The organism is Kamptonema sp. PCC 6506 (assembly GCF_000180455.1).
GTDB lineage: Bacteria > Cyanobacteriota > Cyanobacteriia > Cyanobacteriales > Microcoleaceae > Kamptonema > Kamptonema formosum.
The window spans coordinates 1-57,671 of sequence record NZ_CACA01000364.1 but is presented as its reverse complement, the minus strand read 5'-3'; the positions used below and the strand labels follow the sequence as shown (position 1 = coordinate 57,671).

The window sequence follows — 57,671 nt, the reverse complement described above, 5'->3', positions numbered from 1 at the left end:
GTACACGCCCAAGCGATGAGAAATTATATACCCCAAACTTATCCGGGTAGAATCATCTTTTTCCGTGCTAATGAACAAAATGAAGTTAATCCTAAAAATCCCGAATTACCTTGGATTGATGTTGCGACTGGAGGGGTAGAGGTTCGAGAAGTACCGGGAAATCATATTACTATGAATTACCCTCCTCATGTTCAGGTTATGGTCGAACAACTTAGAGTATATCTTGATGAGGCAAGGCAGTTATAGCTAGGGGCTAGGGGCTAGGATGCTCAGGGCTAGGGAAAGAGGGGAATAGAATCAATTGCTGAAACCCTTGCTACGAGATCCTACTGCCTCCTGCCATACATTGTTCTTGCGTAAGTCCTATATTTTACTCGAAAATTGCCCCGCGCTGCATTAACTCAATTTTCATATTCTCCGAAATACCCAAACTTCCTATAAATTTAGCATTTTCTACTACTGCATCTTTCAAATCAGCGCGGCTAAAATCAGCACCATTTAAATTTGTATTGCTCAAATTAACTGCGGTCAAATCGGCATTTTTTAAATTAGCACCGCTCAAATTAGCGCCGCTTAAATTTGCATTTGACAAATAGGCACTACTCAAATTTGCTCTGCTTAAATTTGTACCGCTCAAATTCGCACGCGGTAATTTTGTTCGCAAATCCGCACCGCTCAAATCTGCGCCAATTAGTTCAGCATCACGTAAGTTAGCATTAGATAAACAAGCATCTGTTAAGTTCGCACCGCTCAGCAATGCGCCGCTGAGATCTGCCAGAGTGAAGTCAACATTACAGAGGTTGGTCTTCATTAAGTTGGCACCGCTTAAATCAGCATAGTGTAAGTTAATACCGCTCAAATCTGCGCCAGTAAAGTCACTCTCAGGATTTAAACCTACTATTTCGGCAGTTTGTAGAAAGTCAGGGGTTTTTTCTGTTAAAAATAACTGTCGCGCGATCGCGATTTGTTGATGGCGGTACTCCTCAGCTTTGGCCTCATCTCCCAGATAATGATAAGCAAATCTTAAACTTGTCAGCGCTTTTCCCTGAGTGCGAGGTTCGTTATTTTCGATCGCTATTCCCAACTGCTGCTGATAACATTCAATTGCGCCAGCAAAATCTCCCAGTGCGTCGTAAGCTAAACCTAGATTTCCCAATGCTTGCTGCTCAGATCGCCAATCTTTGCTCTCGCGGGCGATCGCTAAACGTTGTTGTTGATAATTGACAGCCGTAGAAAAATCTTCTAGAGCATAGCAAGCATTTCCCAAATTTCCTAGTGCATTCCCTTCTCCGGTGCGATCGCCAATTTCAATCGCGATCGCTAAATGCTGTTGATAGCAATCCCTCGCTTTAGCATAGTCCCCCATCGCTTCCCAAGCTACTCCCAGATTTCCCAGGGCGGCCCCTTCCCGCCGCCTTTCGCCGAGAGTTCGATAAATGGCGATCGCCCCTTGCCAAGACTCTAAGGCCGCCTCAAATTGACGAGCCTGGTATTGCCAAATCCCTTGTTTGAGTAGCTGGTCAGCTTTTTCATTCATGTCAGAGGAATAAGAAGAGGGAAGAAATAATTAAATGCAATTAAATGCTCGATCGAGCTGTTCTTAGTCATATTACCCTGCCGATCGCGTTCGCATCATGTTTGCTCGATCGCCAGACAGCCCCCATTAAAACGTAAGCCCATTATCGCAGTTTACCTGTAAAAGAGACAGCGTGAATCAGTCCTCACCACTACTATGCACCGAACAGTGAGCCAAAGACTGAACCAGTGCGATCGCTGCTAAGAATGCAACTGAACCAAACCCTGAACCGCAGATTGAGCTTTTCGGCTTTGATAGTTGCCGCATGATTGAAATGTGGAGATTGAAATTCTAGAGTTCACTAAGCGAGTTTAGCTAACTCGGTCTTCCCTTTATTAACCAACTTTACAGAGAAGGTAAACAGGGATGAAAGGCACTATTTTTTCACAAATTTTGTTACTGGCAGCGATCGCGATTGCATCTAACTCACTCTTGTCTTTAGCTACTAAATTGACTGTAAATAATGTCGGCAGTAAAGCTCAAGAAATTTTAATTAGTTCCTGCGTGCCTAACAGTAATACCAAAGGTGGTAAAAGTTGCGAACCTCACTAGGCAATAAAATTGCGATCGCTTTAATAAATCTGTACGGTGGCGCTGCTTTTATAAACCTTGAATCTCAGCGATCGAATCCAAACGCAGCGCCCAGTAACCGTAATATCTTTAGCTAATTTTCCAGAAAAAGAGGTTAAAATCATGCAAGAATGCCCCTACAAAAATAGTAACCTTAAACGCCTCCCCTGTAATTATTGTCAGCATCCGACCAAAGCATACATCTTTCACTGTAGGAATTGTACAAATTGGTACGATGTGAGAGATATCGGGGGCGATCGTGCCGAGGAATTTTGGTTGATAGTTGGTGGTTTAATTCTGTTATTAATTTTAGTCAGTAATGGCTTTTTTGAGCCTAGAAATGACAATTATCCAGCGGATACACCAATTTTCAATGAAAATCAAGATTGAGAATTAATTAACAGAGATTTAATTGGCGGTTGCAATCACAATTAAATCTATCATATTTATTGAATTATCAAAGAATGTGATATAATAGATACAAACTTGATGACTACCAAGTGAAAGCTATTGAAGTCACAGGAACCCTGCAAGTAACGCGAATTAATATTATTTGGATAGGGGATTACCATGACTGAGGTTTTAGAGCCTCTTACCCCGGATTGGATCTCGCCGCCTGGGGACACGATAGCTGACTTAATTGAAGAACGAAACTGGAGTCAGGATGAACTAGAAAAACGCCTGGGTTACACGCCAAAACACATAAGTTTGTTAATCAATGGCAAAGCGCCGATTACGGAGGAAATAGCGCTCAAGTTAGAAAATGTACTGGGCGGTAGTGCAAGCTTTTGGTTGAGTCGAGAAGCACAGTATCGCGCTAAATTAACTCAACAGGAAGTGGAAGTAGATTTTCACCTTAAATTTTAGCATTATGAGTCAATATACCTCTTGCAAAAATAACAATAACCTTTTGCAAGAGGTCTTGTGTAGACGTGGTTTCAACCGCCGTTTCAACCGCCGATTTACCCCCCAATTCTCAAATAATTATCAACTCTGACGATAAGCAATTACTGCATAAAATGGATCGCCACCACCCATCCCCAACATTTGCAGAAAACTTGGTACATTCGACTGCTTGACAATCACTTCCGGTTGACTAAAACCGGGAATATTTACCCCTTCTACAGACGCAAAATAACGCTTTACTAATTCTACGCGATCGCTCTCCGAACCATCCCGCCAAGCAGCGATCGCCTTTTGATGAAACATCCGATTAGAAAAGCTAATAATTGCCACTCCCCCCGGTTTCAAAATCCGCCGCATTTCCGCAAATATCGCATCGGGATACTGCAAATATTGAACAGAAACACAATTAATAACTGCATCAAAATCTGCATCGGGTAGCGGTAACTTCGGATTAGTATTCAAATCCTGCACAAAATAATGATTTAACCGCTTATTCTTCGCCAATTCCTCCGCATTCAACCCGTGTCCCTCAACGTGAGCAAATTTTATCTCCTCCGGTAGATGCGAAACCCAACTACTCATCATGTCCAAAATTCGAGTATTCGGTTTGAGGCGATCGCGATACAATTGAGTCAATTGCTCGATAAATCCCTCATCTACATGAGTTACAAAGCGAGGGTATGAATAGAATAATGTATCATCGGTATCGTCTAACTTCGTGCGCTGATGACCTTGAAGCAACATAATTGAGAATCTAAGTAGCTTTACTCTTTCTAGTTTAAGAGTATTACAGAGAAAGAACTTGTCGAATACGGATTTCCCTATCCTTGATCGGGTTGAATCGCGGCTAAAATTTGTCCAGCAGTCACCGTTTCCCCCTTTCGACAAAACAACTCTACCACAGTCCCAGGCACATCCGCAGTAATAGCAATCTCCATTTTCATCGCTTCCAAAATTAACAAGCGATCGCCCTCTGTAACTACATCTCCAACATTAACTAATACCTGCCAAACATTAGCTGAAACATGAGCAACAACAGCCTCAAAACCGGGAGGTAAATTAATTTTTGCTGCGATATCATTAGCCATACTCATCGCTGTTTCTGATGCCGCTTCCACTTCAAATTCCCCAGATGCCGCCCAGCGATCGCGTTCTGCATTAAAGGCCGCTTGTTGTTTCCTTTTAAACTTAGCTATATCGTCAGCAATAGCATCCAAAAATTGATTATATTCTCTCAGACTAAACGCGATCTCCTCAACTTGTAATTTAAACTTACCTTCGAGAAAATCTTCCCGGTAGCGCCGCAATTCCTCACCCGAAACTGGATAAAACTTGATCTGGTCAAAGAAGCGTAAAAGCCAAGGTTTACCCGATTTAAAATCCGCCGTTTGTTTAAACCGATTCCACATTTGAATCGTGCGACCAACAAATTGATATCCTCCTGGCCCTTCCATCCCATAAACACACAGATATGCACCACCAATACCCACTGCATTTTCAGGAGTCCAAGTGCGTGCAGGGTTGTATTTAGTCGTTACTAAACGGTGGCGAGGATCGAGGGGAGTAGCGACGGGTGCGCCTAAATAAACATCCCCTAATCCCATCACCAAATAGCTAGCATTAAAGACAATTTCTCTGACTTCATCAATGCTATCAAGTCCATTAATGCGGCGAATAAACTCAATATTACTCGGACACCAAGGCGCATCCGATCGCACCGACTGCATATATTTTTCAATAGCAAGCAGCGTCGATTCATCTTCCCAAGATAGAGGGAGGTGCAAAATCCTTGCTGGTACTTGCATATCCTCAATTGCAGCTAATTCCTCTTCTGCTGCGATCGAGGCATCCATTAACTGTTGTTGCGAAATCTGGCGACTATCAAAATGAATTTGTAGCGATCGCATTCCTGGCGTTAAATCGATTACTCCCGGTAACGGATTCGCCTTTAGCCATGCCATTAATCCATGTACTCGGAAACGTAGGTTTAGATCCAAAACCAATGGGCCATATTCAACTAGAATATATTTATCTCCAGCTTGGCGGTAAGTAACAGCTACCTGTCCCATTGATGCCGGAATTTCGTGCAGGATTGGCGAACCAACCTTTGGGATTGATGTCTTGATTTGCTCCCCAGAAAGATTAGGAGAAAGAGTAGCAATTTGCCGATCTTGCTCTAATTCTCGTTGCAATGCTTCCGCAAAACTTAAACAATGAAAACGAATACTATCCCCTGGTTTCAGTTGCCCAATTTTCCACAATTCAGCCTGAATAATTGTAGCCGGACAAACAAAACCTCCCAAACTAGGGCCATCAAGACCGAGAATTACAGGCATATCACCAGTAAAATCGATCGTCCCGATCGCATAAGCATTATCGTGAATATTAGATGGATGTAAACCCGCTTCTCCACCATCTTGACGCGCCCATTTTGGCTTAGGGCCAATCAGCCTAATTCCTGTCCGTGTAGAATTATAATGCACCTTCCATTCAGTTGAGAAAAACATTTCGATGTCTTCCTCAGTAAAGAAATCTGGTGCTCCATGCGGGCCATATAAAACCCCTATTTCCCAATTATTACTGTAAGTAGGGATAAGTCCAGGATGCAAACTTTTTTCTGTATCTATTGTCGCAGATTTATTAAGCTTTAACACATCTCCCGGCCGTAATGTTCTGCCTGCGTGTCCCCCAAATTTCCCCAGTACAAAAGTAGCTTTACTGCCTAAATAATCAGGAACATTGAAGCCATTTTTTACGGCTAAATAAGTGCGGTAGCCATCACCTTGAATTGCTTTTAATTTGAGAGTGCTTCCAGCTTTAACAGCAATTGCCGTCCAAAATGGTATGGCTTCACCATTCAGGCTTGCCTTCATAGTTGCACCAGTTAAACTAATAACTGTATCGGCATTAAAGCGCAGAGTTGGTCCCATGACTGTACACTCTAATCCGGCGGTTGATTCGGAGTTTCCGACTAAACGATTTGCCAATCGGAAGGCTAAATGATCCATCGGCCCAGATGGGGGTACGCCAACATCCCAATATCCCAAACGTCCCGGATAATCTTGAATTGTGGTATAAGTTCCACTATCTAACACATCGATAGTTAAAGGAGCATATTTGAAAGCATTTAAAAAGCGGGTACTAAGTTCAGCTTGATTAAATCTCGAATCATCTAAAATCTGGCGAAGGTAATCTAAATTGGTTTCAATACCTGCAATTTGACTTGCATCTAAAGCGGATTTAAGTTGCGCGATCGCGTCTTCTCTATTCTTACCATAAACGATCGCCTTTGCCAACAGCGGATCGTAAAAAGGTGTAACTTCTGTCCCCGTTTCTATCCAAGTATCGCAGCGAATATTTTCTGGAAAAACTACCTGATTTAGTAACCCAGAACTCGGTTGAAAATTCTTGTTAGCATCTTCTGCATAAATTCGCACCTGAATAGAATGTCCTTGTGGCTGATAGCGATACTCTTCTAGAGGAAACAAATCCCCAGACGCAAGTTTTATCATCCATTCAACTAAATCAATTCTATTAACAGTTTCAGTTACTCCGTGTTCTACTTGTAAGCGCGTATTGACTTCTAAAAAGTAAAATTGTTTTGTATCGACATCATAGACAAATTCAACGGTTCCTGCGGATTGGTAATTTACCGCTTTTCCCATTTTTACCGCTGCTGCATATAACTGTTCTCGTAATTGATCCCTAATTCCGGGTGCGGGTGTTTCTTCAATCACCTTTTGATTGCGCCGCTGCACGGAACAATCGCGTTCACCCAAGGCGATGACATTTCCTTTGCCATCTCCAAAAATTTGAACTTCAATATGTCGAGCAGTTTGAATATATTTCTCTAAGAAAACACCACTTTGTTTAAAATTACTTTGACTTAAACGCTGTACTTTCTCAAAAGCTTCTGCTAAATCTTCTTCGCTTAAACACACCTGTAAACCAATCCCACCACCGCCAGCAGTACTTTTGAGCATCACTGGATAACCAATTGCCTTTGCTGCCACTGCTGCCGCTTCTAAGCTGTTTAAAAGTTGGCTACCAGGGGTTAAAGGCACATGATTTTCTGCTGCTAGTTCCCGTGCGGTATGCTTTAATCCAAAGGAGCGCAATTGAGCCGGAGTTGGGCCGATAAATGCTATATTTTCTCGATCGCAAGCTTCAGCAAATTCTGCATTTTCGCTTAAGAAACCATAACCGGGATGAATAGCTTCAGCCCCAGTTTGACGCGCAACTTCGAGGATACGCTCAAAGTTTAAATAACTTTCTGCTACTGCTGGGCCACCAATACAAAATGCTTCTGTGGCAGTAAAAACGTGCTTAGCATGAGCATCAGCTTCAGAATATATTGCTACTGAGGCAATTCCTAAGCGGTCTAATGTGCGAATAATTCGGCAGGCAATTTCACCGCGATTGGCAATCAGAACTTTGTTAAACATGAGTGATGGATTGAGTTAAATTTGATTAATATGGAAGAGATATTTGCGATAACTTAAGTAACGTTTATCCCCTTGTTATCAGATCCGCCAGGGGTTAAAACCCCTGTCTTATAGCTAAAGTCCTCTAAAAGAGGACTTATAGATCGGTAAAGTAAAGTATTTTAGTTAGTCGTCTTCAGACGACTTTTACTATTAGACAGGGGTTTTAACCCCTGGCGGGTTTGGTTGTGGAAGAATGAAATCGCTTTGCTTTTTAAAGTTAGGGCAATTTCAGATTTGTTGCCATTTATCGAAAATTGATATTACATCACATCCCAAATAATCAACCGAATAGGCGTAGGATTGTAGGCATTACAAGGGTTATTCATTTGCGGACAGTTAGAAATAGCTACCAAGGCGTTTATTTCTGCTCGCAAATCAACTGTACTACCTGGATCGGAAATGCCATCAACGATCTCAAGTTTGCCATCTTCACTGACTGGCACATTCATAAAGAAATTGATGTTACTAACTAAATCGCGCTTTCCTAAACCGTAGGGAGTAATTGCGGCTAAGAAATTTTCAACGCAGGCGTGTTGGTATTTTTTATCGAGTCCAAATCGCACTGAATTACTCTCACAACTACAAGCACCGCCAGAGGTATCATGTCGTCCACAAGAGTCGGCAATTATTGTCATAATTGCTCGTCCTTCATTGGAAATAAGTTTACTGCCAGTAGTTACAAAGATGTTACCTTGACGGACAATAGTATCGGGGGCACTGTAACGTTCTGAAGGATCGTCAGCGTTGTAAACTAGAAAATCTACTGCCTGATTTCCGCCTAAATCGACGATGCGAAGAATCTGTCCTTTTTTGAGAACGTGCGACCAAGGATGTCTCGCTGGTAACACTTCGTCGTAAATTGCTGTTGCTGGATCTAGAACTCGTTGTGACGTTAAAACCATGATGCAATTCTCCTTAATAAATGTCTAATTTTTCGGGTTTAGCTTTGCTTTACCCCAACTACAAATTAATTACTGAACAAACAAAACATCGGTGTTAATGAATCCGCGAATTACTTCCGGGTTGGCGGTGCGGCATAAATCGTCGGGTGAGGGTGTTGGCGATTTCCAAACTTGAATTTGAATTGGTTTTGGATCGTAATTTGAACTGGAATGCAAGATATGAGGACAGTTAGAAATCGCTACTAATACATTCATTTCTGCCCGCAAATCGATGAAGCTACCGGGTTTCTCACAGCCTTCTACATATTCCATTTTCCCATCTGGCTTGACAGCAATGCGAGTAAATAGGTTAAAATTAGGCATGATATCTTTTTTGCCTAAACCCCGCCTTGTCAATGCTTTGATAAAGTTATCTCGCGAGTTTTTCCAGTCTCCATCGCCGTATTTTTCACTATTACTAGCAGCATTGCTGCACCCTGATAGTAAATCGTGATAGCCAGATGTGTCTTCAGTAATGGAAAATAAAATGCGTCCCATATCTGTGTAGAGCACCATGCCTTTTTTTAGAAAAGCATTGAATTGAATTTTTGCGGTGTCTGCTACGTTTAATCGTTCGATGGGATTGTCGGCGTTATAGCAAAGCATAGAAACGCCTTGAGAGCCTTCTAAATCAACGATCCGGAGGGTGTTTCCGCGCTTGATGATACCTGACCAATAAGCGCCACCGGGAATCACTTCTTCCATCAGCACAAGGCTGGAATCGAGTTTAGAATTTGTGTGAATTGGTGCTTGCACCATGAGCTCCTCCAGATAAGATATGAGGTGAATAATCTGTGGTTTGAGCTTTACTCAAATCGCAAAAGCCCAGGAGTTTACCAACAGTAATTATGACTGTGTGGTTCTCCCGGGCTTTTCTCCCGCCGTGTGACCGATTCAATTTCCCCATCGTATTTTTTAGGGATAATTGAATATTGGCTGCTTCTCTTGGACCAGACATCTAGTTCTCTCACTAGATCGGAACCCTAGAAGCGATTCCTATGCAATTTTTAGCTGAAGTCAGTTTGTAATTGTTTAGCTTAGCCTTTGTTTTTTTAGGCTAGATAAATGCTGACTTATATGTTTTGAGGTTTAGCTTAACACCATACTTTATTGTAATTTATTTTACACCAAAAAACCAGATTAAAAAAGTATCTACAGCTACATTTCTCTAGATTTTTTGAGTAAGGTTTTGAGATGCGATCGTTCGGTAAGGTGGGCGATCGCCGAACCAATACTCTGGCTATGAAGGATCGGTTTTTTCGGCGATCGCCCACCCTAAATTTAATGTTGTATGCAATTTTAATTATGTTTGCAATCGCAGAAAATGCTATTTTTATGTGAGTCTTGTCTCATTCCTAATTAAGCAGCAATTGCAACTGCTTCCTGTCCATGTTTCCGCAGCAAATCCATCAATTCATCGCGGTAGTCGTGAAATCGGGAATGGCGTTTAATGCTGTGAGTACGTTCTGGCAGATGAATAGAAATTTCTTTCCTCACAGTACCAGGACGCGAACCTAAAGCATAAATCCGATTAGAAAGAAAAACTGCTTCTTCTACATCATGGGTGATCATAAAAACAGTGATTTTGGTGCGCCGCCACAAATCTAACATGAATTCGTGCATAGATTCTTTAGTATGAACGTCTAATGCACCAAAAGGTTCATCCATTAATAATACTTTTGGTTCTGAGGCGAGAGCACGCGCGATCGCAACTCGTTGTTTCATCCCGCCTGATAATTCTTTCGGCAAAGATTGAGCAAACTTAGTCAATCCTACTACATTTAAATAGTAGCTTGCTTGTTCTCGTCGCTGCTTTTTTGGTACGCCTTGAAGTTTGAGACCAAATTCAGCATTTCCCTGCACGTTCATCCAAGGATAAAGAGTGTAGTGTTGAAATACCATACCGCGATCTGGCCCTGGTGCAGTCACGGCTTTGCCATTAATTTTAACTTCCCCGATTGTGGGTCGATCCAATCCGGCAATCTGCCTCAGCAATGTAGATTTTCCCGATCCAGATGCGCCTACGGCACAGATAAACTCGCCTTTTTCAATGGTCATATTAATGTCTTTCAAGACAACTAATTTACCATTTTTAGTTTCAAAGTGTTTGTGTAGATTGTTGATTTGCAGAAACATTAGTTAATCCTTGTGTGAGCAGTAAATGAAAGTTATCAAGTTATTGGCAGTTGTACGGTAAAGTACGTTACAATTCTGGGTGATTTTGGCAGCAATTATTTTTTCTGGCTGGCCCATTTGCAAGAAACTTGGAGCATATATTGAAATAACAAGTCAAAGGTAAGTCCGATAACTCCAATTACAATCAACCCGACAAAAATTTCATCGGTTTTGAGAAATCTACCAGCAACACTGATCCGGCGGCCTAAACCTTCTGTCGCTGCAATTAATTCGGAGACGATTACCAGTTGCCAGGCGGCGGCAAAGTTGATGCGGGAAGCATCAATAATTCCCGGTAAAACGTGGGGTACAATTACATGAGTCAGAGTTTCCCAACGATTGCCACCTAACATATAAGTTGCTTCAATTAAATCTTTTGAAACAAACTTAACGGTATCCATTACCATCAAAGAGTTGAAGAAAAAGACACCAATAAAGATCAGGGTAATTTTAGGTTCTTCACCAATTCCTAGATAAAGAATTAGCAAGGGAATAAAGGCAGGTGCAGGCATATATCGCATCAAGCCGAAAATGGGTTCTAGCAAGGCGCGAATACTCGGAAAACTGCCCATCATTACGCCAATGGGAATAGAAAAAAGCGAAGCGAAGAAAAATCCTACTCCCACTCTCCACAAACTTGCTACGGTATCTTTTAGGAGATCGCCGCTACTCCATAACCTCCCAAAGGCTTCTAAAACGTTACCGGGAGATGGTAAAAATTTTGGATCTACTTTAATGAAGGTTGTTACTAACCACCATAGCAGTAATGGCAAGGCGATTGATGTCAGAATTAATCCGGTATTTAAGGGTTTGGGGATGTCTTCGGCAAGTCGCCAGAAAACGGTGGGATTTAGGCTTTTTGGCTTGAGATGAGATTGGATCGATTGTGGTTCTGGATTTGGGGACATGATCAAATTTCCGATTTCTAACTAGGACTTTTTGACTTTCTCGGCGTAGGCTTTGATGAAGCGATCGTCAAATAGTTTGCTCATGTCGGGTTGGGTTTTTGCTAAACCTACTTCTGTGAGAAATTTGCTCATTTCTTCAGCCGCAAATGGTAAGGAGTTGAGGCTATTTCCAGGTTGAAAAGCTTTTAAGTTTTCCTCAATAGTGAAGATTTGAGTACCGTCAGCGTATTGTTTATATTCATCAACGCTGACTCCTGCTCTTTTGGCCATAATCTCGTAGGATTTGTCTTTGTTGGTATTGATGTATTCTAATGTCGCAAACCAGGAATCTACAAGGGATTGTACGCGATCGGGGTGTTCTGTAACGAATTTGCGTGTGAATACAAGATGATCGGAAATTGAGCCAGGAAAATCTTTAGAACTAAAGAGTTCTTTGCTTCCTGTGCGCTTTAATGCTTGTGTTGTAAAGGGAGCAAATACTGCAACTGCATCGACTTGTCCGCCGACAAAGGCGGCTGCGGCTTTACCAGTTTCTAAGGGGACAAATTGAATATCTTTGGCTGATAATCCGGCTTTTTTTAGCCCTAATAGTAAGAGGAAATGATCGACTGTTCCTTCTTCGGCGGCGACTTTTTTGCCTTTAAGATCGGCAACGGAGTTGATACCTTCGGCAACAATTATTTTATCATTGCCAGTAGAGTTATCGTTAACTAAAACAATAACTTGATCGGCTCCACCGGATATAGAGCTAACTGTATCTCCAAGGGTTTGGCTGTTAGCATCTATCTGTTCAGCATTCAGGGTGCTGATGGATTCTAGGTAGCCATCAAACCACTTTAAATCTACGGAAATTTTGTTGGTTTCAAATATCTTTTGTTCTTGGGCAACTTGCCAGGGAAACCAACCAGGCCAAGCACTAAATCCTAAGCGTACAGCGGTGACTGTACTATTTGCGCTGTTAGGTGTTGAGTTGATTTGGCTGGCGGGATTTCCACAACTTACTGTTAGAGATAGTGTGAGGAAAAACAGAATACAGTAGGATAGAAGCGATCGCGTTAATTTTGCGGAGCAATATTGTATCTTCATGGCATATTCTGGTAAAAGACGGTGGATTTTCGAGGTGAATATGGTGATTGAAGTTAGGAACTTATAGCGGTTTTCTATTGGTATCTACTACTTTTAGTTAACAGTTAACAGTTAACCGCTATATTTCGCTTTGTTCGCTTCCGCAAAGGCTCTATAAAAACGATAAAGCCCAAGAAAAAACGAACTCAGTCTTCTTGACTGATAGCGTTCCTCCCGGGCTTTTCTCCCGCCGTGTAACTGGCTAGTTATTCCTTAAAATTAAATATTTAGGCTTGCCAGTTTGCTTCTCTTGGACCAGCACTTGATTTTTCTAAACTTAATTAGATTTTTTGTTCAAATCGGAACCCTAGAAGCTGCTAATTTTTTTAACTTTTGTCTAGAAAAATCTTGTGTGTAACTCAAAGATTTATTCTAGACTTTTAGTTATTACAAGGTACGTAAATTTTTGAAAGGTAGCAATAGTAAAATATGATTACTATGCTATTACTGTTCAGACGTTAACAGCATTTTTTTAGGCGAACTGTATATTAAACTACAAAATACTGTTATTCTGAGATTTTAAGATTAAGATTCGCTGACATAGTAATTTAGGATTGAAATCAAGCCTTGTCTGAGTTGCCTTTAATGCCCCTGTCCGCCTCTGCCGATCGCACCCCCGAAAACCTTCCTGAGTGGTTGCATTGGGTGGAAACTTGCCCCAGTACGAACACTTGGGCAAGCGATCGCGCGTCCGAGCTCCAACACGGGGATGTCGTGTTTACGAGGCTACAAACCGTAGGACGCGGGCAACAGGGGCGCATTTGGTATGCACCGACGGGTGTTTTAACTGCTAGTTTTGTGTGCGATCGCTTGCACCCTTCGCAGTTACCGGGACTCAGTTTAGCCGCCGCTTTAGCCGTAATTTATGCGATCGAGGATTTAGTGCCTGACTCTCGTGGTATGCTGCGTCAGAAATGGCCTAACGATGTCTTGATTGACGATCGCAAGTTAGCCGGAATTCTCTGCGAGGCGAATTCTGGTAGCGGTTCGGGTAGTGCTCGCGCGATCGTGGGGGTGGGGCTCAACCGTTGTGTTGATTTCGCGGAGGCGGGACTGGATGCGAAGGCGATCGGCAATGCGATCGCTTTGCAGTCTATTTCTAGTATAGTGCCGGATGAACTCTCTCTCCTAGAGCGGTTGCGGCATTATTTGCTGGAACTAATCAGTCTGCTTTCTAGGGTAGATTCTACAGGAAAAAACGTCGGTTTAGCCCTGTTGCTGCCAGAGTTACGCCGTCGCGATGCACTTCGCGATCGCGCGATCGTCCTCGAACTGCCCTCGGAAGCGATCGCAGGAGTCGCGATCGGCATTGATGAATCAGGCAGATTATTACTGCGTTTGCCCGATAATCAAATACGAGCCTTTACATCTGGGCGCGTTCGATGGAATTGAATTAAAAAGTATTTTATGAATTAGAATTATACCTTAAAATTTACTTAAATAAACGGGTATGTGAGCGTTCGCCGCAAAAATATTGTCACCAGAAAGCTAATATGGTTTCGGCGAGCGCCCACCCTACCAATTATTCACATCTAAATAATGACAAATCACCCACAAAATTCTTCAAACTCCCCCATTTGGCAACCCTTCACCCAAATGAAAACAGCCCCCGCACCTCTGAACGTTGTGCGAGGAAAAGGAGCCATATTAGAATTAGCAGATGGGCGGCAAATTCTCGACTGCATTTCTAGTTGGTGGGTGACAATTCACGGACACAGCCATCCCGTACTCGCCAAAGCTCTTTACGAACAAGCCCAAAAATTAGAGCACGTAATCTTCGCTGGTTTCACTCACGAACCAGCCGAAAAACTAGCCAATAAATTGTTAACTCACACCCCAAAATCTCTCACGCGAGTTTTCTTTTCTGATAACGGATCGACGGCAGTTGAAGTTGCCCTAAAAATGGCATATCAATATTGGCATAATCTCGGAGAAACCAATCGCACCAACTTTATTAGTTTTGAAGGAGGCTATCACGGCGATACTATCGGAGCAATGTCAATGGGTGGAAGTTCCCTCTGGTGGCAACCATTTAAACCTTTAATGTTTGCTACCGATATTGTTCCTTATCCTGCCACCTTTGACGACGATACCGAAGTAGCAACTCGCGAAGTATTAGCATTAGAAAAAATCGAATTTTTGTTAAAGCAAAGCCATAACTATGCCGGAATCTTTATCGAACCATTAATACAAGGTGCGGGGGGAATGCGAATGTGTCGCCCTCAATTTTTGCAAGCTCTAGAAAAAATTTCCCATCAATATAATCTCTTATTGATATATGATGAAGTAATGACAGGTTTTGGTCGAACTGGCGAACTATTTGCCTGTTTGAAATCCACAACTTCACCAGATATTCTCTGCTTATCTAAAGGTTTATCTGGCGGCTGTTTGCCAATTGCCGTAACCCTAGCAACGGAGAAAATTTACCAAGCCTTCTGGCAAGATGAATCTGACAAAGCTTTTTTTCACAGCCATTCCTATACTGGGAATCCATTAGCTTGTGCAGTCAGTGTAGCATCTTTAGAGCTGCTGGAGCAAAACCCCGAAGCCTATCAAGGCATGGAAAAACAGCACCGCCGCTACCTGCATCAATACCTAAAAGGTCATCCCCAAATAGAACGGATTCGGACTTGTGGTACAATTGCAGCAATGGACATCAAAACTGAAAATGTCCCCGGTTATTTTAATCAAATTGCTCAACAGTTAAAAGCACGACTTCTAGAAGCCGGATTTTTACTCCGTCCCTTGGGAAATACACTTTATTTAATGCCTCCTTACTGTATTTCCCCAGATGAACTAGAATCTATTTATCTGGCAATTCGCCAAATCTTGAATACTCTCTAACCCCTTGATTTTTACTAACATTTCGCTTATGAATCTCCCCAATTGGAACGGCTTAGCTGACAGTGCTTTGGCGGGAAAATGCCTCTCTCGCGAGGAATCTTTAGCCGTTTTAACTGCACCAGACGACATTTTACTCGAACAACTAAGTGCAGCTTATCGGGTGCGGCGACACTACTGGGGAAATCGGGTAAGATTGCACTATTTACTGAATGCTCAAAGTGGTCTTTGTCCAGAGGATTGTCATTACTGTTCTCAGTCCAAAATTTCCACAGCAGAAATTGAAAAATATCCGCTTTTAGCTAAGGAGAAAATTCTGGATGCAGCGGAAAGAGCAAAACAGTTAAAAGCGGGTACATTTTGTTTAGTAATTTCTGGTCGCCAACCTAGCGAATCTACTTTTAATCGAGTTGTAGATGCAGTTGAAACTGTCAAGGCTAACTACGATCTTAAAATCTGTGCTTGTCTGGGATTATTGAGTGAAGAACAAACTCACCGCTTAGCAAAAGCTGGCGTAGATCGAGTTAATCACAATCTTAATACTTCCGAAGAATATCACGCTGAGATTTGTACTACCCATACTTTTGATGATAGAATTAAGACAGTCGATCGTGTCAAAGCCGCAGGAATTACAACTTGTTCGGGTGGAATTTTGGGAATGGGTGAATCTGATAATGATGTAATTAATTTAGCACTTTCACTTCGGGATTTGGGAGTTACTAGCGTTCCTGTTAATTTTTTCATTCCTATTCCCGGTACGCCATTTGCCGATGTAAAAACGTTAAATCCTCGTCAATGTTTGCGGATTCTCTGTTTATTTAGGTTTTTGCTTCCCAGTCAAGAAATTAGGATTGCAGGGGGACGAGAAGTGCATTTGCGATCGCTACAACCTCTCGGACTTTACGCTGCAAATTCTATCTTTGTGGGTGATTATCTCACGACTCCAGGTCAAACGGCCAATCAAGATTGGGAGATGATTCGGGATGCAGGATTTGTACTAGAAGCTTCAGATGGTTCTCTGTTAACAGTTAACTGCTAACAGTTAACAGTTAACTGTTAACCATTAACTATGTCCTCATACCTATGCCAAAATTTCCCAACTGCTATAAAATAAACAAATTGTAAAGATTTGTTGACACTAGCTCAGTTAATCTGAAGCTAGTTACTCTGGGCTAGCATACAAAAGCCGGAAAGTCAACCCCAATACATAACTTTAGAGAGGATTGAACACAATGGCATTTGAACTTCCCCCCTTACCTTACCCCGACAACGCCCTAGAGTCAGGCAATATGTCGGCGAAAACCTTCTCATTCCATCACGACAAGCACCACGCGGCTTACGTGACCAATCTAAACAAACTGATTGAAGGCACAGAATTAGCCGATAAATCACTCGAAGAAATCGTGAGCGCATCGTTCAAAGATTCGTCCAAAGCGGGCATTTTTAACAACGCCGCCCAAGTGTGGAACCACACCTTTTTCTGGAGTTGCCTGAAACCAGGTGGCGGTGGAGTTCCCACAGGCGCACTAGCTGACAAAATCACCGCTGACTTCGGCAGTTTCGACAAATTCAAAGAAGAATTTAAGAACGCTGCTGCTACTCAATTTGGTAGCGGTTGGGCATGGCTAGTTTTAGATAATGGCACTCTCAAAGTGACCAAAACTGCTAATGCAGAAAACCCGTTAGTTCACGGTCAAACTCCGTTGCTAACTTTGGATGTATGGGAACACGCTTACTATCTGGACTTCCAGAACCGCCGCCCAGACTTTATTGCCAACTTCCTAGACAATTTAGCTAACTGGGATTTCGCAGCAGAAAATCTAGCGAAAGCTGCTTAGAATTTGAGCGATTTCGGTGCGTAAATTCTGAAAGCATGAAAGACAGCCGTGTTATTAATTACGGCTGTCTTCTTAAATAGCAAATCTATTGGTAACGCCGTCCTCTGGGCGGTATTTTTACCTCTAAGAGGGCGGCGTTACGAAAAGCGTGCTTAAGTCGTAATTCTATTTCTGTGAACAAATGGATAGTAAAGAATTAGCCCAATATATTGAAGCAACCAACGGCATTTCCAAACCTTGGCTGTTAGTACAACTGCGGATGAAAAAACTTCAAGAGAGAGCTAGCGAACTTTCCCTTGAAGAATATACAAGTGAGATCGCGCAGATTCAAAAAGATTTAATGAATTTAGGCGAATGGTGGATAGGGATCGAAGAGGAAGAATTTGGGAAATAGCAGTGAATATATGCGATCGCGATCGCCATCCCTTTTAAGCTAAAGTTTTATTCAAAACCCCTCGCAACTTGCGAGCAAACCAGCAAGCTCTAAACACTCAACTCTTCCCAGCCATGTCTAAGAGTAAAAAGACTGCTACCAAAACTCCTGCTGAAATCAATCTCAGCGACCACCAATACTACTTCAACCGAGAACTGAGCTGGTTAGAGTTTAACAGCCGGGTGCTGCACGAAGCCCTCGACCCGCGCACCCCTCTACTAGAACAGCTCAAGTTTATGGCTATTTTTAGCTCAAACTTAGACGAATACTTCATGGTGCGGTTAGCGGCCCTCAAGCAACAGGTAGAAGCAAACGTCCGCCAATTAAGCCCCGACGGCCGCACCCCTCAAGAACAATTAGACGTAATTAACAAAAGACTCTTACCGCTAGTTTCTCAACAACACGCCTATTTTGAGCAAACAGTGCGGCATAAATTAGCAGCTAACGGTATCCACATTCTCGATTACATCGACCTCAACCAAGAACAGCGGACATACCTGCACCGCTATTTTGAAGAACAAGTATTTCCCGTACTCACACCTCTAGCAGTTGACCCCAGCCATCCTTTCCCCTATCTTTCCAATCTCAGCCTCAATCTGGCAGTAGTAATTAAAGGCCCAGATGATGATGAAGAATTATTTGCCCGCGTCAAAGTCCCTAAACTTTTGCCTCGGTTTGTGCCTTTGCCAGCGGATTTACAATTGCAGCAAAAAGACCAACGGACAATCTGGACGGGAGTGCCATTAGAACAGGTGGTAGCCCATAATTTGGAGTCCCTATTTCCGGGGATGAACATTCAGGAATACCATCCTTTTCGGATTACTCGCAATGCTGATTTGGCAGTAGAAGAGGACGAAGCGGATGATTTGCTGCAAGCAATTGAACAGGAACTCCGTAAACGTCGGTTTGGGGGTTCTGTGGTGCGCCTCGAAGTTCAAGGGAGTATGCCCCCAGTGCTGCGAGATATGTTAGTTGAGGAGTTGAATTTAGGAGAGAAGGATGTTTATGCGGTAGATGGGTTGCTGGGTTTGGGTGATTTGATGTCTTTTATGGCATTGCCAGTACCGGAACTCAAAGATCCCTCTTGGAATCCTGTGGTTCCGCCTCGCCTGCGATGGTTAAGTGACTCGAATGTGAAGTCTAGCCCATCGGATGCTGATGGGGAAGAAGATATTTTTGCGGTGATTCGTCAGCGAGATTTGATGTTGCACCACCCTTATTATTCTTTTTCGGCTACGGTGCAGCGGTTTATTACACAGGCGGCTTTCGATCCTGCGGTGTTGGCAATTAAGATGACTCTTTACCGGACTTCTGGGGATTCACCGATTGTTAATGCTTTGATTTCGGCGGCGGAAAATGGCAAGCAGGTGGCTGTTTTGGTGGAGTTAAAAGCTCGATTTGATGAGGAGAATAATATTAATTGGGCTCGGAAGTTGGAACAGGTGGGGGTTCATGTTGTTTATGGTTTGGTTGGGTTGAAGACGCATACTAAGATTGTGATGGTGGTGCGCCGGGAGGAAGATAGAATTCGCCGTTATGTACATATTGGCACTGGCAATTACAATCCGAAAACTGCCCGACTTTATACGGATTTGGGACTATTAAGTTGTCGGGAGGATTTGGGGGCGGATTTGACAGATCTGTTTAATTTTTTGACTGGCTATTCGCGTCAGCATTGTTACCGGAAGTTGTTGGTTGCACCGGTGAATATGCGCGATCGCTTTTTGGCGCTGATCCGCCGGGAGGGGGAACACTGTAAAAATGGTAATACGGGCAGGATTGTGGCGAAGATGAATGCTTTGGTCGATCCCCAGATTATTGCGGCGCTTTATGAAGCTTCGATGGTGGGGGTGAAAATTGATTTAATTGTGCGTGGCATTTGTTGTTTGCGCCCCGGAGTGGAGGGAGTTAGCGACAATATTAAGGTGATTAGTATTGTGGGCCGCTATCTGGAACACTCGCGGATTTTTTACTTCCAAAATGGGGGTGAGGAGGAGGTTTATATTGGTTCTGCTGATTGGATGCGGCGTAATCTTAGCCGTCGAGTTGAGGCGATTACTCCCGTTGAAGACTCGGAAATTGCTAAGGATTTACAGGAAATTCTGGGGATTATGTTAGCAGATAATCGTCAAGCTTGGGATTTGCAGACTGATGGTCATTATATTCAGCGTCGGCCTTCTCCTAATAGTCCTGAAGTCAGTTCTCAGCAAATTTTGATGGAAATGGCTTTGAATTAGTTAGCTGTTAACTGTTAACGGTTAACTGTTAGCTGTTAACTGTTAACTGTTAACCGTTAACTATTAACTATCAGGAAAGGTGCGCTTGAACTCTGCGATTAAGTCGTCAATTTCTTCAATTGCTTGACTGACATCAATTTTAAGAATACCTAAGTCGGGTCTTTCTAGCAGGCGGACTAGGGTTTCGCGCTTGCTTTCGATTGTTGCTACCCGTTCTCTAATTGTTTGTGCATCCATTGTCTGTTTCCTTTGCTACTTTTAACAAAAACATATAAACTATAACAGCCAAAAACTGCTATTATATTTAGCCAGAGCATTGAAGCTGATTTCAGCTTAGCGGAGGAAGGGAGGGCGTTTGGTATTGGCGGGTTTGTTCTTAATCATCTCAGACAAAAATCGCTTCAGTGCTTTCTCACGATTTTTCATAAAAGCTGCCCAGAATCCTGGTTGATACTCATCCATTGTCTTAGCTAATGCCCAGACATCGATCGCTAAGATATTATAGAGCCTTTCATCCTCGCGCTTGAGGGAGTTAATCTGCTCTAGGATTGACCTATTTTGGTCAACTGGTGGTCTATTGACAGTAGTAGCTTGTCGATTTTCATCTTTGAGCATGGTCTGAGATGGAGTTAAGAGGGTTAGGTTTGGCGATCGCAAGCTGCGATCTAGATATCTTGATGATACTGGCGATCTGGATGGCAGTCCCGGATTAACCCATAATAATTAATTCCCAACTGCTGAGTTTATGTTAGGTCTAGCGGAAATCGCGATCGCTTGACTCTACACCCTGATTTGATGATAATACACTATTGAGTTGAGCGTTGCTAAAATTAGGTGACAACTAGGCGGCAAACCTACAGGCCTAAGTTTACACCAAACTCAACTGGAATTATTTATTTTTGCTTGCAGACAAGGATTGTAATATCATCATAAACTTTTTGAGTGCCGATCCGATCCAGCAGGTCTGCGATCGCGGCCTCCCTAATTTCTAATGCTGACTTATGGCAATTTTGGTCGATGTGCAAGATTTGCGAAAATTTAAGCGGTGGCTTCTGGAGATAGTAGGTTATTTTTAGCAAAGAACAATCCAAGTCATATCTGATACTAAATCCGTTTTTAAGGCCCCCTATTTACATTGTATCAAGTATTTGTAAAATAGCGATCGCGCCCGTATTCTTTCGCTTGATATAAGGCTTTGTCTGCATGAGCAACCAGCGTATCGGGCCGAACTTCTAACGTTGGGATCGAGGAAGTGATACCCAGACTAACTGTGACAATATTGTTTACATTAGATTGTTTATGGGGAATCGCTAAATTGTGAATTATTTGCTGAATGTTTGCTGCTACATTAATCCCTCCCGCTAAATCTGTATTGGGGAGAAGTATCACAAATTCTTCGCCGCCGTAACGCGCCACTAAATCGGCGGGACGATGAACTTCCTGCTGTACTGCTTGCGCTATCTTAATGAGACAATCATCACCTGCTAAATGACCATAATAGTCATTGTAGGATTTGAACTTATCAACATCGAACAAAATTAGTGAAAGTGGCTGTTGTTCTCGCGCCAAGCGCGACCATTCCCTGTGCAGACGCTCGTTAAAACAACGACGGTTAGCAACTTGAGTCAAGCCATCCAAATTCGCCAGTAATTCTAGTTTATGATTGGCATCTTGGAGAGCCATTTCGACTTGTTTTCGAGCCGTGATATCCCGAATGGTAATGGCAAAACCATCTCCTAACTTCACTGCCACAAAGTGATACCAAGAAGACTCTCCTGACGGAGAGTAAAAATCCCGTTTTAAAGGTTCTCCCGTCTCAACAATTTCAACAAAACGAGTAAATAGTTCTGGCTCAAAACGGCTGAGAAATTTCTTCAGTGCTAACTTGCCGATCATATCTTCACGCTTACTGCCAAAGGCTCTAGCAATTACAGGGTTGACTACTAAACAACGAAAATCTTCAATATCTCCTGTTCTAGGGTCACGAACGGCTTGCATTGCCGCAATGCCATCAAGGGAACTATTCAAAATACTAGATAGTAATGCTCTGGACTGATAAAGTACCTCCTCTGCTTCCTTGCGTTTAGCAATTTCTTGTTCCAAAAGTCGTTGCTGGCGTTGGATGGTTAACTGATTTTCCAGACGGGCTACAACTTCTTCAATCTGAAAAGGTTTGGTAAGGTAATCAACTCCACCTAAATTAAAGGAAGTCACCTTGTCAAAAACATCATCTAAAGCACTAATAAATATTATTGGAATTGTGCGTAAGCTTTCATCTTTTTTAAGAGCTTTGCAGACTTGATAGCCATCCATTTCTGGCATCTTGATATCTAAAAGAATCACATCTGGTCGCTTCACTTGGACTGTTTTTAGTGCCATTCTGCCACTGGTGACGCTGCGAACAGTGTAGCCGAGTTTGAGGAGTAAATCGCTTAAAAGTTGCAGATTGTCGGGAATGTCATCTACTAGGAGAATGTTACCTTTACTTTCTGTTTCAGAGTTAGCATTCATTAGTTATTAGGGGTTCTACTAAGTCAACCAACTGTTCAAATTCAAATCTACGCACCAGTTTTGTCAGTGATTGTATCAAACGAGTTTCTGTCTGTGGAATTTCTCCTACCAGTTGTAAGACGAGGTTTGTATTAGCCTCAAGTGCTGCTTCGTATAGTTGACTAATCCATTCTCTCGGCATACAGGTTAGCTGTAGCGACGTTAAGATGGTTCCCGATCGCTCATCTATTGTCGGCAAATTTGTTTCTGCATAGATATATTTTACACCAAGATGTTTAGCTAGTGTGTCAAAAATGGTGTATTCAGCAAAAGGTTTACGAACGAAGTCATCACACCCAGCCGAAAGCACGATCGCTTTTTCTTCCTCTAAAACACTTGCCGTTAAAGCAATCACCGCTGTAGCATTGCCTTTGGTGGTGGATTTAATATATTTTGTAGCTTCGTAGCCATCCATCACAGGCATTCTCATATCCATCCAAATTAGGTGGGGTTCCCACTCATCCCAAATCGCGATCGCTTCTTTTCCATTACTAGCTTCTTCGATCTCAAATCTCAAAGGACTGAGCAATTTAATTAGTAATTTGCGATTAATATGTTTATCATCTACTATGAGAATTTTATATGTAGGTTGATTGGGAACAAGCCCCAGCACTCTTGGATGTTCTTCTGAAATCTTGGGATTTGTTTCTTGACCCAATTTTGCCTGAATATTGAATTGGAAAGTTGTGCCTTTTCCTAATTTACTTTCTACGGAAATATCTCCGCCCATCAGTTGCACAAATTTCCGACTGATAGCTAAACCTAAACCTGTTCCTTCTTGCATCTCTTTTCCGGCTTGCGCTTGGGAAAAGGTATCAAAAAGCTTTGGCAATTCTGCGGCGGCAATCCCTACCCCAGTATCCTGTACCCGAAAATGAAGATTAAAAATATCTGTTGTTTCGCGATCTCCCTGAAAAACAGAGAGAGTAATTTGACCCTCGGAGGTAAATTTGATAGCATTGCTAAGTAAATTAATTAAAACCTGACGCAATTTAACTTGATCGGTGCAGATATAACGGGGGACATTTTCATGCCGTTTGAAGACCAACTTTAAGCCAGCATTAGTTGCACTTAGATGCAGCATATCTTCTAAATCATCTAGCAAGAGATGTAAGTCAAAGTCTTTAGGATTGAGGATAGTTTTACCTGCTTCAATTTTCGATAGATCCAGAACATTATTAATCAGTGTCAATAGATAATCGCCACTGCGATAGATGATGCCCGCATTTTCGTGTTGTTCCGGCGGCAAGTTTGTGGCGCGTACCATCAATTGAGAAAAACCGAGAATAGCATTGAGAGGCGATCGCAATTCATGGCTCATGTTGGCAATAAATAAGCTTTTAGCTTGATTTGCATCCTCTACTTTTTCTTTAGCAATCACTAACTCTGCTGTTCTTTCCTGTACCCGTTGTTCCAAAGTTTCAAAAGATGTTTGTAACTGAAGTGCCATGTTATTAAACGATTTTGCCAGTTGACCTATTTCGTCTTTTGAGTTAATTTTGATGCGGATATCTAAGTTACCTGCGGTAAATTGTAAAACTATATTGGTAAGGTAAATTATTGGCTTTGTTAGCAGTTGCCCAATCGCAAAAGCGATGATGGTCACTACTCCAGCGATAAATGTAAATAGAAACATTGCGTCACGAATTTGCTTTTCTACAGGTGCTAGGGCAACAGCAATCGGCTGGGCGAACAACACAGACCAAGGTTTATATTGCAAACGAGCGATCGCAATCAGATTAACCCGATCGCCTGTTGCTGCCAAAGATGTAATTAAATACGACTGTTTATGATCCAATGCTTGCTTAAGCTTTGACTCATTAGTTGCTAATTCTTTGACGGGAGAATTAGATAAACGCCCTTCCCGTTGCAGTTGAGTTACAATATCGGCAGGCAAAGGTACAATTGATTTAAAAATCATTTTTGGTCTAGTGCTATGTGCCAGATAAATATTATTTTCATCTAAAAGAATAGCAAAAGATTTTGCCCCAGCCCGTTCAGTTTGTCGAGTTACTAACTGCTGGACAACAGTAGCATTGTATGAAACACGCAATACACCCAATATATCTCCCTTGGCATTGCGAACTGGACTGCTAAAAAAGAGGGTGACAAGGTCAGGAATTGTCGGCGATCGCTTCATGCTAGAAACAAAAGATAACCCCGTTTGCACTGGTTTTTTAAAGTAATCTTGACCAGATTCATCTTTGCCAATATCTGATGTATGGGTATCCAATACATTTTTCCCGTTTAAATCGAGCAAAGAGTATGAGAGAATATTGATCATATCTTTGCGACTGAGACGGATTAATGTTTCTGTCGCCAATTGCATTTCGGGGCTGTTATTTCGCTGTTTTGGATTTAGGCTGAGGTAACGTGCCAAACCTGGTAAAATCGCCTCTACGCGCACGGCATCGAGATTTGCATCAATAAAGGCATCTATTCTGTTAGCAGTTTCGTTAGCCGCCGCAGATAGGGCTTGTTTTGCGTTGTCAGTTAGGGCTTTTTCAGTTGTCTGTTTGTCAAGAAATGCCAATAATAGCAAAGGAATCAAAGCAACAATCAGAAAGCAGGCGATCAACTTTGTACGGATGCTGCCCAAAAGGGAATGCTGCATGGCTTTAAACTAGGAGGGAGGGTTTAAGAAAGAAGAATTAAATAAACTTTTTAGCTCAGGAATGCGCGTCACGTTTCCAGCGCGAATAAAAAAGTCTGCATAGATTTTGGCAGTTTTGTAAATGGAGTTAGGGTTGCTAGATAGAAAGAATTTTTGATTTTCACCTAAATTAGTTAGGTTTACTCCCTCCAGAGAGATTGTATTAAGAGGAATTTCTAATGCCTTGCTAATGATAGCATTTCCTTCCTGAACATTTGCTTTCCAGTAGGCAGAGCCTTCTAGCCATCCTCGTACAAATGCCCCAACATCTTCGGGGCGATCGCGGATTGTCTCACCACGAAAGACAATCATATCTAAAATCAAACCGGGAGTTTGTTTGCTGGTAAATAGGATATTTCCCCCTGATTTAATCGCTTCAGAAAGATGAGGTTCCCAAGTGTGTCCGGCTTGAATAGTATTATTTTCCAGATGTTGAGGAATGTCTGAAGCCTCTAATTTAACCAAGTTCACATCATCGCTGGTTAAGTTAGCAGTTCTCAACATTTCTGTCACGAAAATTTCGCTAAAACCGCCTAGATTTGCACCCAATTTTTTACCTTTTAAGTCAGCGACGGTTTTAATTTGCGATTGGACGACTACCACATCTGCGCCTGTTGATTCATTTATAACCACCACAGCTTGTATATCTGGATTTGTGGCACTCAAGTTGATAAAACTTCCCAAGGTCAATACCATGCCATCATATTTACCCGCACTGAAATTTGCTATTTCCAATTGGATGTATCGTTTATAAATTAATTCTACATCTACCCCTTGGGCTTTGAAGAATCCTTTTTCTTGAGCAATGATGCCTGAATGCTCCCCAACAAAAGATGTAAATTCCACTTTCAAAGGAGGGCGTTTTACTTCAGTCGGTGCCCAAGCGTGACAAGCAAATAGCAAACAGGCGGTAATCAGGGACATACTAATGTATCTAAGTAGTTTAAGCATAGTATTCTCGATATTTTTTAATCATTTTTCTGCTAAACTCTTATCGTTCTGGACTTAATAATCAATAACAATTCTCAATTCTCAATTAGCAATTAGCAATTATCCTGTTCTCATGCAACTGAAAACTGCTATATTCGGTGCATCCCCCAAACTAACCTACTGAATATGTTACGTCAAATTTCTTTAGCGATCGTCGGCTTAGTTGTCGGCAGTATTTTAACACTTGGTGGATTCTGGGCCTACTTTGCCGGTAATCCTACCCTCAATCTGGCAGGATTTTTTTACGGAGTTCCACTGCTACTCGGAGGTCTAGCCTTGAAAGCCTCTGAACTCACCCCAGTACCTTTCACCACACCCACAACTCCCGAAGTATTGGCCCTGCGAGAACAGCAGGCTACGCCTACTCAAAATCAACTTCGTAAGGATGTAACTCGTTACCGGTATGGTCAAGAAGCTCACTTAGATGATGCTCTTAAACGTTTGGGTTTAGCTCCCACAGATGAGGAAAGACCTTTGCTCAAAGGGTTGCAAGAAATTACCATTGATGGTGCTTATACTTTAGTTCTGAAATTTTATTCACCGTTGTTTCCCCTAGAAACTTGGCAAGAAAAAGAGGAGAAAATTGCTACTTTTTTCGGCCCTGGTTTAAAAGCTCAAGTTACTCAACCTGCTGAAAATCAAATTGATTTGGCTTTAATTGCAGCCAAAGCTTAGGGAAGGAAAAGGTGATCGGGAAGATGGGGAAGATGGGGAAGGTAGGAATGTCTTTCCCCAATTAGCAATTAGCAATTAGCAATTAGCAATTAGCAATTAGCAATAAATCTTACTTTTCCAATCGCACAGCATACCATTGTAAAAAGTTTCCAGGCCCGACATCTAATTCACAGTAAGTGTCGATCAAATGTTGGGCTTGAGCTTCCACAGAGGTAAATTTTTGCACTTCCCTCGGCAAATCATCCTGCCGCTGAGCTAAAATCAGCTTCAGCTTTTCTAGCAGTTCTGCGGTAGTCAAGAATTGCTCTGGCTGATTTTGCTCCAAGACTACAAAATAGTTTTCTTCATACATTAATGAATTTGGCATTTTTGTTCCTCTATCAATTATTCGTAGCTCAGCTAAGACCGTATCGGCGCTCAGAATATATCCCGCAAAGTAGCGTTACCAGCAATTTTAACTCACGTAACGCCGACCTCTAGGGAGTGAAAACACCTCCTGCAAAGTGGTCTTACCGAGCAATCTTAAATTATTGATTACGATCGCAACTTCGCCATGCCCTCATGTTAAAATAAAATGATTGAACACAATTCCCACCGGATTACCGCTATTAATTTTCCTACTCAAGCATTTTTGAGTGATTTTGTCAAGGAATATACAAGTAAATTTTGCTGATTACAACTGGCACTGCATCCATGACTCAAACTCCGATCGCTCCCACCCAACGCAAGCTCTCTAAAGCAGAAGGCTGGAAAGAACGCAGCAACTACCTGCGGGAACCCGTTGCAACTGAGCTGTTGCAAGACACAACGCATTTCACCGAAGACGGCATTCAGATCCTCAAATTTCACGGTTCCTACCAACAGGACAACCGCGACAATCGGGTTAAGGGCCAGGAGAAAGACTTTCAAATGATGCTCCGCACCCGCAATCCTGGGGGATTCGTGCCGCCGGAGCTCTACCTGACCTTAGACCGACTCTCTGAGGAATATGGCAACGGTACGCTGCGGGCCACGACTCGTCAAGGTTTCCAGCTACACGGCGTTTTGAAGAAAAATCTCAAAGTCGTGTTTTCGTCAATTATAAAAAGTATGGGGTCAACTCTAGGAGCTTGCGGCGACTTAAACCGCAACGTGATGGCACCGACAGCACCCTATAAAAATCGCCCAGACTATGGGTTTGCTAGACAGTACGCCGAGAATATTGCTAATTTGCTCACACCTCAGACGGGTGCTTATTACGAGATTTGGCTAGATGGCGAAAAGGCAGTAACGGCCGAAGAAGACCCAGCGGTGACGGCGGCGAGACAAGAGAATAAAAACGGGACTATCTTCGCGGACAAGGAAGAGCCAATTTACGGGGCGCACTATATGCCCCGGAAGTTTAAGTGCTCGGTGACAGTACCGGGAGACAATTCCATTGACTTGTATTCCCAGGATCTGAGTTTGGTGGTCATTGTTAACTCCGCTGGGGAGTTAGAAGGGTTTGACGTATTTGCTGGTGGGGGTTTGGGCCGCACTCACAATAAAGAAGAGACTTTTGCACGGGTAGCCGATGAGATTTGCTATGTGGCAAAAGATGATGTTTACGATTTGGTTAAGGCTGTTGTGGCAACGCAAAGAGATTATGGCGATCGCACCGACCGCCGCCACGCCCGGTTAAAATATCTGATCAATGACTGGGGCGTAGAGAAATTCAAGGCAAAAGTAGAAGAGTATTTTGGCAAACCCCTAGCAGCTTTTAAGCCACTACCGGAGTGGAAATACTATGATTTCTTGGGTTGGCACGAACAGGGTGACGGCAAACTTTTTGTCGGCATTTCCATAGAAAATGGCCGAGTTAAGAATGAAGGCGGATTTCAGCTAAAAACGGCGCTGCGGGAAATTGTGCAGAAATACAACCTGCCGATGTTAGTTACACCGCACCAAAATGTACTGATTTACGAGATTTCAGCCGATAGCAAACAAGAAATTCAAGGAATTCTCGATCGCTGCGGAATTAAATCGGAAACTGCGATCGACCCCTTAGTGCGCTATTCAATGGCTTGTCCGGCAATGCCGACCTGTGGGCTGGCGATTACTGAATCAGAACGGGTAATACCGGGAATTTTAGACCGGATTCGGGCAGTTTTAGAGAAATTGGGAATGCCGCAAGAGCATTTTGTCGTGCGGATGACTGGTTGCCCCAATGGATGTGCGAGACCTTATATGGCAGAATTGGGATTTGTTGGGAGTGCCCCTGAAGCCTATCAAGTTTGGCTGGGTGGTTCTCCTGACCAAACGCGCCTAGCAAAACCTTTTGAGGAGAAAGTTCCTTTTAATGGCCTGGAAACTTTTCTAGAGCCGATTTTTGTTTGTTTTAAACAAGGACGGAATTTAGGAGAGAGTTTCGGAGATTTTTGCGATCGCGTTGGGATGGAATATATCCGTCATTTTGTAACCAACTACCCATCTGCTGCCTCGATGACCACTGAGATCAATGAATTAGAAGTTACTGCTAGTAACGACAATGGGGATGAGACAAGCCCCGCAGGTGCTGCCAAAGTCCGTCGTCGAATTAGCGTTCGCGATGAAATCTACAGTGAGCTGAAAGATGAAGCAGCCCGTCAGGGTAAGCCGATAACACAGCTAGCTACAGAGGCAATCTCGGCTTACTTGAAACAAATCAAGGAATAAGGCTGAGCCGATGGTAGGTTTTAGATTGTAGATTTGAGATTGAATAAAATCTCGGATTGAATATCTAAAATCTAACGTCACATGGCCCAATTACAACGATTAGCGATCGCTCCTTCTCAACTCCAAGATCGACAAATAATCCTGACTGCACAGCAGCAGCATTATTTGTATCGAGTTTTGCGGTTGAGAGAGGGCGATCGCTTTTTGGCGATGGACGGGCGGGGGCATTGCTGGCTGGCTGAGTTGGCCGCAATAGATGCAGTTGCCGTTATACAAGAGGAAGTTTTTATTAAAAGTGAGCTGAATGTAGATGTTACCCTGATGGCGGCTTTGCCCAAGGGAAATGGCTTTGATGATGTTGTGAGGCAGGCGGTAGAGTTGGGGGTATATTGTATAATACCTGTAGTTAGCGATCGCACCTTACTCAAGCCGAGTTCTCAGAAGATTGAGCGGTGGCAGCGGATTGCGGCTGAGGCGGCCGAGCAGTCAGAACGGCAAATTGTACCTGTAATGTTAGAGCCCGTTTCCTTTGCTGTTGGGGTAGAAAATTGCGATCGAAAGTATAAATATATTTGTGTTGCTCGCGGCGATTCACGGCATTTATTAGATTGCTTATTAGATAATAAAATAGAAAAGGAAGAATCACCAATCACCAATCACCAATCACCAATTATCAATTCCCAATTACCAATTACCAATTACCAATTACCAATCACCAATCACCAATCACAAATTACTAATTACCCATCGATTGTAATCGCTACAGGGCCAGAGGGGGGATGGACGGAGAAGGAGGTAACAACTGCGATCCAGTTTAGTTTTCAACCTGTGTCTTTGGGGAGTAGAATTCTGAGAGCGGTGACAGCACCGATTGTTGCATTATCAATAATTGCCGGGGTATTAGATATTCGATCGGGAATTACGCACGTTAAGTAACGCCGCCATCCTGGCGGTAAGAATACCGCCAGGATGGCGGCGTTACGGATAGTTTTGCGTAAGTTATATTGATGTAAAACTACCATGCAAACCATAGGGAACATGATGCTTCAAATGCAACCTCGCCACAGGCCCCTTAGTAATATCAAGAGCATCCAAAATTACCACATCAGACCGATGATTAGCCGCATCATACATTAATATTAGCAACCATCCATCATCCTCACTCTCAAAAGAATTGCGAGGCACAAAAACAGGTTCTCCCACAAAACCTCTCGGTGCAGCACTCCAAATTTGACGCTCATTCTTAGTCAAATCAATCTTTAAAATTACCTGCAAAGGAGCATTCCCAGATTCAGCCTCAGCACCTCCTATATAAAGATATCGATAAGACTGACCAACACGATCGGGATGCAAAACTGGAAACTCGCAACATCGGCGCTCAATTACTTCATGTTGAACTGTTTCCTCTTGTAAATTCAGCCGAAAACGCCACAACTCTCCCGCCGGAATGCTATCAAAATTGACTTCCCGAAAATCTTTTCCCGGTTCCACATCTGGGAAAGATTCATAGCAAACAGAATCAACAAAGATTTCCCCTGCTTCTTCCCAAGCATTAGCGTGGTGAAAGGCAAAACAAGTCTCAGCTTCTAAGAATTTTATTTCCCCTTGATTTGGGTTGCGGGGAATTAAAATTACTTGTGTTCGGCGCTTCGGATCGAATTTAATGCACTCCGCCGCACCTTTTAATCCCAAAGCGAAAGGCAAAGGATTAAACGCTACAGGATTTTGGAAGAAGATGCAATAATTAGGCGTAATTGCCATATCATGCAAAAACGCAAAACCTGGGATTACATGACTGTGGCGATGTAAGAGTTTCCCATCAGCATCTAGTTCATAAATAGTAATGGTACTAGATAGTCCAGGCTTGACAGAAAAGTTGACCAATCTCTTACCTTTTCCGCCTCTGCTTTCAATTCTAGGATGAGCTGAAAACGGTTCATCAGGCTTTAATATCCCGTCCAGGTACTCTAATCCTAAAGTTTCTAAAGTATAGGGATCGAGTCGGTAGGGTGCTGCTGCTTCCCATAGTGCCAAAAGTTTGCCGCCCCAGTAAATAATGTTAGTGTTAGCAATATTTTTGATTTTTAAGTCAAAAATATTCGTCGCCAATCCCCCCGGTTTCTGAGTTCCAAAAACGCCACGATAGAGGATTTTACCTGCTTCTTGTTCGGCGAGATAACCTTCCGTGCGGACAAACTTATTACAAAAGTGAGCGCGACCATTGGCAAAGGCGATCGCGCAAACCATGCCATCGCCATCAAAAGGATGGTGAATTTTTTGCCCGTTAATATCCAGTAAACCGGGGCCGTTGCGGAAAAAAGTTCCTTGCAAATCTGAGGGAATTTCACCCTCTACATCGTCGATCCAGTAGTTATATTCCTGGGTTTGGGATTCATAGCCGCGCTGCCAGTCTTTGCGATCGTAGGATACGGGTTGATGAATTTCTAGTTTCTGCATAATGTAGAGATTTTGATTTTTTTACGGCAGATTGTAGCTAGATTTTACCACAGATAAACACAGAGCGATTGACTAATTATTTAGGATCTTCAGCCGTAAATTTGTCTTGAATTGTTGGTACTAAATCTGGCAGAAATTCCGGCATAAAATGCTGTCCTACAATTTTAGAACTAGCCATTTCTGGTTGTAAAAGAGGAATAGAAGAATGGTATCCTTCTTCGGGTTCTGTATCGAGATTGGTGGAGGGTAGCCAGCCTAAAAATGGTAAAGGCAGAAGGGTTGAGAGGTTGGCGATCGTGGCTAAGAGCCAGAGTTTATCAAAGTTAGTTTCGGTAATTCCGAGCCAGTGCATTAGCAATGCACCAGACTCGTAGGAAAGGAGAAATCCGACGTTACTTATTGATATTAGTAGAGCAAATAAGCTAGCTTCTACTCCCTTTGGGCACAGTCGAGCGCAGAGCACTAGGATCGGCATGAATGCAATTTTTCCGATGACTGTTAAAATTAGTCCGTCTCCCAAGCTGAACCAGCGATCGTCTATGCCTAAACTGCGGTTAGTGTGAGTAATTAGCAGCAAAGTTGTCATGCCCAGGGTAGTTGAGAGGACGATCGACCAGCCAAACATGACGCGAAATGGGATAGATCTGAAGAAGCGTTGAAACAGCCAGACACCTGCGAGGGAGGCAAAGCTTGTAACTAGGTGCAGGCGACCTAGAAATTCGGGTTGAAAGCCTAATTCATTGGTGGTGAAGAAGAAGAGGGCTGAATCTGCACTTGGGGTGGCTTGCCAGAGGAAGATGAAGGCGGTAGGCAACCAGATAGATTTTTGGGTGATAGTTTGGCGCAGTTGGGTGAATTGCTGTTTAACTATGTTGAAGTTGAAGCGATCGCTTACTCGTTCTTCGATAATTAACCATGCTGCGGCTGAGACGATTAGGGGAAAGGAAGCAGTGATTAAAAATATTGTTTGGCTGCTAAACCGTTCGAGGAGGAAACCACTAAGGTAGGCTGTAATTAGCCCACCAATGGCTGTGGCTGCCGAACTTAGGGATTGTAAGGAACCCGCCTCTTTAGCCGATTCTTTCCTTGCTCTTTCTACAACTAGGGAGTCTGCGATTACGTCGCTGACTGCTACAGATAAAGAACTAAAAGCGATCGTTGCTGTAGCTGCCCAAGGACTGTGAACAATTGTTGCTAAGGCGATCCAAGCCGATGTGCCTAACAGCCCTGATAAAATGATATAAGGGCGGCGGCGGTAGCCGAAAATCGGCAGCCCGTCGGACATGAAGCCGAATAAGGGCTTGATCACCCAAGGTAAGGCGGTTACACCCAGCATTGCCGATACTTCAACGGGACTCATGCCGAGTTGATCTTTGAGAAAGAAACTAACCGCTAGGCGTGCTAGTCCTAAGATGCCTTGGACGAAGTAGATGAGTAATAGGGCAATAAGTTCAGGTGTTGGCTCATTCCCAAAGAATATTTTTTCTTTCAAAAAATCTTTGAGTTTGATTCTGCCAGAAGAGGAACTCAACATTTAGTAAAGGATTATTAAGATTTATTAATAAGTTATAGCATATTTCTAGAAATTAAAAATTAAAAATTAAAAATTAAAAATTAAAACCTGTAACGCGGCTATCTTGGCGGTTCTTTCACCACCCAAATAGCCGCGTTACGTAAATTGTGCATAATTCCTATCAGCATTTAAGCTTCTTTGAAGAAGCGAATAATTTCGCGGACATGATCTAGAACTTGTCCATCAGTGCTAAGTTGAGCGATCGCACTTTGCGCTTCCCTAGCTAGCTGAGTATGTTCTGCTTGATTTGTCGCTCGTTGGTTTTCTAATCCAGCAGCTAAGCGAGTTAATTCAGTGCGCGTTGCTTCCCACTGTAGCTGTTGAGATGCTACCCAAGAGGTAGGATTATCGGGATTTAATTGTTGTTCGAGGCGTTTAACTGTATGTTCAATCTCGTTAAAACGATGGCGGAGTTCGACAATATCTTCGCGGGGATGTAAAAATTGACCGCGAATCATTCTTAAACGCATTGCCAAATATTGATAGGCGCGTATGGCTGGGCGTAAAATAGTTAATAGCAAAGCTGCGCCAGAACTGATGTAACCAACTACACTGATGCCTGTAATAGCTAGAGTATAAAGTGCGATGGCAGAGAGGAGGTGGAGTGCGATCGCAGCAAACAAGGAGCGACGAGCTAGCATTCCCACATATTTGATTTGTTTTTCATCAACTGGAATGCCTTTTTCCGTTGATTGAGCAGCTTCTGCTAAAACTTCTTTAGATTCAAAGTGAATATTCCAGGGAACTGTAACTATTAACAGTAACCATTCAAAAGTTGCCGCAGCAATTGCCCAATCTAGAAAGCTACCTGCGGGTATGTGTAGCCATTGAAGAATGGCGAAGATAAGCAATATTAGAATGCCAAATCCAACGCTGAAACCTGCAAAATTATACATTTTGGGTATCTCTGGGTATGTTGCTCTGATTGTGGATTGTTTTTTTTAAGGTAAGTAGATATAGTGTGACACTTAGAGAAGTTTCATAGTTGCGGAGAGAGTGAGGGGTTAGGAAGAGCAAGCTTTAAGGCTTTTAGGTTTAAACTGTTGAGGATATTTGCTGCTTCAATTTCATCTATAGGCAAGTTTCGATCGAACATAAAAGCAATAAATTCCTCTTTGTTACCTTCGTTTTGCAAAATATTCCACGAGTCATCATAGAGAATTTCTATAGTCAGAACTGCCATAGTTATAGCTATAAATAATGGTGATTATCATATCCTAATCATGTTACTGCCATAGCTGCCAATTGACTTGCGCTACGATCGATTGACTTGAAAAGCGATCGCGCTCTCCTGCAAGATAAACGTACTCAACATTATTCCTCAAAATTAACCTTAATATCCTAATTCTGAATTAGTTGCTAACCTAAAATCTGAAATCACAAGTCAGCACCAAGGACAGACTGATGTCAAAGCAGACTCTCGGCCTCGACAACCCGCTTTATGATTATCTATTGTCCGTTTCTCTGCGGGAGCCGGATATTCTCGCCTCACTCCGAGAAGAAACGGCCAAGCATTCCAGAGCAATGATGCAGATATCGCCAGAACAAGGTCAGTTTATGGGGCTGCTCGTCCAACTCATGGGGGCGACGAAAACTCTGGAAATCGGGGTTTTCACCGGCTATAGCTCACTTAGTGTAGCTCTATCACTTCCTGGTAACGGCCAGATAGTTGCTTGTGATATAAGTGAGGAATACACTGCGATCGCGCGTCGCTATTGGCAAGCCGCTGGAGTAGCTAACAAAATCTCTTTGCAACTAGGGCCCGCCGTCAAAACCCTGGATAAGCTGTTATCCGCTGGACAGGGAGGAACTTTTGATTTTGCCTTCATCGACGCTGATAAAGAAAATTATGACGCATACTACGAGCGATCGCTCCAACTGATTCGCACTGGCGGCTTAATAGCAATTGATAATGTTCTCTGGGGAGGACAGGTTGTTAACTCCGAGGTGCAAGATAAAGATACTCTCGCCATTCGTGCTTTCAATGAAAAGCTGCGCCACGATCCCAGAGTTACTCTTAGTCTTGTACCGATCGCAGACGGACTTACTCTCGCACTGAAACGTCGCTGGGCTCCACTCATGGAAGCGGAATCATAAGGAATGAAAGTTGGTAATTGGTAATTGGTAATTGGTAATTGGTAGTTGGTAATTGGTAATTGGTAATTAGTAACTGGGTAATTCAGGACTTATGCGCTATGAGCAGAGAAACCGATTTTTATGGAATCTGTGCGTTGGAACTAAGTATTTTCGTAAAAAACCCGGTTTCTGGGCCACCCTTTGTAAGTCCTACAACTAACTACTAACCACTAACTACTAACAATTATAAGAAATAAATGCTAGAGTCAAATTTACACATAAAATTACCGATTCATGAAACTTTTCAGAGTACCGTCCAAGGTGAGGGTTACTGGAGTGGCACTTTAGTTGATTTTATCCGATTAGCAGGCTGTCCTGTTCATTGCCCTTGGTGTGACACTGGTTATAGCGAGGGAGGCAAAGACTTACCTAATGTACAGCGTTCAATTGTAGAATTGTTGACAGAATTGAAGTCTCCGAGAGTTGTAATTAGTGGCGGAGAACCCTTCATTCATAAAAATTTACCTCTCCTAGTTGAAAGCTTATTAGAAGTTGGTAAACAGGTAAGTATTGAAACATCAGGCTCTCACTGGCAGGAAGTTGCGGGAGAAACTTGGATTACTCTGTCTCCAAAAGAGCACGTTAATCCTAAATACCCTGTGCAAGAAAAGTTCTGGAGTAGAGCGAATGAAATCAAGTTAGTTATTAGCACGGGTGAGGAAGTTAATTTTTATAGAGACGGCTTGGTTTCTAACCCGAATATCCCTGTTTTTTTACAGCCGGAATGGAGCGATCGCTTTCGTGCAATTCCAATAATATTGCAATTGCTTCAGCAAAATCCGGGCTACAGATTATCTTTACAAACTCATAAACTCATTGGCGTACAGTAGTTAGAAGAAGGAAGAAGGAAGAAGATCGATATGAAAATGCAATCACAGTAAGAATTTCTGTAATTAATAATTTCTAACCATGTTGCTATACAAGAGATTTTAAGCGCGAATGCTTCGCCCCTACGGATATATCTACACGCATCAGGATACTCCCTGCATAAGTCCTATTGGGTGAGACATATATATAAGCGATAGAGATTAAACTAAATTGAATGCCTACACTTTTTAGAGCTAAAAAATATGCTACTCCTAACTTTTTTGACAATGACTATAGAAGGTAAATTGTCTAACTCACCTCAACTACAACAGCAGGCGATAGATGTCAATACTCCTAGCGATCGCCTGATTGAACTTGCCAGTAATAGCCCCGAATTAGCACGGCTAGTTGCTCTTAACCCAAGTACGCCAAGGGAACTATTACGAGAATTAAGTTACAGTAAAGATAGCAATACTAGGAAAAATGTAGCAAGAAATCCTAATACTTCTACTAAAGTATTGTTGAATTTAGGATGTGAGTTTCCAGAGCAATTGGTAAACAATCCTACTTTCTCTCTATTGTTACTAGAAAATTCCAATCTAGTCGATATAATTCCTTTAAATACTCTACGGAGTATCCTCAACTACGATACATTACCACTATCTTTTATTGAGCAAGCTATTAATCGGTTAGATGAAGATACACTCTTACTATTAGCCGAGAATCCTAAAACTACTAAGGAAGTATTATTCCAGCTAGTTAACAGCCAATATAGCCACGTAGCAGAAGCAGCAAAGCTTCATGTGAACTTGGCGGGTGAGATGGATTCTGGCTGGGATCGAGCAGCAATTGAGGCGCTTTTGAGCAGTACGATTGGGGGGCAAGAATTTGGGGATTTCTTAGAACAATTAGAGAAGATAAATTCAATTCCTGAATTTGCGATCGAGAGTTTGCCCAAAAATTACAGCGCTTTAAAAAAAAATACTGGTAATTGCGCTACGCCTACTAGCGAACTCGAATACTTAGCTAAAGATAATAACCTTTGGACGCAACTATTTTTAGCTAATAATCCCAATACACCTACTTCTGTACTGCAAGATTTGGCAAAAAATAATCATGTTTGGCTTTGCCAAAGTCTTGCCAATAATCCCAACACGCCTGCGGGTGTATTGCAACAGTTAGCAAAAGATAATTATAGAGGCGTGCGCCAAAATGTTGCTAAAAATCCTAATACACCTGAGAATATCTTAAAGCTGCTACTAAGCGATTCTTCTGAGAGCGTTCGCAGATTTGCAATAGCGAGATATTTGGCTCACAATGCCGATGGATTATTTACTGTCCTCAAGTATTATCCGATAGAATATTCTACTCCTTGCTTTAGTCGGTTAATTGTGCTAATGCACCCTGAATTTCCGAGTAAATTAGTACAAAAATGTGACTCGTTAGTATGGCTAGAACGTTATGCGATCGCGCAAAATTCCAATACTTCACTCGATCGGCTCAAATTTTTAGTTAATGACAGCAATCGCATTGTTCGCGCTGCTGCTAAAGACAATTTATACCAGAAGGCAAAAGGTAGAAGGTAGAAGCTAATAAAAATAATACTTTCAGTCATTATTAACCCTCTAACTACCTTGGCGGTTGCTGTCTGTGGAGGAGAACTTATTTTAGTGAACTAATTTTTCCTCAACAAGTTAAACTTTGAATAGTGCATTGCACATTCTACCGCTACTCGCGAGTCTGCCGCCATGAATCCTATAGAAAATGTAGCACTACCGCCAAACCTTCGAGGAGAAAGCGCCCTAGCCGCGATCGCCTTCACAGATGTTGAGTCTTTCACTCCTAAAATGGCGGCAGACGAAAAGCACACCCTGGGTTTGATCCAACGGGATTTTGACATCATGCGCCAAGTGTGCGATCGCTTTGGCGGTCAAATCCTCAAATCCTTGGGCGACGGTTTATTAATGTACTTCGTGAGTGCGGAAAAAGCTGTTTCCTCCGCAATTGAAATTCAAAAAACTTTTGCTATTACTGCTGCTAATTTACCCGAACGTGAGGTACTAATTCATCGTATTGGAATCCATTTAGGAGATGTCATTTTTAGCGGTAATGATGTTATGGGCAATGGGGTTAATATTGCCGCACGGCTGCAAACAATCGCCGCACCTGGGGGAATTTGTCTCTCTCAAACTGTTTATGATGTCGTCAAAAATCACATTTCTTTATCAGCAAGCTACGGTGGACTGCGGAAATTAAAAGGCATTGATGAACCCGTGTCTGTTTACCAAATTACGGGTTTTCGCAACTCACTAGAAAACCGCCATAAAGTTTTTATTTCCTATCGCGCTCAAGAACCAGATAAAAGCCTCGCTCTAGAATTTTATGAAGCTTTAATAAAGGCTGGACACGCAGCTTTTATGGCTGGTGAAAGCATTCGATTGGGAGAGAATTGGCCGACTCGGATTGAAGCAGAATTAAAGCAGTCTGATTATTTATTGCTACTATTATCTGAGCAATCTGCTATCAGTGAAATGGTAACAGAAGAGGTGCGACGAGCAAAAGAGTTACGGGATTCTCGACCGGATCGCAAACCGATGATTTTGCCAATTCGGATAAATTTACCTGTAACTTCACCTGTTAATTATAACCTCTATGGCTATCTCGATCAAATTCAGCAGCGAGAGTGGCATTCAGATAACGATACACCCAATTTAATCGCAGAAGTGCTCGATCTTGTCAAAGAAGGTCGCGATTTAAAAGAAGCTCCTAAAAATGCACCTACGATATTAGCAGCTTGGGAGAATCTTGACAGTCCTCCTTTGCCAGTTGCAGGGCCAGAATTACCAGAAGGTCAAGTCGGTTTAGCTTCCGCTTTTTATGTAGAAAGACCGCCAATTGAAGAGCGTTGTTATGAAGAAGTTGTCAGGCCTGGAGCCTTAATTAGGATTAAAGCACCTCGGCAAATGGGGAAAACATCTCTGATGGCTAGAGTGCTCCATCAAGCCGGAAATTTAGGTTATCGGACGGTGGCTTTGAGTTTTCAATTAGCTGATAGTAAAATATTTAGCGATCTAGATAGATTCTTGCAGTGGTTTTGTGCAAATATGGCCCTGGAATTGGATTTGCCAATTCGATTAGAAGATTACTGGAATGCGATTTTTGGTAGTAAAGTTGCCTGCAAATCTTATTTTGAAAGGTATCTCTTAAAAAATACAGTTACTCCTCTGGCATTGGGTTTAGATGAGGTGGATCGGATTTTTGAATATCCCGAAGTGGCGGCGGATTTCTTTGGGTTATTACGAGCTTGGCATGAAGAGTCAAAGAATAGAAATATTTGGAAAAAATTACGTTTAGTAGTAGTACATTCAACTGAAGCTTACGTGCCGATGGATATTAATCAATCGCCTTTTAATGTGGGTTTGCCGATTGAATTAACGGAGTTTAGTCGGCAGCAAGTACAAAATTTAGCACAGCGCTATGAACTAAATTGGTCAGCTATACAAGTTGAGAAATTAATGGCAATAGTGGGGGGACATCCCTATTTGGTGCGGCTGGCTTTATATCACATTGCGCGAGGCGATGTTGAGTTGGAACAATTGTTAGAAAATGCGGCTACTGATGCCGGAATTTATGGCGATCATTTGCGGCAGCATTTATGGAATTTGCAGCAGCACCCAGAATTATCAGGCGCGGCAAAAAAGGTCGTTGATGGTGTTGATTCTGTGCAATTGGATTCGATACAGGGGTTTAAATTGCATAGTATGGGTTTGGTGAATTTGCATGGTAATCATGTAATGCCGCGTTGCAATTTGTATCGGATTTATTTTCGCGATCGCTTGAAAAATTAAAAAGCGTCATTGGTATTGGTATATAGCAATCCTAAATCATTTGTGAATTTCTTACTCCCTCCCCTTAGCAAGGGGAGGGTTGGGGTGGGGTAAAAAATTTACGATTCATTTAGGATTGCTATATGACTTAGCCAAGAGCGATCGCGATCGCTAAACACTAAAATCACACTAAACCCCGATAAATCTTGGGTTTCGTCCCTCAATAGTATGCAGCATAAGGGTTCTGGCGTAAAGATATCTAGGGCTTTTGCTGTCTCTGAGATACGTACCCAGGACTTTGGCACCCAACCAAATAAACCGGGTTTTTTGACGAAAATACTTCGCCGGAACCCACAGATGCTCTCAAAAACCCGGTTTCTGGGACTCCCTGCGTAAGTCCTACCCTACTATCGATAAAATTTTTGGCAACTTTGCATAATTTTTTGAGTTTACCCAGATAAATATATAGAAGTAGTTGGCCAACGAGCTTCTTCAACCTTTTACATAAACCCGCCCCTATCCACTTTTTTCCCACAATTTATTCTATTCCTTCGGAGTCATCATGTCTTGCCACCACGATATCTTCGGAAAACCTATTTGCTGCATTCTGGAAAACCCCGATCGACCCGAAGAAATATTCTGTACAATTTGCAAGAGACAATTTATAGAACAGGAATCTAAAGAACCGAAATCTAATGCAGGTGCTTGGTTATTCATTGCTGTTATTGTAATTGTCTTAGTTCTCCTTCTAAGCGCCTGTGAAAAGCCAAGCAATTCACTTTTTATTCCCACAGTTAAAGGTGAAAACTTAACTTGGATCGATACTGATTGATAAATTTTGAACAAAAGCCGTCATTCTTTCAACTTCAGGCAGCATCTCCAAGGCACTAAAATCCCCCTAATCGAATTTAAATTCCCGTTGCAAGCGAGAGATAATAGAAGTTTTTTCGACTTGGTTAAGAATATCTTGAATAACTCTATCCTGTCCCAAAGGCCCCCAAGTACAACCCTTTTCGAGATAAACCTGAGAAGCGCGACCTACAGCATAAGTTCCGTAAGCAGCTAAACTAGCTTGAGTAACAGCAACTCCGGCAAAAGTAGAAAAATCTGCGACAATTCCAGCCGTACTTTTTCCCAAACCCAAAATTAAACCACTACCCAATTCACCAAAAAGTACCCCACCCGTACTAAACAGAATAGTCTTCCAAAGTTTACCAGCTTCATAACCAGTCATCGGCAAACCATAAAGCCTAGCTAAAGACCGAATTAGAGCTAAATCTGCAACAGGTGCGGCCAGTATATCTAAGAAAGCAATAGGATTTAAGCCCACCGCTAAACCCTTATATTTCGCGAATTGCCAAATCAAATCTTCTGCTTCCGATTGGCGCAATTTAAGAGTTTTATGGGCAATAGTTACCTCAGCTTCTCTTGCTTGAACTAGCGCATTGAGAGCGAGGATAGATCGCCCTTCTCGGTTGATAATTGTAATCAATTTTTGCTGGAGTTGATCTATTTGTGGTGGCGGCGACTCCCATTCATAAGTAACGCTACCATCAGGCCATTCAACTCTTACCTGAACTGGTGCAGGTTCTGCGGCCGCCATCACAATTTCTAGAGATTGGGGATTGAGAATTTCTCCGTCTCTACCGACTTCTTCTCCCTTCCCTAATACTTGTAGATTGTGGTAAATAGCTTGCCTATCTATCTCTGGATAGAGGTCAATCTTGTTAAAAATTAAAATCAAAGGTTTCTGAAATTTTTGCAGTTCTCGGATAGCATCATATTCAGTTCTAGTAATATCACCGGCAACCACGAACAAAATAAAATCAGCTTGGCGAGTCACTTGCTTCGCCATTTCACCTCGGACTTCACCGCCAACTTCATCGAGTCCGGGAGTATCAATTAATTCAAGTTGTATATCTCCCTTAGTCAGAGATTGAGGAATCGTCCACCTCACCGATCTCGGCCACTGAGTGACACCATTAAGAGGGCCTGTTTGCAAAATTTTCTGACCTAAAAGAGCATTCAAAACCGCTGATTTGCCGCGACTGACAAGGCCAAAAGCAGCAATGCGAATTACATTCTGGTCAAGCTTTTCTAATGTGGAATTTAATACATCTAATTGGGTTTGTAATTCTGCTTGTAATTCTGTATTTGCAGTCGGTTCTCGGCGACCAAGAGGAGAATACCGCGCTAATGCTTGCCGTAAACTAGCACGAGCAAGGGATAAGTGCAGTTCGCCTTGTTGATTTGGCCGCGCTGAGGGTGTTTCAGGCGCAAGTACCTGATGAGGTTGAGAAGGTGGAGAATTAGTCAAGGTTTAATCAGGGGAGAAACTATTATTAGTTTAGCGAATCTTCGTGATTTTGGTGTAGTTAGTTGCTAATTAAAAATTAGCAATGCAACTGTTAATGGTCGTTTGATTATTTTGGATGGGCATCACCGAGTTGTTGCTGCTAAGCGACTAAAATTAGAGAGTATCCCGATTAAACGGCAAAAAGTTTCGCCAGTTCAAGAACAGCAGCTTTTGCAGCAAGTAGCAGAGGCAGCAATAGAGTACCCCTATTAGTTATACGCTGAAATGTACTATGAATTATCTAACTAAAAATGTAGATGCAGTGGCAATTATTCAAGAATTTGCCAATCTTCAAGACGAACTTATTTCGGTATTTCGACAGAAGTATAGCAATTTAACTGACTGGACGTATCTGCTTGATTGTCCCCGCTCTGGATACTTTCACGCGAGAGAAGAAGAGTGGAGATTTCAGCAGCATGGATTAGGGATATGCTTTACAGGACAGGAATCCGGCAAAGTTGTTGATGTTCACACGGGATTATTAGATGCTCCAAGAGCGATTGACTCGTGGCGTTTATGTCAATACTTTGAGTCAATAGGCATTGAAAAAATTCATTATCTTTCGCAGATATTTGAAGTTAGCGAGCAAGATGGTTCTGAAGCTTTACTTAAATGTCTGAGGCAAGATGATACTAAGAAGGTAGACTATTGTTAGTTTAGCGAATCTTCATTGTTTTTGCTACGCATCACAATTATTTAAGATTTTTTAGGTTGTGGCTTTAAGATTTTATCCTGAACCATTTTGTCAATAATTATACCGCCAATTATCCTCGCTCCATGAGTGGTAAAATGTACGCCGTCATTGATTTTCACATATCTTTTTGTGCCAGATTTGTCAGCCACAACTTTAGTATATTTACCACCTACCGCAAATGTTTGCCAAGTTGAAATAAATTTAATTTTTGGATAAGACTTACTTACCTGACTATTTGCAAAAAAATTGGGGTAGGCTTTTCAGCTTACCCCATAATCAAACAATAATTGGTTCAAAAAGTCAAGGAATTTAAGAAACTTCAGCAGCAATTGCATTCTCATGCTTAGCTGATTCTGGTAAGAGACGCTGCATAACTTGCTTGATGAAAGTTTGCAAGACGGTGACTTGCTGATTTTGTTGGAATACGGTTTGCAGGGTTTTTGCCAGATTCACTTTCAGACTATTAACATCTGTTATATCTGTACTTGCGTCTTGAGTTTGGAAATACTCAATTAAGCTTAAACCTGCGATTCTGGTAAAATAAGCAGCACTCACTCCCTGTACGATTCCTCCCGCAACAAAGGTAATTGTGTTACTTTTCAAAATGGCGGTGATAGTCTGGGTAGATAGTTCGACTAATCCTAGTTTTAGCATCTGATTGGCCAGCGTGCCTGCTACGATCTTAGCCCGATCTACGGAGAATTTTTGCTGATAAATAGCACCGATATCGATTACCATTTGGGTGCTGATGGCGGCTGTTGCTAGCAAGTCTAAGGCTGCTACTGGATTGGCAAAAGCAGCGGCGGCGGCGATGTACTGATATTGTTCAATTATGGGTAAAGCGCGATCGCGTCTCACTCCATTTAATGCCGTTTTTACCTCGGATTTTAGCTGCGATGCTAATCGAATGGTACTCGCCCAGACTAACTTTTGACTTTCTTGAGTTAAGATTTGACTTAATCTTTCAGTCAAAGGTTGAATTTGTGCGGTTTGTGGCTCAGTCCACTCTTTAATTGTGCCGTCTGGTTGGTGTTGGCGGACTTTAATCGGATTAGGGGAAGATGCGATCGCAACGATATCTTCGGCTGCTAATATTCCCGCCATTCTCTGGCGCAATTGCTGCAACACCTGTGCTTGTTGTTCTGGCAAATATTGGTCAAGCTTATTCCAAACTAGCACTAAGCGCTGACCTGCGGCAACGAGCTGCGATAATATTTGAAATTCTGGATCGGTGATATCGCCAGCCGTGACAAACAAGACTAAATCGGAAGAGATTTTTACCTCATCTTTACCGATAAATAATGGTGCTGCTTCCCGAAAAGTTAACTGTTGCGAGTGTTGCTCTGTCCAGTTAGATTTTAACTGTTGAATTAAAACAGTTTTGCCGACAGCTTTGCCACCAGCAACGCAGAGGTGTAAATCTTGCCGATCTAGTTCTGCTGTTAACTGGCTGAGCTGTTGTTTTAAGCTGGAATTAGCATCACAATTTAGTGCTTCTGCTGCTAGTAAATTAATCGCAGTTTCAGTTGTCGCGATCGCCTTCAGCGCCATTTCCCGATCCACAGGTACAGGTGCAGGTGTAAAATCGACAGAGGGCGATCGCCCTTGCCACCACCACCACCCCACACCACCTACCGCCACGCCCAACAGCGCCACTTCACCGAATTCTGCAACAGAGTGCTGAAGGCTATCTAACAGCCAAAGCGCCAAAGATAACCCAATCCCGCCCACTAAAATAGGTCGCCGCAAGTTAAGTGTCATTTCTCCCTTCCTTTGGGTACTTAAGGCCTAGCTTCAACAACCCAAAGCTTGGCATCCATCCCTCTCTCTATGCTAATCTCTGGGACGGCAAACGATCGCAAAAAACTTATAGCAACCGCCAAGGCGGTTAAGAGGGACTAGGGGCTAGGGGCTAGGGGCTAGGGAAGAGGAAAGAAGGGTTGAGAATCAGAGTTTTAGGAATTCAGAATGTCCTAAGCGCCTTGGGGACTGCTATATCCCTTCCCAAACTAAAATTTTTCCCAAACTATAGCAACCGCCAAGACCATGAGAACATTCTAAATCGATCGCAGTCGAAGGGTGCGATCGCGCCAAGGCCCTTACATCTTCCCATCTCCCCCCTCTCCCCCCATCCCCCCGCTCCTTCGCCCCCTCTCCCCATCTTCAGACATCGATCCTGTACGTGCCGGCTTGATCGCCGATCGCTGCTTTTGTCCAGACTCAGAAAACCCTCGTTTGCTGAGAGCTAATACCTTTGCGCGGTGGGATCGACTGGGATACAGAGCCACCACAGCTTACGAAGAGATAGTAGACTGGATCGAAGAACAGCGATCGCAGCAACAACAACACCTCCTAGCCAGCCCCGTTGTCCTCATTGACCGAGCAATTCAGAAATTCCTCCTCAAAGGCCGCCATCTACCCTACAACCAGCTAGCCGCCTTACGGGAATTAGTAGAAACCGCTGTACACTATTGGGAAATCGACGGGCGGCGGCGATTAAACGAACCTGCTACATACTCCCAGCCAGCCGCGATCGCACAGTTTATTCAACTTCTCCGACGCGGTACAGTCACCGCCAACCCCTTTCCCGTGCGGACAGCCGGACTTAGTAGCCGTGCGATCGCCCTAGCCACCATCTTTCAGTACCGCGCCAGCCGCCGCGCTCACAAATACCATTTTTGGCTTGATGCAGGTTCCCCCCTCTGGCTGAGTGGCGGTGCAGCAACCCTGTTTGCAGCTCCCCTGTTCCTTCAGAAACACCCCTGGCATCCCAATCAAGCCGAAGATGTACAATTTGCCAACGAGCAAAGACTACGACGAATTTTGCTAGATTTATTAAGCCGCTGTTCCTACCTCTACCTTTGCCACAGCGAACTAGCCGCCAACGGACAAGAGCAAGCAGGGCCACTACTACCTCTGGTTTATGCTTCCATATTCCCCTGAAAAAGTCAGCCTTACTCTCTGAAATGGAAGTTATAACAAAATAGATGAGTAAAAAAAACGTCAAGATGTTAACATTTTTAGGGCAAAATAGATCGAGATTAAAAAATCTATATATCTCTTGTCAATTTGCTTGAATATGTTAAAACTAATCAGGATTGTCGATAAATTTAAAGTCTATTTTTCCTGAGAAACTAATCTTCAAACCCTTCGTCAAGTCCATAGGGATCGTCTAAAAAAGGAGTTGTAATCATGCCCGGTGCAGTGCCAGTAGGTTTTGTCGGAGATGGCCCTCCCTTTGTGTTAGGGCCGGATGAAACTCTCGGAGGAAGTCCAGCCCCATCTCCGACCCCAACCCCAACCCCAACCCCCACACCTACACCAACTCCCACCCCCACACCTACACCAACTCCCACCCCCACCCCCACACCCACACCTACACCTACTCCTGTTGCCGATGACACTACACCGGGAGCCGACGACACCCTACCTCCCGCCACTGGTGACGACACCTTACCGGGCAACCTGGGCGGAATTATCAGAGGGACTGAAACCAATGACTCCTTAGTTGGCAGCCCCAGAGTAGACGTAATCTCAGGGTTAGGAGGTGCTGACACCCTCATCGGTGATGGCAGCGACGACGAACTTAGAGGAGATGATGACGACGATCTACTCTTTGGCAACACAGGTCAGGACACCCTCGATGGCGGTACAGCCCTTGATACCCTCTACGGCGGCAAAGATAACGATTTATTGTCTGGCGGTAGTGAAGGCGATCTTCTCTTTGGCAACAACGAAAACGATACTGTTATCGGCGGTGATGGCAGAGATACCGGTTATGGCGGTAAAGGCAACGACAGCTTGCGCGGTGGTTCCGCTGACGACAGCCTCTTCGGAGATTTAGGCGAAGATATCGTCTGGGGAGACCAGGGTAACGATACCCTCTCTGGCGGTGGAGGTGACGACCTCTTGTTTGGCAACGAAGGCGGCGACTGGCTCTTCGGCAATGACAGCAAAGATACTATTTTTGGAGGCGAAGGAGACGACATCGTTTTCGGCGGCGACGGCGACGACAACATTGTTGGCGAAAGCGGTAACGACGTTCTCTGGGGCGAGTTCGGTAGAGATACCCTCTCCGGCGGTGATGGCAGAGATGTCTTTGTCCTTGGTACCTTCACAGCCCCCAATCCTAGCAACGCCAGCATTCCCCTCGTCACCACCACTGGCGGCCCCGATATAGCCGATGCTGACTTGATTACAGACTACCGCAGCGGCGATCTAATCGGACTGAGTGGCAGCCTCAGATTTGAAGACCTCGTAATCTTTCAAAGCACCGATGCTAGAGCCGGAAGTACCATTATCCGTAACGGTACTACGGGCGACTTTTTAGCAGTATTGCCAGGAGTAGATAGCAGGACGCTCGGTCGGGCTAACTTCATTGCCGCCCCCACAAGGCCAGGGCTAGCAACACCACCACCTTCTCCCTCTCCTACTCCCGTTCCTACCCCAGACCCATCAGGAACACCAACCCCAACTCCAACTCCATCGGGCACACCAACCCCGACTCCTACCCCAACTCCATCGGAGACACCAACCCCAACTCCAACTCCATCGGGGACACCAACACCAACTCCATCGGGAACGCCAACTCCGACTCCATCGGTGACACCAACCCCGACTCCTGCGATCAATCAGCCCCCAATAGCGGTCAATGACAGCGTTACCACCGTTGCCAACCAAACAGTTTCCTTTAATGTCCTAGTTAACGATACTGATGCTGACAGGAATATTCTTAACGTCAGCACCTTTACTGCAACTGTTAACGGACAACTAGAGCCTGTGGCTGGGGGAACGTTCCGATATACTCCCAATGCTGGTTTTACTGGTAGTGACAGCTTCAGCTACTCGATTACTGACGGCAATGGCGGCACGGCTCAGGCAAGTGTCACTATTAATATCAACAGTCCGCCACGAGTAGTTGTTAACGAAGGCATTATTGTCTCCAAGAGTTCTCCAGTCGAGATTATTTCTGTTGAGGAACTGTCTGCTACAGATGCCGATACTCCGGCAGAGCAGCTAATTTACACCTTGACGAAAGCACCCGATCCTGCAAAAGGATTTCTGCAAAGGGGAACCAGCTTTGTCAATATCGGTGACAAGTTTAGCCAGCAAGACATCCTGAACAACATAGTCAAATACACCTTATTAGCTCCTACTGGCAGTGATAGCTTTGCATTCACAGTTAGTGACGGATTTTCTAACACTCCGCAGTCTTCTTTCAGTATTACTGTCGTAGATAGTATTTCCGATCGCACTGGCATTATCAACGACAACTTCTCAGGCACGGCGCTCAGCGATTATATTGTCGGTGGGACTGGCAATGATACCTTCTTGGGAGGTGATGGCAATGACATCATTGATGGTAGAGCAGGTAACGATTCCATTTTAGGGCAAGCAGCCAATGACTCCCTTTTAGGTGGTACCGGCAACGATGTTTTAAGTGGTGGAGACGGTAACGATACCGTTGATGGTGAAGATGGCAATGACACTATTGATGGCGGGTTTAACAATGACCTGCTATTCGGTGGAGATGCCGACGACTCACTCAGTGCTGGGGAAGGCAACGATACTGTTTATGCCGGAACCGGCAATGATGTCCTATCAGGAGATGCCGGCGATGACTCCCTATACGGAGAGGCTGGCAGTGACATTGTGACAGGAGGAGTTGGCGATGACACCATTGACAGCGGTGCCGGCGACGACATTGTTGATGGCGGCGTGGGCAGAGACTTAATTGATGGTGGCACAGGCAATGATTCAGTATTAGGAGCCGATGGTGACGACACTGTACTCGGCGATGACGGTAACGACACGCAATTGGGAGGTGTCGGTAACGATTACCTCTTAGGCGAGGGCGGTAGCGATTCTCTATTGGGTGAAGCTGGCAACGATACTCTTGATGGTGGAGATGGCGGCGACAGCCTCAATGGTGGATTTGGTAATGATTTGGTCTTAGGCGGTGGCGATAATGACACCCTCTTTGGCGCTGCGGGCGATGACATCCTGGGTGGCGGATTTGGTTCCGATCTCCTGACGGGTGAGGCCGGTAATGATTTCTTCTACTTTGAAACTCCCGCAGAAGGTGTAGATATCATTAGCGATTTCAATGTCAGCGGTAGCGATGCTTTCTTGTTCCGCTCGTCCAATTTTGGCGGCTTTACCAACTCTGGCACGTCTAACGACTTCTCTAGTATTATTATTAGGAATATCGGCTCGGCGGGCGATGATATTGGTGGTCAAGAGGTGATATTGTTTGAGGCAAAATTTGACAATGCTCAAGCTGTAAATGCCGCTTTGAAAAATCAAAAAGGTTCGGGTCAATCAGGAGCTTTCTTTGTCTATCTGAACAATACTTTTAATAAGTATCTTTTGGGTTATGACCCGAATGTTAGTGATGATAGTCTCCCCGCTTTTGACTTGGCTGTACTCAATTCTATTCCTACGTTACCTGGTGCTTTAAGCACTGTAATTACTGCATCGGAGTTCAAGTTTATTTAACTGTTAACTGTTAACTGTTAACGGTTAACAGTTAACAGTTAAAGAAACTTGAAAGATGAGTTTTGCAACGTTAATATTCGGAGGGTGGGCGCTATTATCTCATTCAATTAGCAAGAAATATCGTTATAGCAGCGCCCACCTTACTTCTATGTCTTAATTGACGAAGGCGATTGCTATAACTAAAACAGTTAAAAACTAACAGTTAACAGTTAACAACTAACAGTTAACAACTAACAGTTAACAACTAACAAAATTTAGCGTTTATTTAAGGAGGCGGAACAATGCCAGGTGCAGTGCCAGTAGGCTTTATTGAGGACGGGCCACCGTTTTTGCTTCGAGATGAAAATGGCGAGATTACTGATATTCTCCCTACACCAACCCCAACGCCTGCACCTACTCCCACCCCAACGCCAGATCAGGGTACGAGTCCTTCTGTGAGTCAGGGGACAAGTCCTTCCGTCAGTCAAGGTACAAGTCCTTCTGTAAGTCAGGGGACTAGCCCTTCCGTCAGTCAGGGTACAAGCCCTTCCGTCAGTCAGGGTACAAGTCCTTCTGTAAGTCAGGGAACTACCCCTTCTGTGAGTCAGGGTACGCGGCCTGCCATAACACAAACACCTGCACCTGTGGAGACGTTGACACCGACTCCTACTCCTCCTCCAGAACCAATATTTGTTCAGGGTGTGGTTCAGGGAACCAACCTGGACGACTATTTAATTGGTGGCCCTCGGAATGACACTATTTCAGCGCGTCCCGGTGATGATACCGTTTTTGGGGGGGACGGCCCAGATTTGCTCCGAGGCGAAGAAAATAACGACTATTTGAATGGTAATGCTGGCAGAGATACTGTTGAAGGCGGGGCAGGCGATGACAGTGTAAGAGGCGGTAAAGATGACGATCTGGTTTCTGGAGATCAGGGTAGCGATACTACTTATGGCGACCAGGGTAACGATATTGTCTTTGGTAGCGAAGGTAATGACACGCTTTTTGGTGGTAAAGGTAATGACTGCTTGCGTGGTGGTGGCGAGGATGACTTAGTTTCTGGCGATCGCGGCAATGATACTCTTTTTGGCGATACCGGTAACGATACTGTACTCGGTGGTGGTGGTAGCGACCTTCTGTTAGGCCAGGAAGGAGGAGACAGGATCAACGGCGGTGCTGGCAACGATACTGCTAGCGGCGGCGAAGGAGACGATATTATTTATGGTGGTGAAGGTAACGACGAACTTGCTGGTGATAGTGGTGATGACGTTCTCTCTGGCGATCGCGGTTCAGATACATTCACTGGCGGTGAAGGCAGAGATACCTTTGTTATCGGTAGATTTAGCACTCAACCAGCTTCCCTCAGTAGTGGCAGTGCGACTACTGGCGGCGTTAATTTAACTGATGCTGACCTAATTAGAGATTTTACTGACGATGATGCGATCGCCCTTACAGGTGATTTGAGATTCGCAGACTTGGAGATATCCCAAGGAACAGGCTCAAATTCCAGCAACACCATTATTAGAGACAAGCGCACGGGCGAATTTTTAGCAATACTGCTCGACGTTAAACCTACAACTGTCAACGAATCAAGGTTTACAACAAATCCCGTTCCGTTTGTTGATGAAAACCCATTTCCCATTCTAGGTACAACTCCCTCGACAACGGGCACAACTCCCTCAACAACGGGTACAACTCCTTCGACAACGGGCACAACTCCCTCGCCCGTAACGGCAACGCCAACTCCTACGCCTACTCCCACACCTACGCCAACTCCCACACCTACGCCTACGCCAACTCCCACACCTACGCCAACTCCCACACCTACGCCAACTCCCACACCTACGCCTACGCCAACTCCCACACCAACAGCAACACCCACACCTACTCCTACAACAACGGGTACTAGCCCTTCTCCTGCAACGGGTACTACTCCAAGTTCACTACCAACCCTAGTACCGTCACCAACTCCTAGCGTGAGTCCAGGCCCTTCTCCCATACCGCCACCAACTCCAACTCCTGGGTTAGGGCCGACTTCCCCTGCTTTCCCAACGGCGACAACCAACCAACCGCCAATCGTGGAAAGCTCTAAGAGCCTAGTAACCAGTCAGGACATACCTTTAGCCCTTAGCATTCAAACACCGAGTGACCCAGAGGGTGCAGCGTTAACAGTCACAGTGACACAACTGCCTAATCCTACCTTCGGTCAAATATTGCGAAATACCTCTGTCACCTTATTGAACGAAAAATTGAGCGTTCAAGACTTGACCTCGCTCAGATTTGAACCTGCAACTAATGTCACTGGGAAAGCTGGATCGTTTAGTTACAGTGTCAGCGATCCTGAAGGTGGTACAGCAACATCCTCGATCGCCATCAATATTAATCCGTTTAACGCTAACACTGGTACCCAAGTTAATACCCCGCCAACTGCGATCGATGACGGTTTAATTCTGACTACTACTAACAATCCTCTCCCAACTCTAATTAATGTACTAGCCAACGATAGTGACGCTGAAAACCAGCCACTGAGGATCATCAGTCTCAGCACCACTAAAGCTGGCTCGACGGTAAATCTTGGCGGTACAGGGGTGCAGTTCACCCCTGCTGGTGCTGCTGGTACTGTTGCTTTTACCTACACCATCAGCGATGGCTTTGGGACGAGTCCAGGTACGGCCGCAGCTACAGTTAACGTTCAGGTATTTTTGGCAGATAGCGGTGCTAACACTATTGTGGGCGGTTCTTTCCCGGATAACTTCAACGGTTTAGCTGGTAGCGATACGATTGATGGGGCAGGGGCAAATGACACTATTAATGGTGGACTTGATAATGATGTGCTCATAGGCGGCGCTGGTGTTGATAGCATGAGCGGCGGCGGCGGTAATAATACATTCCGCTATACTAGCCCTACTGATGGAGGTGCAGTTTTTGAGGCGGCTTCGCCTGCGGGAATTAATGCTGCGATCGCGGCTGGCGGCTACGATATTATTACGGATTTTGCCGCTCTGGGTGTACCGATTAACGACCAGTTTAACTTTACCCCTGCATTCCCCAATCTCAAAGGCGCAAACCAAATTGTATTACCAGTGCAGACAACTGTTTCGCTTAATATTTTGGGAGGAACTGCCTTCTTATTTGCTTATGATGCGGGTGGCAGCACTTACATCATTTACGATGGTAACGCCGATAATACTAGCGGTAACGATTCTCGCATCTTAGCGAAATTAAATGGTGTTACTGGTGTCCCATTCCTTTCTCCTTTTGACTTTACTTTTATCTAGAGAGATAACTAGACAGGACTTACGCACCTAACCAAAGAAACCGGGTTTCGACTTTCGCTCAACCAGCAGTTTTTTGACGAAAATACTTCTTTGTGACCCACAGATTCTCTCAAAAACCGTTCGGCTGACGCTCACGGCCCAAGCCCGGTTTCTGGGACTCCCTGCGTAAGTCCTCTCTAATACCAAATCCGGGTTTACTACACCCTTTATTGTCATTGCGAGCGAAGCGAAGCAATCGCAGAGACTAGGCGATTGCTTCGCTTCGCTCGCAATGACGGATTATATTATTACTAATAAAGGGGATGACTAACTGGTATTTGGTATTATAGCAACCGCCAAGGTATTTAAGGCACTCGCTTATTGCTGAAGCCTTGATTCTTTTCCCTTCTTCCCTTCTTCCCCTAGCCCCTAGCCCCTAGCCCCTAGCCCCTACCTATAAATATTACTCTAACCCATTTTCTTTCAACACTCGCTCAATTGTTTCAGCTTCCTGATTTTGACCTTGCTGCTTAAATAAATCCCTAGCTTTTTTTAGCGGTTCCGCCGCTTCTTGGGGTCGATTTTGTTCGTAAAGTGCTCTCCCTAAAAGATAGTGAAGAACTGCTACATTAGGCTTGAGACTAACAGCCTTCTCAAAATTAGAAATAGCTTCTTCTAACTTATCTTGATTAGCTAAAACACTGCCCAAATTAGCATAAGCCTCTGCAAAGTTAGGGTTGATTTCAATTGCTTTGCGAAATGCTGCTTCTGCACCTGCTAAGTCTTGTTTCTGAACCAATGCCACGCCTTTCTGAAAATAATCATTGGCGCTGGAATTCTGAGCTAAAATTTGGGATGCCAATAGTGTCCGTGTAGGTTTTGCTGCCTTTACAGATGGCAAGTTAGTAGCAGCAATAGCTTCAGAAGTTATTAGCGTTACTGCTACAGCAACAATAGTCAAAATCTCCCTAGTTTTGAATTTTTTTAACATTTTCCCAAAAAATGTAGTGGTAGATATCTATCTGAAATGAATACTCATCTTCCAGGGTGGGCGCTACTATCATTTCATTTGATTAGGATAAAAATCGTTAATTCAGCACCCACCAAAGCTGTTGTTACTATCGCTAGTGACTAACAACTAACAACTAACAACTAACAACTAAACAACTAACTATTATCTGTAACACTAGCACGCGCTTCCTGAGTAATAGCCAAATTCTTTTGAGTTCTCGCCCATTCCTCCGGGAATTCTGTTAAATTATAGACTTCCAAGGCATTTTCGTAACAGGCAAGAGCACGCTCCAAATTTTCCTGACGATCGAAATAAACGCGATCGCCATAAGCAGCGGCCAAATTATTTTGAGTCCCGGCCCAAACATCTGGGAAATTATCGCGGCTAAAAATTGTAGAGATTGCTTCATAACCTGCGATCGCAATCTCTAAATTGTTACCTCTATCCCCTCCGGGAAATTGCTGCATTAAATTGCTGAAATTGCCAATCACGCCAGCCAAAGCTAAACTCTCCTCTGCATCTACTTCTGGTAGAGTAGCCATTGCCCAAGATTGTAACATTTCAGCTAAAACTGGATCGAGTTTATTTTGATTTGCTTCCAAAATCGGATATACGATCTCCGGGTCGGGATTTTCTGAGATTGTCTGCAATATCTCACCCAAAAAATTAAAATACTCACTAGGTATTCCTTCTGGTAAGGACAAGTCCAAAGCTTCTGCTAATTGAACAGCAATTTCTTGCAAAAAGGAAGCGGCTTCCTCATTACCATCCTCTGCTATCCTTACTGCTGCCATTTCCATTGTTTGCACCAGGCCAATATCTAATAAGTCAGGATAGGAATTCAGAGTTTCTGCTTCTTGACCCGTCTCGCAACTCAGCAGGTCATGAATGACTTTTAGATATGCTTCAATGCGTTCTTCATTAATTTGAGGGTTGTTACTGGTCATTGTTAGTTGTTAGTTGTTAGTTGTTCGTGGTTAGTCGTTAATTGTTAATTCTTGGCTGTTGTTTTTAAGTATTGAGGCGGGAGGATTTAAGGGATTTCTCACTTAAGAATCGAGATATTGGCGAACCCGCCCCCGATCGGAATTATGCCTAACTAACCAGGCTTAATATTATTTGTTCCTTATGCTCGCAACTATCAACTAACAACCAACAACTAACAACTAACAACTATCAATTCAAAGATTCCAAAAACGCTTGTACTTTACCATTTGGTCTTAAGACCAAGCGAATTCTAGGAGTTTTTCCGTCTTGGATAGCAGAGACAAAAGGCTCCCCCACTAAGGGCATATTTGTGCGGTCTATGTAATCCCCAGCCGCTTGCCCGCGAGGAATAATGCGTTGAATCGACCCATTGGGATCTAGTTGCAAACTGTATTCTAAAGTTTCCTTCAAACCTTCAGGGGGAGTCCAATTCTGCTCGAAATAAGTTCTAGCCTCTGTAACTTGGGGAATTGTATCAAAAAGAGTGCGGTTGCTGTTAGGTGCAGCAGCCTGGGTATTTTCCTGTGGATTTACTGGCGATGGAGCATCTGCTAGGGGAGGCAGTTCGGTGTCCCCTGGAACTGCGGAGGGGATTCTGCTAAGAGTAGATGGGTTTGGCAAAGTCGGCAACTCGGAAGCTGACGGTGGCCCATTTGACTCTGGAACAGGTATGGGATTTTGAGCAATAGGAGCTTGTTTGGGAGCTCTAGCAATGGGGGCTTCTTGGGTAACGGGTGCTTGGCGATCGCTTAAATCTCCCGGAATAGTAACAATACGTTCTGGGGGACTCGAAGGTTCAGGGACAGGCGGTTGGGGAAATAGCGGTGGCGGTGGCTGCACTGGGTTAGGTTGTGCGGGAGTAGGGGGAGTGGGAGTCGCGGCTTGTGGCGATGCGGGGCTAGGTAGTATAGTCCCCGGCGGTGGCAATGGTGGTAATGGCGACTTGGCGAAAGCAGGGGGGGGAGGTACAGTCTGAATGGGACTTGGAGAGATCGGGCTGGCGATCGCGCTAGGCGTTGAACTAGGTACCTTCATCGCAGTTTGCTCGTTGCGGTCAGAGCGATCGAGCAGTTTAATCGCACCGGTTGTCAATCCTACAGTTAAAAGTACCACTGCTGCACTGCGGAGCCAGGGTGTAGAAGCTTTACTTTCGCCTGAACGCTTGAAGTTAGGCAAAGCTAGCAATTCTGTGGCATATTCATCAAGAGCTGTGGCGATGTCAAATAGCTGCAAAGCGCTCAGTTCGATCGCGATTCTCGATGTATCATCCGCTAGCTGCCCTAAAAATAGCTCGTGAGCCAGTAAGCCCCGCGCTTGCAGGCGTGGGTGAGCAGTAAGGAGAGGAGAAGTATTCGGGGAGTAGGGTGTTTTTGCATCCACCGTACTCGCTTCCTTTTCAAAAGGGTTGCGGTCTTCGTTCAAAATTACAGTAGGCGCTGTTGAGAGTTCCGAGCCTATTTCCGCAATTGTGTCTGTACTTCCCGACTTTAATCTGAGAGCGCCAGTCGGGGGTTGGCTGAGAAAGTCTTGCACATAAGTGCTTACCACTTCGTGTAGGGCTTCAAGTTGGGCGCGATCGCCTTTAAGCGTAACGTGCCTTTCTTCTGGTAAGCGCGGATCGTCGAGCCGCAGCTCGAAACGAAGAGATTTTAACACTGGTTTACCCGCCCAACGAGAGAGGGGCGAAACTTTAGCCGTGATTTCTAGGGTGCAAGTGGGGGGCGTGTACCGTCGCAGAACCATAGGGGTAATTAAAAAATTAAAAATTAAAAATTAAAAATTTCAGGAACAAACTGATGGCATTTTTAATTTTTGGAACGGTCTAAAAGGGCTAACCAGAGGCGACGATGACCGTCTGGGCTGCTGTAGAAGAGCAAATCAATTAGGAGTTTGAAGGCTAACTGAGTCAGGTTGTCTGAGGTTAAGTCTTCTGCATCTTCCATGCGATCGGAGTAAGTATTGCTGAAGGTATCCAGATAATCTCCTAGCAGGGCAACTGTATGGGGTTCGCGGTTTTGCTCAGTGAGTTGTTCGAGCAAGGCGACGGCCCGACGGATCAAGGCCTGGTGTTGCTTAGCCAGATGACAGACGATTAAAACTAGCGATCGCGCTTCTTCCACATCTAGTTTTTTGCGCCCTCCCTGACTTTTCCGCAAGGGATTTGACTGTCTGAGCCGCCACAGGCTTACCCTATCTGCCACTAACGACTCTAGATTTAGTTCCGCCGCTACTCGGAGCATGGCATCAGAGCCAATCCCAGCCAAAGCTTCGAGCGCTAGCAGCACTAAATCCAGTTGGGCTTTAATGTTGTCTAGCTGCGTCGGTTCCGGTGCTTTCTGGGTCAGTTCCTCCCACTTGGGAGAAACTTTGCCTGCGACGTTTGTAGGATTTGGGAACTTCACGATAGAGGGCATAGCTTCAGCTTATTGAATAAGACAGAGTTTGGCAAAGCCGTTACGAAAAATGAGACAGAGGAGCTGGGGAGCGGGGAGTCTGGGGGCGGGGTAAAG

52 protein-coding genes and 1 riboswitch (1 of these 53 running past the window's edge) are annotated in these 57,671 nt (G+C 43.8%); of the genes, 24 read left to right on the top strand and 28 right to left on the bottom strand.

Going from position 1 to position 57,671, the window contains the following annotated elements:
- Positions 1-246: the 3' end of an acyltransferase domain-containing protein gene (locus OSCI_RS31150; RefSeq protein WP_420705298.1), read on the top strand. 2,256 nt of this gene lie to the left of the window's left edge; only the last 246 of its 2,502 coding nucleotides appear in the window; its start codon lies off the left edge, out of view; the stop codon is at positions 244-246.
- Positions 247-370: 124 nt separating this feature from the next.
- On the opposite strand, the gene OSCI_RS26450 is transcribed toward OSCI_RS31150, so the two are convergent.
- The gene (locus OSCI_RS26450) at positions 371-1,537 is read right to left on the bottom strand and encodes a pentapeptide repeat-containing protein (protein ID WP_007358295.1); all 1,167 of its coding nucleotides are present in this window, start codon (positions 1,535-1,537) and stop codon (positions 371-373) included.
- Between the two features lie 177 nt (positions 1,538-1,714).
- Positions 1,715-1,843 carry a hypothetical protein gene (locus OSCI_RS32165; RefSeq protein ID WP_267879521.1) on the bottom strand — a complete coding sequence of 43 codons (129 nt, stop codon included), beginning with the start codon at positions 1,841-1,843 and terminating at the stop codon, positions 1,715-1,717.
- Between the two features lie 99 nt (positions 1,844-1,942).
- Here OSCI_RS32165 and OSCI_RS26445 point away from each other — a divergent pair, with 99 nt between their 5' ends.
- The 3 genes from OSCI_RS26445 to OSCI_RS26440 all read left to right on the top strand — a co-directional run bounded on the left by OSCI_RS26445 (position 1,943) and on the right by OSCI_RS26440 (position 3,013).
- Positions 1,943-2,128 (top strand): hypothetical protein, encoded by a 186-nt coding sequence (locus tag OSCI_RS26445; RefSeq protein ID WP_007358294.1) that lies wholly within the window; start codon positions 1,943-1,945, stop codon positions 2,126-2,128.
- Between the two features lie 141 nt (positions 2,129-2,269).
- Complete coding sequence (locus tag OSCI_RS30460) at positions 2,270-2,536, top strand: hypothetical protein (protein ID WP_148288823.1); 267 nt, start codon at positions 2,270-2,272, stop codon at positions 2,534-2,536.
- A 180-nt stretch (positions 2,537-2,716) separates the two neighbouring features.
- Positions 2,717-3,013, top strand: coding sequence for a helix-turn-helix transcriptional regulator (locus tag OSCI_RS26440; protein ID WP_007358292.1), 297 nt, complete (start codon positions 2,717-2,719; stop codon positions 3,011-3,013).
- 120 nt (positions 3,014-3,133) lie between these two features.
- Here OSCI_RS26440 and OSCI_RS26435 read toward each other — a convergent pair whose 3' ends face one another.
- From OSCI_RS26435 to OSCI_RS26420, 4 genes are all read right to left on the bottom strand, one after another.
- A complete protein-coding gene (locus OSCI_RS26435) occupies positions 3,134-3,796 on the bottom strand; it encodes a class I SAM-dependent methyltransferase (protein ID WP_007358291.1) in 663 nt (220 codons plus the stop codon).
- Between the two features lie 77 nt (positions 3,797-3,873).
- Positions 3,874-7,497 (bottom strand): urea carboxylase, encoded by a 3,624-nt coding sequence (uca, locus tag OSCI_RS26430; protein WP_007358290.1) that lies wholly within the window; start codon positions 7,495-7,497, stop codon positions 3,874-3,876.
- A gap of 302 nt (positions 7,498-7,799) precedes the next feature.
- Entirely contained in the window at positions 7,800-8,441 is a 642-nt protein-coding gene (locus OSCI_RS26425) for an urea amidolyase associated protein UAAP2 (RefSeq protein WP_007358289.1), read from the bottom strand.
- Between the two features lie 69 nt (positions 8,442-8,510).
- Positions 8,511-9,239, bottom strand: coding sequence for an urea amidolyase associated protein UAAP1 (locus tag OSCI_RS26420; protein ID WP_019486912.1), 729 nt, complete (start codon positions 9,237-9,239; stop codon positions 8,511-8,513).
- Positions 9,240-9,340: 101 nt separating this feature from the next.
- Positions 9,341-9,478: riboswitch (guanidine-I (ykkC/yxkD leader) on the bottom strand.
- A gap of 196 nt (positions 9,479-9,674) precedes the next feature.
- Here OSCI_RS26420 and OSCI_RS30455 point away from each other — a divergent pair.
- Entirely contained in the window at positions 9,675-9,821 is a 147-nt protein-coding gene (locus tag OSCI_RS30455) for a hypothetical protein (protein ID WP_019486910.1), read from the top strand.
- 18 nt (positions 9,822-9,839) lie between these two features.
- Here the strand turns inward: OSCI_RS30455 and OSCI_RS26415 are convergent, their stop codons facing one another.
- The 3 genes from OSCI_RS26415 to OSCI_RS26405 form a co-directional block, all read right to left on the bottom strand.
- On the bottom strand, positions 9,840-10,616 hold the full coding sequence (locus OSCI_RS26415) for an ABC transporter ATP-binding protein (RefSeq protein ID WP_007358287.1): 777 nt from the start codon (positions 10,614-10,616) through the stop codon (positions 9,840-9,842).
- 95 nt (positions 10,617-10,711) lie between these two features.
- On the bottom strand, positions 10,712-11,563 hold the full coding sequence (locus OSCI_RS26410) for an ABC transporter permease (protein WP_007358285.1): 852 nt from the start codon (positions 11,561-11,563) through the stop codon (positions 10,712-10,714).
- A gap of 21 nt (positions 11,564-11,584) precedes the next feature.
- Positions 11,585-12,649 (bottom strand): ABC transporter substrate-binding protein, encoded by a 1,065-nt coding sequence (locus tag OSCI_RS26405; protein WP_007358284.1) that lies wholly within the window; start codon positions 12,647-12,649, stop codon positions 11,585-11,587.
- Between the two features lie 606 nt (positions 12,650-13,255).
- On the opposite strand from OSCI_RS26405, the gene OSCI_RS26400 reads away from it, so the two are divergent.
- From OSCI_RS26400 to ppk1, 6 genes are all read left to right on the top strand, one after another.
- Positions 13,256-14,080, top strand: coding sequence for a biotin--[acetyl-CoA-carboxylase] ligase (locus OSCI_RS26400; RefSeq protein WP_234708832.1), 825 nt, complete (start codon positions 13,256-13,258; stop codon positions 14,078-14,080).
- A 147-nt stretch (positions 14,081-14,227) separates the two neighbouring features.
- Positions 14,228-15,532, top strand: a complete 1,305-nt coding sequence (gene bioA, locus OSCI_RS26395) for an adenosylmethionine--8-amino-7-oxononanoate transaminase (RefSeq protein ID WP_007358282.1) — start codon at positions 14,228-14,230, stop codon at positions 15,530-15,532.
- Between the two features lie 28 nt (positions 15,533-15,560).
- Positions 15,561-16,568, top strand: coding sequence for a biotin synthase BioB (gene bioB, locus OSCI_RS26390; protein ID WP_007358281.1), 1,008 nt, complete (start codon positions 15,561-15,563; stop codon positions 16,566-16,568).
- Positions 16,569-16,761: 193 nt separating this feature from the next.
- Positions 16,762-17,367 (top strand): superoxide dismutase, encoded by a 606-nt coding sequence (locus OSCI_RS26385; protein WP_007358280.1) that lies wholly within the window; start codon positions 16,762-16,764, stop codon positions 17,365-17,367.
- 181 nt (positions 17,368-17,548) lie between these two features.
- Positions 17,549-17,761: a hypothetical protein gene (locus OSCI_RS26380; protein WP_007358279.1), complete on the top strand. Its 213-nt coding sequence runs from the start codon at positions 17,549-17,551 to the stop codon at positions 17,759-17,761.
- A gap of 113 nt (positions 17,762-17,874) precedes the next feature.
- On the top strand, positions 17,875-20,037 hold the full coding sequence (gene ppk1, locus OSCI_RS26375) for a polyphosphate kinase 1 (RefSeq protein ID WP_007358278.1): 2,163 nt from the start codon (positions 17,875-17,877) through the stop codon (positions 20,035-20,037).
- 63 nt (positions 20,038-20,100) lie between these two features.
- Here the strand turns inward: ppk1 and OSCI_RS30960 are convergent, their stop codons facing one another.
- From OSCI_RS30960 to OSCI_RS26355, 6 genes are all read right to left on the bottom strand, one after another.
- A complete protein-coding gene (locus OSCI_RS30960; RefSeq protein ID WP_007358277.1) occupies positions 20,101-20,274 on the bottom strand; it encodes a hypothetical protein in 174 nt (57 codons plus the stop codon).
- Positions 20,275-20,370: 96 nt separating this feature from the next.
- Positions 20,371-20,652, bottom strand: coding sequence for a hypothetical protein (locus OSCI_RS26370; protein WP_007358276.1), 282 nt, complete (start codon positions 20,650-20,652; stop codon positions 20,371-20,373).
- A 278-nt stretch (positions 20,653-20,930) separates the two neighbouring features.
- A complete protein-coding gene (locus tag OSCI_RS32160) occupies positions 20,931-21,062 on the bottom strand; it encodes a hypothetical protein (protein ID WP_267880128.1) in 132 nt (43 codons plus the stop codon).
- A gap of 115 nt (positions 21,063-21,177) precedes the next feature.
- Complete coding sequence (locus OSCI_RS26365; protein WP_007358274.1) at positions 21,178-22,548, bottom strand: GGDEF domain-containing response regulator; 1,371 nt, start codon at positions 22,546-22,548, stop codon at positions 21,178-21,180.
- The gene (locus OSCI_RS26360; RefSeq protein WP_007358273.1) at positions 22,538-25,201 is read right to left on the bottom strand and encodes a hybrid sensor histidine kinase/response regulator; all 2,664 of its coding nucleotides are present in this window, start codon (positions 25,199-25,201) and stop codon (positions 22,538-22,540) included. The genes OSCI_RS26365 and OSCI_RS26360 overlap by 11 nt, the downstream gene beginning before the upstream one ends.
- A 9-nt stretch (positions 25,202-25,210) precedes the next feature.
- Positions 25,211-26,191, bottom strand: a complete 981-nt coding sequence (locus tag OSCI_RS26355) for an ABC transporter substrate-binding protein (protein ID WP_026103843.1) — start codon at positions 26,189-26,191, stop codon at positions 25,211-25,213.
- A gap of 165 nt (positions 26,192-26,356) precedes the next feature.
- On the opposite strand from OSCI_RS26355, the gene OSCI_RS26350 reads away from it, so the two are divergent.
- Positions 26,357-26,905, top strand: a complete 549-nt coding sequence (locus tag OSCI_RS26350) for a DUF2854 domain-containing protein (RefSeq protein ID WP_007358271.1) — start codon at positions 26,357-26,359, stop codon at positions 26,903-26,905.
- Between the two features lie 109 nt (positions 26,906-27,014).
- Here OSCI_RS26350 and OSCI_RS26345 read toward each other — a convergent pair whose 3' ends face one another.
- Positions 27,015-27,272, bottom strand: a complete 258-nt coding sequence (locus OSCI_RS26345; protein WP_007358270.1) for a chlororespiratory reduction protein 7 — start codon at positions 27,270-27,272, stop codon at positions 27,015-27,017.
- 326 nt (positions 27,273-27,598) lie between these two features.
- On the opposite strand from OSCI_RS26345, the gene sir reads away from it, so the two are divergent.
- Entirely contained in the window at positions 27,599-29,578 is a 1,980-nt protein-coding gene (gene sir / locus OSCI_RS26340) for a sulfite reductase, ferredoxin dependent (RefSeq protein ID WP_019487764.1), read from the top strand.
- Between the two features lie 81 nt (positions 29,579-29,659).
- The gene (locus tag OSCI_RS26335; protein WP_007358268.1) at positions 29,660-30,514 is read left to right on the top strand and encodes a 16S rRNA (uracil(1498)-N(3))-methyltransferase; all 855 of its coding nucleotides are present in this window, start codon (positions 29,660-29,662) and stop codon (positions 30,512-30,514) included.
- A 63-nt stretch (positions 30,515-30,577) separates the two neighbouring features.
- Here OSCI_RS26335 and OSCI_RS26330 read toward each other — a convergent pair whose 3' ends face one another.
- From OSCI_RS26330 to OSCI_RS26315, 4 genes are all read right to left on the bottom strand, one after another.
- Entirely contained in the window at positions 30,578-32,035 is a 1,458-nt protein-coding gene (locus tag OSCI_RS26330; protein WP_007358267.1) for a carotenoid oxygenase family protein, read from the bottom strand.
- Positions 32,036-32,111: 76 nt separating this feature from the next.
- Entirely contained in the window at positions 32,112-33,569 is a 1,458-nt protein-coding gene (locus OSCI_RS26325) for a folate/biopterin family MFS transporter (protein ID WP_007358266.1), read from the bottom strand.
- A gap of 167 nt (positions 33,570-33,736) precedes the next feature.
- Entirely contained in the window at positions 33,737-34,504 is a 768-nt protein-coding gene (locus OSCI_RS26320) for a hypothetical protein (protein ID WP_007358265.1), read from the bottom strand.
- 83 nt (positions 34,505-34,587) lie between these two features.
- The gene (locus OSCI_RS26315) at positions 34,588-34,791 is read right to left on the bottom strand and encodes a hypothetical protein (RefSeq protein WP_007358264.1); all 204 of its coding nucleotides are present in this window, start codon (positions 34,789-34,791) and stop codon (positions 34,588-34,590) included.
- 221 nt (positions 34,792-35,012) lie between these two features.
- On the opposite strand from OSCI_RS26315, the gene OSCI_RS26310 reads away from it, so the two are divergent.
- The 4 genes from OSCI_RS26310 (at position 35,013) to OSCI_RS26295 (ending at position 40,399) form a co-directional block, all read left to right on the top strand.
- Positions 35,013-35,705, top strand: coding sequence for a class I SAM-dependent methyltransferase (locus OSCI_RS26310; protein WP_007358263.1), 693 nt, complete (start codon positions 35,013-35,015; stop codon positions 35,703-35,705).
- Between the two features lie 236 nt (positions 35,706-35,941).
- Positions 35,942-36,574: a 7-carboxy-7-deazaguanine synthase QueE gene (locus tag OSCI_RS26305; protein ID WP_007358262.1), complete on the top strand. Its 633-nt coding sequence runs from the start codon at positions 35,942-35,944 to the stop codon at positions 36,572-36,574.
- Between the two features lie 240 nt (positions 36,575-36,814).
- A complete protein-coding gene (locus OSCI_RS26300; protein WP_007358261.1) occupies positions 36,815-38,137 on the top strand; it encodes a hypothetical protein in 1,323 nt (440 codons plus the stop codon).
- Positions 38,138-38,299: 162 nt separating this feature from the next.
- Positions 38,300-40,399, top strand: a complete 2,100-nt coding sequence (locus OSCI_RS26295) for an AAA-like domain-containing protein (protein WP_007358260.1) — start codon at positions 38,300-38,302, stop codon at positions 40,397-40,399.
- 98 nt (positions 40,400-40,497) lie between these two features.
- Here the strand turns inward: OSCI_RS26295 and OSCI_RS30955 are convergent, their stop codons facing one another.
- Positions 40,498-40,683 carry a hypothetical protein gene (locus tag OSCI_RS30955; protein WP_007358259.1) on the bottom strand — a complete coding sequence of 62 codons (186 nt, stop codon included), beginning with the start codon at positions 40,681-40,683 and terminating at the stop codon, positions 40,498-40,500.
- Between the two features lie 257 nt (positions 40,684-40,940).
- Here OSCI_RS30955 and OSCI_RS26285 point away from each other — a divergent pair, with 257 nt between their 5' ends.
- Entirely contained in the window at positions 40,941-41,210 is a 270-nt protein-coding gene (locus tag OSCI_RS26285) for a hypothetical protein (protein WP_007358258.1), read from the top strand.
- Positions 41,211-41,276: 66 nt separating this feature from the next.
- Here OSCI_RS26285 and OSCI_RS26280 read toward each other — a convergent pair whose 3' ends face one another.
- Positions 41,277-42,695: a GTP-binding protein gene (locus OSCI_RS26280; protein ID WP_007358257.1), complete on the bottom strand. Its 1,419-nt coding sequence runs from the start codon at positions 42,693-42,695 to the stop codon at positions 41,277-41,279.
- Between the two features lie 102 nt (positions 42,696-42,797).
- Here OSCI_RS26280 and OSCI_RS28900 point away from each other — a divergent pair, with 102 nt between their 5' ends.
- Positions 42,798-42,947 carry a ParB N-terminal domain-containing protein gene (locus OSCI_RS28900; RefSeq protein ID WP_007358256.1) on the top strand — a complete coding sequence of 50 codons (150 nt, stop codon included), beginning with the start codon at positions 42,798-42,800 and terminating at the stop codon, positions 42,945-42,947.
- Between the two features lie 19 nt (positions 42,948-42,966).
- Complete coding sequence (locus tag OSCI_RS26275; protein ID WP_007358255.1) at positions 42,967-43,389, top strand: DUF6896 domain-containing protein; 423 nt, start codon at positions 42,967-42,969, stop codon at positions 43,387-43,389.
- Between the two features lie 41 nt (positions 43,390-43,430).
- On the opposite strand, the gene OSCI_RS30450 is transcribed toward OSCI_RS26275, so the two are convergent.
- Complete coding sequence (locus OSCI_RS30450; protein ID WP_007358254.1) at positions 43,431-43,577, bottom strand: hypothetical protein; 147 nt, start codon at positions 43,575-43,577, stop codon at positions 43,431-43,433.
- 160 nt (positions 43,578-43,737) lie between these two features.
- Positions 43,738-45,189 carry a YcjF family protein gene (locus OSCI_RS26270; protein ID WP_007358253.1) on the bottom strand — a complete coding sequence of 484 codons (1,452 nt, stop codon included), beginning with the start codon at positions 45,187-45,189 and terminating at the stop codon, positions 43,738-43,740.
- Between the two features lie 318 nt (positions 45,190-45,507).
- Between OSCI_RS26270 and OSCI_RS26265 the strand changes: the two genes are divergently transcribed.
- From OSCI_RS26265 to OSCI_RS26255, 3 genes are all read left to right on the top strand, one after another.
- On the top strand, positions 45,508-46,371 hold the full coding sequence (locus tag OSCI_RS26265) for a hypothetical protein (RefSeq protein WP_007358252.1): 864 nt from the start codon (positions 45,508-45,510) through the stop codon (positions 46,369-46,371).
- Between the two features lie 249 nt (positions 46,372-46,620).
- A complete protein-coding gene (locus tag OSCI_RS26260) occupies positions 46,621-49,926 on the top strand; it encodes an Ig-like domain-containing protein (protein WP_007358251.1) in 3,306 nt (1,101 codons plus the stop codon).
- A gap of 281 nt (positions 49,927-50,207) precedes the next feature.
- On the top strand, positions 50,208-53,183 hold the full coding sequence (locus tag OSCI_RS26255) for an Ig-like domain-containing protein (protein ID WP_007358250.1): 2,976 nt from the start codon (positions 50,208-50,210) through the stop codon (positions 53,181-53,183).
- A 442-nt stretch (positions 53,184-53,625) separates the two neighbouring features.
- On the opposite strand, the gene OSCI_RS26250 is transcribed toward OSCI_RS26255, so the two are convergent.
- The 4 genes from OSCI_RS26250 to OSCI_RS26235 form a co-directional block, all read right to left on the bottom strand.
- The gene (locus tag OSCI_RS26250) at positions 53,626-54,153 is read right to left on the bottom strand and encodes a tetratricopeptide repeat protein (RefSeq protein WP_007358249.1); all 528 of its coding nucleotides are present in this window, start codon (positions 54,151-54,153) and stop codon (positions 53,626-53,628) included.
- A gap of 176 nt (positions 54,154-54,329) precedes the next feature.
- Complete coding sequence (locus tag OSCI_RS26245; RefSeq protein WP_007358248.1) at positions 54,330-55,121, bottom strand: tetratricopeptide repeat protein; 792 nt, start codon at positions 55,119-55,121, stop codon at positions 54,330-54,332.
- A 229-nt stretch (positions 55,122-55,350) separates the two neighbouring features.
- Entirely contained in the window at positions 55,351-56,904 is a 1,554-nt protein-coding gene (locus OSCI_RS26240) for a DUF4335 domain-containing protein (RefSeq protein ID WP_007358247.1), read from the bottom strand.
- A 62-nt stretch (positions 56,905-56,966) separates the two neighbouring features.
- On the bottom strand, positions 56,967-57,575 hold the full coding sequence (locus OSCI_RS26235) for a DUF3038 domain-containing protein (protein WP_007358246.1): 609 nt from the start codon (positions 57,573-57,575) through the stop codon (positions 56,967-56,969).
- Positions 57,576-57,671 lie beyond the last annotated feature (96 nt).

Bases quoted from the DNA above. Each gene is read 5' to 3' on its own strand.
- OSCI_RS26450 (WP_007358295.1), bottom strand. From the start codon at position 1,537: ATGAATGAAAAAGCTGACCAGCTACTCAAACAAGGGATTTGGCAATAC.
- OSCI_RS32165 (WP_267879521.1), bottom strand. From the start codon at position 1,843: ATGCGGCAACTATCAAAGCCGAAAAGCTCAATCTGCGGTTCAGGGTTT.
- OSCI_RS26445 (WP_007358294.1), top strand. From the start codon at position 1,943: ATGAAAGGCACTATTTTTTCACAAATTTTGTTACTGGCAGCGATCGCG.
- OSCI_RS30460 (WP_148288823.1), top strand. From the start codon at position 2,270: ATGCAAGAATGCCCCTACAAAAATAGTAACCTTAAACGCCTCCCCTGT.
- OSCI_RS26440 (WP_007358292.1), top strand. From the start codon at position 2,717: ATGACTGAGGTTTTAGAGCCTCTTACCCCGGATTGGATCTCGCCGCCT.
- OSCI_RS26435 (WP_007358291.1), bottom strand. From the start codon at position 3,796: ATGTTGCTTCAAGGTCATCAGCGCACGAAGTTAGACGATACCGATGAT.
- uca (WP_007358290.1), bottom strand. From the start codon at position 7,497: ATGTTTAACAAAGTTCTGATTGCCAATCGCGGTGAAATTGCCTGCCGA.
- OSCI_RS26425 (WP_007358289.1), bottom strand. From the start codon at position 8,441: ATGGTTTTAACGTCACAACGAGTTCTAGATCCAGCAACAGCAATTTAC.
- OSCI_RS26420 (WP_019486912.1), bottom strand. From the start codon at position 9,239: ATGGTGCAAGCACCAATTCACACAAATTCTAAACTCGATTCCAGCCTT.
- OSCI_RS30455 (WP_019486910.1), top strand. From the start codon at position 9,675: ATGCGATCGTTCGGTAAGGTGGGCGATCGCCGAACCAATACTCTGGCT.
- OSCI_RS26415 (WP_007358287.1), bottom strand. From the start codon at position 10,616: ATGTTTCTGCAAATCAACAATCTACACAAACACTTTGAAACTAAAAAT.
- OSCI_RS26410 (WP_007358285.1), bottom strand. From the start codon at position 11,563: ATGTCCCCAAATCCAGAACCACAATCGATCCAATCTCATCTCAAGCCA.
- OSCI_RS26405 (WP_007358284.1), bottom strand. From the start codon at position 12,649: ATGAAGATACAATATTGCTCCGCAAAATTAACGCGATCGCTTCTATCC.
- bioA (WP_007358282.1), top strand. From the start codon at position 14,228: ATGACAAATCACCCACAAAATTCTTCAAACTCCCCCATTTGGCAACCC.
- bioB (WP_007358281.1), top strand. From the start codon at position 15,561: ATGAATCTCCCCAATTGGAACGGCTTAGCTGACAGTGCTTTGGCGGGA.
- OSCI_RS26385 (WP_007358280.1), top strand. From the start codon at position 16,762: ATGGCATTTGAACTTCCCCCCTTACCTTACCCCGACAACGCCCTAGAG.
- OSCI_RS26380 (WP_007358279.1), top strand. From the start codon at position 17,549: ATGGATAGTAAAGAATTAGCCCAATATATTGAAGCAACCAACGGCATT.
- ppk1 (WP_007358278.1), top strand. From the start codon at position 17,875: ATGTCTAAGAGTAAAAAGACTGCTACCAAAACTCCTGCTGAAATCAAT.
- OSCI_RS30960 (WP_007358277.1), bottom strand. From the start codon at position 20,274: ATGGATGCACAAACAATTAGAGAACGGGTAGCAACAATCGAAAGCAAG.
- OSCI_RS26370 (WP_007358276.1), bottom strand. From the start codon at position 20,652: ATGCTCAAAGATGAAAATCGACAAGCTACTACTGTCAATAGACCACCA.
- OSCI_RS26365 (WP_007358274.1), bottom strand. From the start codon at position 22,548: ATGAATGCTAACTCTGAAACAGAAAGTAAAGGTAACATTCTCCTAGTA.
- OSCI_RS26360 (WP_007358273.1), bottom strand. From the start codon at position 25,201: ATGCAGCATTCCCTTTTGGGCAGCATCCGTACAAAGTTGATCGCCTGC.
- OSCI_RS26355 (WP_026103843.1), bottom strand. From the start codon at position 26,191: ATGCTTAAACTACTTAGATACATTAGTATGTCCCTGATTACCGCCTGT.
- OSCI_RS26350 (WP_007358271.1), top strand. From the start codon at position 26,357: ATGTTACGTCAAATTTCTTTAGCGATCGTCGGCTTAGTTGTCGGCAGT.
- OSCI_RS26345 (WP_007358270.1), bottom strand. From the start codon at position 27,272: ATGCCAAATTCATTAATGTATGAAGAAAACTATTTTGTAGTCTTGGAG.
- sir (WP_019487764.1), top strand. From the start codon at position 27,599: ATGACTCAAACTCCGATCGCTCCCACCCAACGCAAGCTCTCTAAAGCA.
- OSCI_RS26335 (WP_007358268.1), top strand. From the start codon at position 29,660: ATGGCCCAATTACAACGATTAGCGATCGCTCCTTCTCAACTCCAAGAT.
- OSCI_RS26330 (WP_007358267.1), bottom strand. From the start codon at position 32,035: ATGCAGAAACTAGAAATTCATCAACCCGTATCCTACGATCGCAAAGAC.
- OSCI_RS26325 (WP_007358266.1), bottom strand. From the start codon at position 33,569: ATGTTGAGTTCCTCTTCTGGCAGAATCAAACTCAAAGATTTTTTGAAA.
- OSCI_RS26320 (WP_007358265.1), bottom strand. From the start codon at position 34,504: ATGTATAATTTTGCAGGTTTCAGCGTTGGATTTGGCATTCTAATATTG.
- OSCI_RS26315 (WP_007358264.1), bottom strand. From the start codon at position 34,791: ATGGCAGTTCTGACTATAGAAATTCTCTATGATGACTCGTGGAATATT.
- OSCI_RS26310 (WP_007358263.1), top strand. From the start codon at position 35,013: ATGTCAAAGCAGACTCTCGGCCTCGACAACCCGCTTTATGATTATCTA.
- OSCI_RS26305 (WP_007358262.1), top strand. From the start codon at position 35,942: ATGCTAGAGTCAAATTTACACATAAAATTACCGATTCATGAAACTTTT.
- OSCI_RS26300 (WP_007358261.1), top strand. From the start codon at position 36,815: ATGCTACTCCTAACTTTTTTGACAATGACTATAGAAGGTAAATTGTCT.
- OSCI_RS26295 (WP_007358260.1), top strand. From the start codon at position 38,300: ATGAATCCTATAGAAAATGTAGCACTACCGCCAAACCTTCGAGGAGAA.
- OSCI_RS26285 (WP_007358258.1), top strand. From the start codon at position 40,941: ATGTCTTGCCACCACGATATCTTCGGAAAACCTATTTGCTGCATTCTG.
- OSCI_RS26275 (WP_007358255.1), top strand. From the start codon at position 42,967: ATGAATTATCTAACTAAAAATGTAGATGCAGTGGCAATTATTCAAGAA.
- OSCI_RS26270 (WP_007358253.1), bottom strand. From the start codon at position 45,189: ATGACACTTAACTTGCGGCGACCTATTTTAGTGGGCGGGATTGGGTTA.
- OSCI_RS26260 (WP_007358251.1), top strand. From the start codon at position 46,621: ATGCCCGGTGCAGTGCCAGTAGGTTTTGTCGGAGATGGCCCTCCCTTT.
- OSCI_RS26255 (WP_007358250.1), top strand. From the start codon at position 50,208: ATGCCAGGTGCAGTGCCAGTAGGCTTTATTGAGGACGGGCCACCGTTT.
- OSCI_RS26250 (WP_007358249.1), bottom strand. From the start codon at position 54,153: ATGTTAAAAAAATTCAAAACTAGGGAGATTTTGACTATTGTTGCTGTA.
- OSCI_RS26245 (WP_007358248.1), bottom strand. From the start codon at position 55,121: ATGACCAGTAACAACCCTCAAATTAATGAAGAACGCATTGAAGCATAT.
- OSCI_RS26240 (WP_007358247.1), bottom strand. From the start codon at position 56,904: ATGGTTCTGCGACGGTACACGCCCCCCACTTGCACCCTAGAAATCACG.
- OSCI_RS26235 (WP_007358246.1), bottom strand. From the start codon at position 57,575: ATGCCCTCTATCGTGAAGTTCCCAAATCCTACAAACGTCGCAGGCAAA.